Genomic DNA, 56,555 nt, shown 5'->3' with positions numbered 1-56,555 from the left:
GGTGATGTCGGCGACCCTGGCGTCGATGTGCGCGGGGGTGACGTCCAGCGCGGCCACGTACGCGGCGGCGGGGTTGAGTCGGTAGACCTCGGCGGCCCGGCCGGGCAGCCCCTCGCGGACGCCGTTCAGCACGACCAGCCCCGCCCCCCGCAGCCGGGCGAGCAACTGGGAGGCGGTGGGCTTGGACAGGCCGGTGATCGCGCCGATCTCCGGCCGGGTCAGCGGCCCGCGCTCCAGGAGTGCCTGCAGGGCGGCGCGATCGTTGATCGCCCGCAGCAGGCCGGGGGTGCCCGGGGTCGGCTGGGTCACCGGTCCTCCATGTCCGTGTGTGTCGCGGTACCGCCCATCCGGCGGAGTTAGGAAACCTTCCTAACGTGAAGCGACGGTAAGGAGACCCGGTGAACTCGGTCAAGCACGCGGAGGGTGCCGCAATCAACCTGTGATGACGGCCTGATGGGGGAACATCTCAACGGACCTGCTAGGGTGATGGTTTGTCACAACAACTAGCCCAATGGCCCGGAGTATCCCATTACTATCAACGATAATGGAGCGACGGCGACCCGTCAAATCGAGCTCGCCAAGGAGCAGGAGTACGTCTCCGGCCTCTACCAGCGGCTCGACCTGTTGCGCGAGCGCACTCAGCGTCAGCTGGACGGCGTGCTGGCCCAGGGCGGGAGCGGCGGCACGCACCAGAACCGCTCCGAGCGGGACACCTTCGCCGGGATGTACGCCGAGCGCCTGGGCCGCCTCTGGGCGGTCGAGAACGGTCTTTGCTTCGGACGGCTCGACAACGCCGACCAGACCTCCCTCTACATAGGCCGCATCGGCCTGGCGGACGACGAACAGCGGCGGCTGCTGATCGACTGGCGGGCCCCGGTGGCCCAGCCGTTCTACGGTGCCACCCCCGCGGCCTCGATGGGGGTCACCCGCCGCCGCCACCTGCAGACCAAGGGCCGCAGGGTGATCGGGATCGACGACGACCTGCTCGACCTCGACAGCCTCACCGAGGAGGACGCGGCCACTCTCAACGGCGAGGCCGCGCTGCTGGCCTCCATCGCGGCCAGGCGCACCGGGCGCATGCGCGACATCGTGGCCACCATCCAGTCCGAGCAGGACCGGATCATCCGCTCCGATCTCAGCGGCGTGCTGGTGGTGCAGGGCGGCCCCGGCACCGGCAAGACCGTGGTGGCCCTGCACCGGGCGGCCTACCTGCTCTACACCCACCGTGACAGGCTGGCCCGCAGGGGGGTGCTCATCCTCGGCCCCAACCTGACCTTCCTGCGCTACATCGAGCAGGTGTTGCCCTCCCTGGGCGAGACCGACGTGCTGCTGTCCACCGTCGCCGAGCTCTATCCCGGGGTCACCGCCACGGTCAGGGAGCGTCCCGAGGTCGCCGCGCTCAAGGGCGAGGGGCGGATGGCCCAGGTGGTGGCGCGCGCCGTAAGGGAGCGGCAGCGGGTGCCGCGCAGGCCGGTGGAGATCCGTCTCGACCGCCACACCCTCAGGCTCGACGGCCCCGTGCTGGAGGCCGCGCGCAACCGGGCGGCCCGCTCCAGGCGGCCGCACAACGAGGCGCGCGGGATCTTCGTCCGCCACCTGCTCAACGTGCTCGCCCGGCAGGCCGCCAGGGAGCTCGGGAAGGGGACGATCAGCGACGACGAGCTGGCCGACATCCGCGAGGACCTGCGCACCGAGCGGCCCGTCAAGGCCGCGCTGAACAGGTTGTGGCCCTACACCACCCCGCAGCAGCTCCTCATCGGGCTGTTCACCTCCCGTGAACGGCTGGACTACGCCGCGGCCGACCTCACCGAGGCCGAACGCGGGCTGCTGCTGCGCGAGCCGCCGCGCAAGGGGGACGGCTGGTGGGCCGCGTCCGACGTGCCGCTGCTGGACGAGGCCGCCGAGCTGCTCGGCGACATCGACCCGGCGGTGCTGCGGGCCGGCGCGTGGGTCGCCGAGGAGGAGCAGGCCGCGGCGCGCGCCGCCGCGCTCGACGAACGGCAGCACCAGCTGAACTACGCCAAGGAGGTGCTGGAGCTGACCGGGCTGTCGGAGATCATGGACGCCGAGAGGTTCGCCGCCAGGCACCTGAACGACGAGGTGTACCTGACCACCGCGGAGCGGGCCGCGGCCGACCGTACCTGGGCCTTCGGCCACATCATCGTGGACGAGGCGCAGGAGCTGTCGCCGATGGACTGGCGGATGGTGATGCGGCGCTGCCCGAGCAGGTCGATGACGATCGTCGGCGACCTCGCGCAGACCGGATCCTCCTCGGGGGTGCGCTCCTGGGCCCGGATGCTCGACCCGTACGCGGCCGGGCGCTGGCGAGAGGAGCACCTCAGCGTCAACTACCGCACCCCGGCCGAGCTGATGGCCGTGGCCGCCGACGTGCTTCCCCTGATCGGCCCGGGCCTGGTCGCGCCCACCTCGGTCCGTGAGACGGACGCGCGTCCCTGGGCGGCGTCCCCGCTGGAGTCGCTGCCCGAGGTGATCAAGAGCGAGATCGTCGAGGGCGGACGCCTGGTCGTGATCGTCCCCGAGTCCGGGGTGAGGGAGCTGGGGGAGGTCGTGACCCGGTCCGTCGAGGGGGCGGTCGCCGGGCCCGGGGCCGGGGCCCTGGACGCCCCGGTCGCGGTCCTGACCGTCGCGGAGGCCAAGGGGCTGGAGTTCGACGCGGTCGTCGTGGTGGAGCCCGAGCTGATCCTGCGGGAGTCCCCCCGAGGGGCCAGCGACCTTTACGTCGCGATGACCCGGGCGACGCAGCGTCTTGGCGTCGTCCACAGCGGCCCGCTGCCCGAGGCGCTCGCTCGACTTGAGCGACATCGGATCACATGAGACCATTGACGGCTCTCGTCGATCATGTCCCAGCTGCGAAAACTTGATGTTTCCGCAGTTGGGGACAGGGTTGACATCTGCGCTGGGGTCGGTAGTTTGCTGCCCAGTCCAGCACGGGACTGGCCGGTTGGCCGCCTTTCGACATCGTCGGTTCCTGCGCCCGTGACGGGGGTCACCCCGTCCGTACAGCCAGGCGCAGGGCCGCCGTTCCGTCGAGGCGGGGCACCCCATCCGGGCGGGGGGTTGGACCCAGGAGGGGCCCGGACACCCAGTAGACAACGGCAATCCGCGCTCGCCGCCGACGGGACGGAACCGGTCCGAAGGGTCGTCCGGGCCCTCTTCCCGCTCCCGTGCGAGCGCCGCAAGCGTCGGGGTGATCCTCAAACGAGGGTCACCCCGTTGCCGTGCCCGAGCCCGGTGATCCCCCGCTTTGGGCGTGTGGCGGCCGGGCGGTACCGTTCGGGGGAAAGACAGGTCAGGGCCGCGTAATCCGTCCCCACGACCCCCCACGACATCCCGAGGAGCCCCGCCCGTGGCGCAGGAGAAGACGGCCGCCCCGGCGCCGGAGGCGGTGGCGGCGGGCGGCCCGCCGGGCGGGCGCCCCCACCTCCGGCGGCGGATCCCCGCGGCCGGGATCGCGGGCGTCGTCGCCGGCGGCCTGCTGCTCTTCCTCGCCTTCCCGCCCCTCGGGTTCTGGTTCCTGGCGCCGCCGGCCATGGCGCTCCTCGTCCTGTCGGTGCGCGGTGTGCGCCTTCCGCGCGCCCTGTGGCTGGGCTTCCTGGCGGGCCTCGCCTTCCTGCTGCCCGCGCTGCACTGGGTCAGCCCGATCGGAATGGACGCCTGGCTGGGCCTGGTGGCCCTGGAGAGCCTGTTCTACGCGGCCTGGGCCGCCGGGTCCGCCCTCACCTCCACGCTGCCCCTGTGGCCGTTGTGGAGCGCCGCGCTCTGGGTGGCCATGGAGTGGGCCCGGGGGGCCTTCCCGTTCGGCGGATTCCCCTGGGCGAGGGTGGCCTTCAGCCAGGGGGAGTCGGTCTTCACCCCCTACGCGGCCCTGGGCGGGGCGCCGCTGGTGAGCTTCGCGGTGGCCCTGTGCGGCGGCCTGATCGCGCTGGCGGCGCTGAGGCTCGCACCCGGGTCCCCGCGGTCCTCCCGGAACCCGCCGCTCACCCGGGCACTCGTTCTGCCGCTCGCCGGGGCGCTGGCGGTCCCGGCAGCCGCGTTCGCCGTCCCCCGGCCCGGTGACGAGGGCGGGGTCGTGACCGTCGGCGTCATCCAGGGCAACGTCCCCGGGCGGGGCATGAACCCCCTGGGGGACTCGCCGGCCGTGGTCCTCGGCAACCACACCCGCATGCTGCACGAGATGGCGCGGGCCGTACGGGAGGGCAGGACGCCCAGGCCGGACCTGGTCGTGCTGCCGGAGAACTCCACCGACATCGACCCCTACCGCAGCGACCTCGCCTATCGGGCGATCGACGAGGCGGTCAAGGACATCGGGGTGCCCGTCCTGGTCGGCGCCGTGGTCGGCGTCGGCGAGGCCAACCGGGCGACCCGCAGCCTGGTCTGGGACCCGGTCAGCGGCCCCGGCGCCTACTACGACAAGCAGAAGCTCGTCCCGTTCGGCGAGTACACCCCGCTGAAGGATCTCGTGCTGGCGCTGTTCGACCGGGCCGGTCTGGTCGGCAGGCAGTCGGTGCCCGGCACCCGCGACGGCGACCTGAGGCTGGGCCCGGTGACCATCGGCGCGATCAACTGCTACGAGGTGGCCTTCGACGGCGTCGTGCGCGGGACCGCGGCCACCGGCGCCAGCCCGCTGGTGGTGCAGACCAACAACGCCACCTACGCGCTGACCAACCTGCCCGCCCAGCAGCTCGCCATGTCCCAGCTGCGCGCCGTCGAGCACAACCGCGCGGTGATCACCGCCGCGATCACGGGTATATCCGCCTACGTGACCCCCGACGGCACGATCGCCTGGCGGACCGGCGAGCTGATCCCCGCAGCGAACGTGCTGACCGTTCCGATCAGAACCTCCGTAACGGTCGCCACCCGCGTGGGCGCGCTGCCAGAGTGGGCCATGGTACTTGTGGGTACGGGCGCGCTGGCCATGGGCCGGTGGCGCCGGACGCGCCCCCCGGCCCACTTCCCGGGTCAGGAGGACAGGCGGCAGGTGGGAGAGGCGTGATGGAGCGGATGCTCGGCCGGGTGCTCGTCATCGTCCCGACCTACAACGAGCGGGACAACCTGCCGATGATCACCGAGCGGGTCCGCGCCGCGGTGCCCGAGGCCCACCTGCTGATCGCCGACGACGACAGCCCCGACGGCACCGGTGCGGTCGCCGACACGCTGGCCGGATCCGACGACCACGTCCACGTGCTGCACCGTCCGGGCAAGCAGGGGCTGGGCGCCGCCTACCTCGCGGGCTTCCGCTGGGGTCTGAACGAGGGCTTCGACGTCCTCGTGGAGATGGACGCCGACGGCTCCCACCGGCCCGAGGAGCTCCCCAAGCTGCTGGAGGCGCTCGCGGACGGGGCCGACCTGGTGATCGGGTCACGCTGGGTGCCCGGTGGCAAGGTCGTCAACTGGCCCGCCTCCAGGGAGTTCCTCTCCCGCGGCGCGAACGTCTACACCAGGATGATGCTCGGCGTCCCGGTCCGCGACGCCACTGCCGGGTTCCGCGCCTACCGCGCCTCCACCCTGCGGAAGATCGGCCTGGACGACGTGGAGTCGCAGGGCTACTGCTTCCAGGTGGACCTGACCCTGCGCACCGTCCGCCACCACCTGCGCGTCGCCGAGGTGCCCATCACGTTCGTGGAGCGCACCGTCGGGGCCAGCAAGATGAGCCGGGGCATCGTGGCCGAGGCGCTGTGGCGGGTCACCGTGTGGGGTGTCTCCGGCCTGCCCGGGCGCCTGCGCCGTCCACGCTGAGCGAACGCGGAACGCGCCGCCGCCCGAGGGCGTTGTCACTGTCGTAGGGCTGTCGCGTGAGTTGAGGAAAAGATGCGCCTTGTGCTGTTCCTGATCCTCCTGGGGATCCCGGTCCTGGAGATCTGGACGCTGATCCAGGTCGGCCAGGCCATCGGCGGCGGGCCCACCGCCGCCCTGCTGCTCGCCGCCGCCCTGCTGGGCGTCTGGATCATCCGCAGGGAGGGCCGCAAGGCCCTGCGGAACCTGCAGGAGGCCCTGCGGAGCGGCCGGATGCCCGAGCACGACCTCGCCAATGGCGCGGTGGCCGTCGCGGGCGGCATGCTCCTGATCGCGCCGGGCTTCGTCACCGACCTCCTCGGGCTGCTCTGCGTCCTGCCCCTCACCCGGCCGCTGGTCCGTGGACTCGGTGCGGCGCTCCTCGCCCGCCGGATCCGCAGACTCGCCGAGGCGGGGCCGGGCGTGGGCTCGCCGTTCGGCGAGGCGGGCCCGCCCTTCGATCTCTTCGACGCGACGCGCGGCCGGGGTTCGGGCCCCGTCATCCACGGCGAGGTCGTCAGGGACGAGCCGGGCGGCCCGGCCGTCCGCGACTCCGGACGCGGCATCACCGACCGCTGAGGCCCACAGGGAGCCGGCGGAGGTCAGCGGGACACGCTGAGGCCGGCCAGGCGGCGCAGCGAGAGCCGGAACAGCGCCGCGTTCACCGGTCTCACCAGCGGCCAGCCGAGCCGCCCCACCGGCCCGAACGGCAGGTCGAGCTCCTCCTCCCAGACGATGGTGCTGCCGCCGTCCTCGCGGGGCAGCACGCGGAAGACGCCGGTCCCGCGCACCAGGCGGCCGGTGTGCCGGACCGCCACGCTCCTGGGCGGATCCCACTCGGTGATCTCCATGGTGTCCAGGAACCCGACCGGGCCCAGACCGGTGAAGGCCGCCAGGCGGCTTCCGACGCCACGGCCGTCGCCGGCGGTGACGCGCGCGCGGGTCAGGACCATCCACTCGTCGTGGCGCGGCCAGTCGGTCAGCACGGAGAACACCCGTCCGGGACGGGCCGCCGTGTCCACCGAGACGGTGATGCGGGAGTGGGTCACGCCCGTTCCCTCCCCCGGGACGCCCACTCCCGAAACCCCGCCCCCCTCCGTGGAGGCGGCGTCAGGGGGAGGCGGCGACCGTCCCCGAGGTCTGGGCGGCCACCAGGGTGGCGTAACGGCCGCCCCGGGTGAGCAGGCCCTCGTGGGTGCCCCGCTCCACGATCCGTCCCTCGTCGACGACCAGGATGAGGTCGGCGTCCCTGACCGTGCTCAGCCGGTGGGCGATCACGATGCGCGTCTGGGTGAGCCAGCCGAGGTTGGCCTCGATCCGGGCCTCGGTGGTGCTGTCCAGATGGCTGGTGGCCTCGTCGAGCAGCAGGATCTTCGGCCGGGACAGCAGCGCGCGGGCGAGGGCGAGCCGCTGCCTCTGACCGCCGGACAGGCCGCCGCCCTCCACGAGCATGGTCTCGTATCCCATCGGCATCATGCAGATCTCGTCGTGCAGGCAGGCGAGCTCGGCGGCCTGCACGATCTGCTCCGTCGACGCCTCGGGGGCGTTGAGCGCGATGTTCTCCCGGATCGAGCCGGTGAACAGCGACGGCTCCTGGGTGACCACGCCGAACTGGCGCCGCAGGGAGCGGAGGTTGAGCTCCGGCAGCGGCACCCCGTCATAGCTGAGCCGCCCCTCCGACGGGGTGTGCAGGGCCAGCAGCAGCCGGGCCAGGGTGCTCTTGCCCGCCCCGGACGGACCGACCAGGGCGATCTTCTGCCCGGAGCCGATCGACACCGAGACGCCGCGGAGCGTCCACGGGCCACGGGGGTCGTAGCGGAAACCGACCCCGTGCAACTCCACCGATCCGCGCAGTCTGAGCACCTCGATGCCGGAGGTCGGCTCGGGCTCGGAGGCGAGGATGTCGGACAGCCGGTCGAAGTGCGCCCCGGCCTGCTGGAGTCCCTGGAAACTGGTCATCAGTGAGGCGATGGGGGTGAGCGCGGCGACGGCCAGGGCGTTGAGCGCGAGCAGGGTGCCCAGGGTCAGCTCCCCGTCGAGCACCCGCCACGCGCCGACCCAGAGCAGCGCGAGCGGGGCGAGCAGGCGGAGCGTCCCGAGGGCGGCGTCCAGCAGGCCCTGGGTCAGGCCGCCCCGCATGTCGGCGTTGAGCTGGTGGGTGAAGTGCTTCGACCACTGCGCGACCGCGCGGTGCTCGGCCCCGGACGCCTTGAGCGTCTCGATACCGCCGATGGCCTGGACGAGCTGACTCTGGGTGGCCGCGAAGGCGGTGAGCTCCTCCTGGGTGAGGCGGCCGACCCTGCGGGCGGTGACCAGGAGCAGCAGCACCTGCAGGGCCGCGAACCCGAGCAGGCAGGCGCCGAAGACGGCGTCCCGGCTGAACACCAGGATCAGGTAGCCGATGGCGAGCGGGCCGTCCAGCAGCGCCGACAGGGCCTGCCCGGTGAGCATCTCGCGCAGCACCGCCACGCTGCCGGCCCGCGTCATCAGGTCGCCCTTGCCGCGCAGCGCGAAGTAGCGGTACGGCAGGGCGACCAGGTGTGCGACCACCCCGCCGGTCAGCTCGGAGTCGGCCCCGGCGCGGATGGCGACCAGCAGGACCGAGCGGAGGCAGCCCACCACGAACTGCGCCGCGGCGGCGAGCGCCAGCCCCAGGCCGATCACGGCCAGCACCCCGTCCGCCCCCGCGGGCAGGACCCGGTCCACCAGCGCCTCGGAGAAGAACGGCAGCACCAGGCCGAGCAGCTGCAGCAGCAGCGAGGCCAGGACCACCTGGGCGAGCAGCCCCTTTCTCCGCATCAAAAGCGCGCGGATGAACCGGCGGCGCCAGGCGTGGCCGGGGCTGGAGCGTCCGGGGCGGAAGCCGGGGCCGGGTTCGAAGGCGAGCAGCACGCCGGTGAAACCCTCGTCGAACTCCTCGGTGGTGAGCCTGCGGCGCCCCCTGGCGGGGTCCACGACGTGGACCCGGTCCCGCTCCCAGCGTTCGACGACCACGAAGTGGTTGAACTGCCAGTGGACCACGGCCGGCATCGGCACGCGGGCGAGGTCGGCCGGGACCAGGGAGAAGGCCCGCGCCTTCAGCCCGCACTCCTTGGCGCCCTCCAGCAGCGCCTTGGCGCTGAGACCGTCCCTGCCGATCTGGAGCCGGTCGGTGATCTCGTGCAGCGAGGTGCGGCGGCCGTGATGGGACAGGACCATGGTCAGGCAGGCCGCCCCGCACTCCGTGGCGGTGTTCTGCAGCACGACCGGCACGCGTCTCACGGCGCACCCCCCGTCCGGGCCCGCAGCAACAGGGCGAACGCGACCCCGGCGGCCAGCAGCAGCGCCACCAGCGCCCAGAGCGCCACCAGCGTGCCCGTACGGATCGTCAGCGGGATCCCCTCCCGTTCCGAGGAGGCCCGGTGCCGCCGCAGCGACTCCTCACGGAAGACGGCGCGTCCCATCACCAGTGCCACTCGATCGAGGCGTGCCCGCGGCGCTCGGCCAGCCACTCGGCGAACGCCACGCGGCCGGCCGCGGCCAGCGTCCGCTCGTCCGCCGTCGCGGGGGTCGCGGGGACGCGTTCCAGGACGATCCCGGCGATGAAGGCCGCGCCGTGGGCCACGGGCCCGACCACGGTCCCCGGCGAGGCGTCCCTGAGCGGTTCCGGCAGCTCGAAGGCCAGGCGCTCGGCGATCGTCGTCTCGGTCCCGCCGTCCGCCTCCGCGGTGAGGGCGGTCAGGTCACCGTCGCCGATCCGGGCGAGTTCGGCGGTACGGCGGGCGAGAAGCCGCTCGGGGCCGGTGATCCAGACTCCGCGGACCCGGTCGAACGTCCGGGGTCCGGCCGCCAGGCGCACCGGTCCGAGCTCGGCCTCCCTGCGCCGGCGGAAGCTCCGCCGCCTGGCGACACCGGCGATGTAGGTCTCGAACTGGGGCGGGGTCATGCCCATCTCGGCCAGCCAGGCCAGTGTCGAGGCGCGGTCGTGCAGACCCCGGCCACGCCGGAACTCGTCCGCCGCGGCCTGCAGCTCCTCGTCGTCGACCGGCCCGGTGTCGTCCTGGAGTTCGTTGAGGATCAGGCACTGATCGACGATCTCGTCGTGCGGCGTCGCGTCGCGGCGCGACAGCGACCGGATCATGGTCAGCGCCTGGGCGACCGACAGGTGCACGTCGTCGACGCTGACCAGCTGGCCCGCCGCCCAGTGCGTCGAGTGGTCGATCAGCCAGGGCACGCCGTCGTCGGCCTGCGCGGTGAGCGCGACCGTTCCGCCGTCCGGGTCCTCCAGCAGAAGGTCGAAGTCGACCACCTGGGTGCCGGGGCGTTCGTCGACGACGAGTTCGGCGTGGAGGCCGGGATGCCCGGCCGCCCACGCGGCGGCCGCCCGCCGGGCCTCCTCCACCCGGGCGCGCCGCCGGGGCAGGCCGCGCAGCAGCCGCACGCCGGACTCAAGTATCGTCCCGAGATCACTCATGATCCATTCCTGTTGTCCGTCTCCACGAGCCAGTCGGCGATCGCGTCGCCGATGGGCAGTCCTGCGCGCTGCTCCAGGAAGCCCCAGGCCCCGTTGGGGTTGATCTCCAGGAACACGTACGCCCCTTCCGGGGTGAGAATGAGGTCGATCGCGCCGTAGGTCAGCCCCAGTGAGGTGACGAGTTCCACACACCGGCGTTCCAGGTCGCCGGGGAGCCGGTGGGCGGTGTAGAGCACCCGGTCGTCGTCGTAGTGCCGCCAGTCGTCTCTGGCCCGGTGGGACGCCTGCGAGTCGATCTCGGCGGCGAAGACCCGGTCGCCCACCACGATCACGCGGAGTTCCACGGCCTTGGGAATGTACGGCTGCAGGATGACCGGTTCGTGCCGGAGGCGGTGGCGCGAGGTGAGGTGGCGCCGGGTGAGGACGGTGGTGTATGTGCGGTGGTCGACGCCGTCGACGTCGAACTCGCCGGAGTCGATCTGCTTGGCGATCAGCCGCCCGGACGTCCTGTCGTGGAACGGCACCAGTTCGGCCGGATCGTTGGTGAAGACGGTCTCCGGCACCGAGAAGCCGAGCGCCGCCGCGCGGGCCATGTGAATGATCTTGTTGTGTGCCCGGCGCTCGGTGTCCCTGCGCGAGGGCAGCCAGCGGGCCGGTGCCAGCTCCCAGGCTCCGTCGAGCAGGAACTCCGCCTGCCAGACCACGTGCCGGCGGTGGGAGGGCGCGGTCACGTTCCCGGCCGGGGTGGGCGCGTTCGGGCGCCGCCGCCACACGGCGCGCACCGTCGACAGATCCAGCCGCTCGGTGCCGGTGTCGAGCACCATCCGGTGCCCGTCGCCGGTGAGGACGGCGGTGAGCGTGCCGAGGGCCGGGAAGTCGCCCGGGTCCCACCAGGTCACCGGCGCGCCCCGGCGCCTCAGTGCCGGCAGCACCATCTCGACCGCGTCGTCGCGCCGGTCGCTCAGTATCAGGATCACGTTCACCCTCGTCATGGAAGAGACGGCGGGGCGGGAAAGGCCCGCCCCGCGCCACGGCAGGTCAGCTCACGACCCACTCGACCGGTTTGCCGCCCTGGTACCAGCAGACGCTGTATCTGCTGCCGTTCACCTGACCCAGTTCGGCCTCGGTGAGTTCGGGGCCGTCGAAGGCCAGCTCCTCGATCTTGATCTTCTGCACTGCCGGTCCTCTCTGCGCTGTCCCGAACCGCCGGCCGGGCGGGCGGCCCGGCCGGGGCCGGGTTCGTCGGAAACGGTTCGCGGACGGCGCGGCGGGGCGGGGAGCGCCCACCCCGCCGCGTGTCCGATCATCGACCCCCCGCCCTCACCGGGTCCGGTGCCTCCCACCGCGCCGGTACGGCGAGGCGGTGACGCCGGCCTGATCGGCGGCCGGCGAGCGGCGCGCGATCCGGTGAGGGTTCCCGGTCACGGCACTAGCTGACGGTCCACTCGCAGGCCTGGCCCTTGCTGTTGCGCCAGGACACGGACATCCGGCCGCCGGAGACCTCGCCCAGCTCGGCCTCGGACAGCTCGGCTCCCTCGAACGGGATGTCGTCAATGTTGATCTTCGACATTCTTGGTTCCCTTCCGCCGCTTTCACGGCGATGGTCGATCCCCCCGGGGCACCGGCGCGCGGTGACCCGCTTACGTGAGGAGACGTTAGGGACCCCAACTTGTCGATCTCTTGTAGCGGACTTGGAGCCGCGGCTCATCGGGGCCGCCCGGCGGCTTCGGGGCCCGGCCAAACGGAAGGCCGGTCCGGTCGGGGACGACCGGACCGGCCAGGCGGCCGTGGTGTCCTACGGGGTCGTGGACTCCAGATCGTCGACATAGGTCCGGCCGAAGCCGGCGGCCGGGGCGAAGCCGCGGAAGTTACCTTCCACCTCGGCCTTCTCGGCCGTGTTCGGATAGGGGTTGGTGCAGCCGGTGCCGGCGCTCGCACCGGACATCAGGTCTTCGCACAGGCCGGTGCGCCGGTCGGGCAGACCCAGGATGTGGCCGATCTCGTGGGTGGCGATGCGCAGCGGGTCGTGACCCTCGGTGGTGGCCTGTCTGCCCATCCACACGGTGCCGCGCCCGAGGTCGGTGAGCTGGGCGCGGGGCCAGCCGTCGTCGGCGAGTACCACGAAGTCCGCGGGATGACCGGCCACCAGGCGGACATCGGTCACGCTGGAGTTCCAGATCTGGGCCGCCTGGTCCACGGTGGAGCGGAACTCGGCGGCGTGGCCGGCGTCGTACCGGAGTATCCGGACGGCGGCCCTGCCGGTGGATGCCTGAGCGGCCGTCCCGGCCTGGACGGGGACGACGATCGCCAGGGGCGAGAAGCCCAGGACGAACGCGATGACGAAACGGATGACTCTTGACACTTTGCCGGGCCTCCGGGGGATGCTCGTTGATACGAGGCGGAAGAGGAGAGCTGTCAGCCGACGCGGAGCGTGAGCCCGTAGGTCCGCAGGATCTCGTTGATCGGCTGGTGGTAGGTCGTGCCGCCGGACCGGCGGTTTCCGGAACCGCCGGAGGTCACGCCCTGGGCCTGGTCGCCGGAGTCACCCGGCTCGGCGCACACGCCGGTCCGGGTCAGGCCGGTGATCGTGCCCTGCGGGGGCCACGGTGGCCGCCGCGGAGAGGGTGGCCATGGCGGTAACCGCCAACAGGGGATGTTTACATGACATGCGCACTCCTGGTGGGGGGTGCTGTCAAGGTATGTGGCGTGACGCAAGGGGGGGATGTGGCAAAAAACCCCTATCGCCGTGTTATGACATCACGGTGGTATGGCCCTCGGGGGTATGGCTGTCGGGCGTGACACATCCTGAGGTGAACCGGCCGGGTACGGACTCGAAGAGGCCGCCATGACAGCCTTCCGGGGCGCGGGACCGCGATGGCCGCCGGTCCGCGGGCGGATGCGCGCCCTCTGACAGTGATCAAGCGGGACCGAGTCAAGTCGCGGGTTCTGGGCACGCGGTACCCGTGGGGATAGATTGCTGGGTCCCACGGACCACCGGCCGGCTGCGGCGATGACGCCCGGCCGGGGTTCCGCTTGGAGCGTTCCGTTGAGGTTGCCACAGGAGGATGCGCGTCCATGACCCACCAGCCCGCCGACGACGGTGGATCCGGGCACGAGGAGCAGTCGACGTTACCCCGCCGTGACGAGGCGTCCCGCTGTCCCCACACCGAGGCCGGCCGCCGGTGCGTCCTGCCGTCCGGTCACGGACTGGAGCACATATACCCGTACCGGAAGACCGCCCGCTGACCTCCGGTGGCCGCCGCCGCGTCCGCGGGGGCCGTGAGCCGGGGGCGCCCGGTCGAATAGCATGTGATCGCACCTGTACGGCGGGCGGGGTGAGAGGCGGGAGCGGGTTCCTCATGTTCGACGACAAGACGCAGGAGACCCTCCGGCGCCTGCTGGACCTCGCCGAGCATCCCGCGACCTCGCAGCCCGAGCGGGCCCTGGCCGTCGCCAGGGTCAGGGCGCTCATCATGGTGCCCGAGGGGGACGCCCGCCGCGCGCCGGTCACCGCGGCCATGGAGGCCGACATGCTCGGAAAGATCAGGCCGCTGACCCGCAGGGTCGACGAGGACCTGGTGAACGAGGTGCACGGCGATCTCTACGCCTTCGGCACCCGTTACCGTGTGATCGGCGAGGTGGCCGACGAGATGGCCCGCCTGCTCGAACGCTGGAGCGGTGTCGCCCCGGGCAGGCGGCACCGGCACGAGGAGACGGTCCGGACGACGGCCTCGAAGCTCGCCTACCTCCTGGAGCGCCGGGATCTGTTCCGCAGGCCGAGGTGGGGCAGCCGCCCACCGGCGAGGTAGTCCCCGCCCTCCGGCCCGGGCCTTTCCCGCTGTTTCCCGTCGTTTGCCGCCCTCCGGCACCTCGGCTCCGTTGGCGAGGTGGCGGCGGGAGGTGCTCAGATCAGGCCGAGCGAGAGCATCGCGTCGGCGACACGCTTGAACCCGTCGATGTTGGCGCCGGCCACGTAGTTGCCCGGCATGCCGTACTCGTCGGCGGTCTGCAGGCAGCGGCCGTGGATGTCACGCATGATCTGCCGCAGGCGGGCCTCGGAGAACTCGAAGGTCCACGAGTCGCGGCTGGCGTTCTGCTGCATCTCCAGCGCGCTGGTGGCGACCCCGCCCGCGTTGGCGGCCTTGCCCGGTCCGAAGGCGACGCCCGCCTCCTCGAAGATCCGTATCCCCTCGGGGGTGGTGGGCATGTTGGCGCCCTCGCCGATCGCGACGCAGCCGTTGCGGACAAGCCTTTCGGCGTCCCGGCCGGTGATCTCGTTCTGGGTGGCGGACGGCATGGCCACCTCGCACGGCACGTCCCAGACGCTCGCGCCGGGTACGAAGATCGTGTTCCCGCCGCGGCGCTCGGCGTAGGTGTCCATCCGGCGGCGTTCCACCTGCTTGACCTGCTTGAGCAGGTCGAGGTCGATCCCCTTGTCGTCGAGGACGTAACCGGAGGAGTCGGAACAGGCGATCACCACGCCGCCGAGCTGCCGCACCTTCTCGATCGTGTAGACGGCGACGTTGCCCGCCCCGGACACCACCACGCGCTTGCCGTCGAACGACGTTCCACGCGCCCTCAGCATCTCGTCGACGAAGAACGCGCAGCCGTACCCGGTCGCCTCGGTCCGCACCTGCGCGCCGCCGTAGCTGAGCCCCTTGCCGGTGATCACTCCCGACTCGTAGCGGTTGGTGATGCGCTTGTACTGGCCGAACAGGTAGCCGACCTCGCGCTGCCCGACGCCGATGTCGCCGGCCGGGACGTCGGTGTACTCGCCGATATGACGGTAGAGCTCGGTCATGAAGCTCTGGCAGAACCGCATGACCTCGCGGTGGGAGCGTCCCTTCGGGTCGAAGTCGGAGCCGCCCTTGCCGCCCCCGATCGGCAGGCCGGTCAGGCTGTTCTTGAAGATCTGCTCGAAGCCGAGGAACTTGACGATGCCGAGGTAGACCGAGGGGTGGAACCGCAGGCCCCCCTTGTAGGGGCCCAGGGCGCTGTTGAACTCCACCCGGAAACCCCGGTTGATGTGTACCTCGCCCCGGTCGTCCTCCCAGGGCACCCGGAAGATGATCTGCCGCTCGGGTTCGCAGATCCGTTCGATCACCTTCGACTCGGCGTACTCCGGATGTTTGCCGAGCACCGGCCCGATGTTCTCCAGCACCTCGCGGACGGCCTGGTGGAACTCGATCTCCCCCGGGTTGCGGCGCAGTACGTTGTCGTAGACGTCCGACAATCTCTCATGCAGCATTCAGACGGTCCCCTCGCTCAATAAGAGGCATAACTCCGCATACACCTTATGGTCTGACAAACGGTGCATTTTCAAGGCCCCCGTGGTACCCGCCGCGTCCGCCCCACCGGACGGGGCTGCGCGGGGACGGCCGCACGTGGGCGGGGAGCCCCGGAGCGGGCCTCAGCGCCGAGGGGAGGGCCAGGGGTTGGGGCGGCAGCCGGACAGCGACTTGGTCTGCTGGAGCATCACCGGAGCCCGCCTACCCGATCCCGGACACGGTACGTGGCCGTGGCCGAGGCCGTGACCGACCTCGTGGTTGACGACGTACTCGCGGTAGGAGGCGACGTCGCGGCCGTAGCCCTGCGCGCCCGCGTTCCACCGCACCGCGTTGACGACCGCGCGCCCTCGGTTCCAGCAGGACAGCGCGCCAAAGGTGATCAGCGGCCTGCACCGCCGGTCCGTCGTCGCCGGACTGGACAGCGACACCCGGAACCTCACCGGCCCTCGCCCGACCCGCTGGAACCGGAACCCCCAGCCGCGCCGGTCGTTGAGGATCCTGTGCACCTCGTCGGCGAACTCGCGCGGGTCGAACGGCAGCCCGTCCTCGACCTCGACCGTGTACCGGACCGCCTCGCCCTCCCCGTGGTTCCCGGGAGGCCGGGCGCTGCCGGGGACGACGGTGTACCGGCCACTCGCCGACGCGGGAACCCGCTCTCTCAGCGGCTGCCGCCGCCCGTTGGCGAGCAGGAACGTCCGCTCGGGCGCGGGCCCCCCGGACTCGGGCGGGGCCGGGGGCGGGGTGGGCGTCGCGGAGACCTCGGGCAGGCCGGGGGCGGGAAAGTCGGGCGGCGCGGGTTCGTCGCGGGCCGGTGCCGGACGACCGCTCAGCAGTACACCGCTACCGACCATGAGTGACGCCGAAATGCTGACGGCAAGAAGCCACAAAAAGGGCTTACTCTCATGAAGCCTAACGTTCCTCGACATAGGCCGTAAACCTTATTACCGATCGATATAACCCATCGCCGCGGATCCGTCCGGCGGCCCCCGGCCGCGGAGCGGTGCCGCCGCGGGCCGTCTAACCGTCGGCGGCCCAGCCGTGGACCGTCCTCAGCACGGCCGCGACGCAGGCGAACCGCTGGGGGTCCAGGACCGCCCCCTCGCGGCGGATGCCGTCCTCGTCGAGCTCGAAAACCCGGTCCAGGCGCAGGTGGGAGACCCGGTTCTCCCGGTCCCAGCGGCCGGGGCCGAGCTCCAGCCACTCGCTTGGATCGCCGTTGCCGCCGCGGCTGGACAGCATCATCGCCAGCAGCCTCCGCCGGTGGCGGCCGACGACCAGCAGCGGCCGGTCCTTGCCCCTGGCGGGGTCCTCCTCGTAGGGGACCCAGGCCCAGACGATCTCACCGGGATCGGCGAGCCCGTCGAGATCGGGGGAGTAGTCGAGACAGGCCGCCCGGCTCACGCCGTGGACCTCCCGGACCGCGCCGCGAGCCGGTCGCGGGTCTTCATCGAGATCACGCACAAAAGCACCCTATTGGACGGGTACGCGGGGAACCGGGCGCCGCCCGTCCGCCTGTTCTCACCGGGAGGGCGGATGGGCGGGCCCGGTTCTGAGGTGTCCCCGCGTGTTCCCGATGCGCCGGCACGCGTTCGCGGACCTTCGCGCGACCCTGGCGTGTCTCCCGTGTACGCCGGTGTGCCCGCTGCCTCCAGGCCCGTGCCCGTGTGCCCCCACGTGGCCCCGGGTGCCCGGTGACGTGGTGGGGCGGTGTTCGAGCCCGGCTCAGCCGCCGCTCTTGCGGCGGAAGGAGCGCTTGCCCCCGACCGGGCCGTGGGCGCCGTGGATCTTCGAGGAGCCCTTCCCCTTGCCGCCACCGCCCAGCTCCGCCTGGGCGAGCTTCTTGCGCTCCAGTGCCTCGCGGAACTTGCGCTTCAGCTCGTCTTCGGAACTCTCGGGCTCCGGCGTGACGTCAGACATACGGACCTCCTGAATCTGGACGAGCAGTCCAACTCCGGCCAACCGGATCATCATCCTCTCATGTCCCTCATCGGAAGCCGGTTGACGGGAAGCCGGTTGACGGGAACAGGAGAGGCTCTTGTTCACCAAGGTAGTCTGGGCGGAGGCTCGCCGAGCATGATCGCGGCCTCCCGGTTCGGCGGACCGCTTTCATCGAGCCCGGGTGACGCTCCGCGGGCGGTGTTCTCGGTTTCCTCGGCGGTTTTGGGATCTTCGGGGGTTTCAGTGAAGGCCCATGGCCATCAGCAGCAGAAGGCCCGCGATGTGGCCGATGACCACGAAGACGATGACGAAGATGAAGACGAACTTCGCCGGCCCGTGCTCGAAGTGCTTGCCCTCCGTAAGCGACGGGCGCAGGGCCTGACGCTCGGCGATCCGCTCCTCGATCGGCTTGCGGTGAAACATGGAACTCCTTTGCCGGCCGACGGTTGGGGCCACAATAGTTTGTGTACCAATTATCGTACTATGTCGGCAGGAGGGGTGTGTGAGCGACATGACCGACGCCTTAAGCCTGGAGCGCCAGGTGTGCTTCGCCCTGGCGGTCGCCTCGCGCGGCGTCATCGGAGTGTACCGGCCGTTACTGCAGCCCATGGGCCTGACCCATCCCCAGTATCTGGTGATGCTCGCCCTCTGGGAGCACGCGCCGCTGTCGGTGAAGGAGCTGAGCAAGCTACTGCAACTCGACCCCGGTACGCTGTCACCGCTCCTCAAACGTCTTGAGGCGATCGGCTACATCCGGCGGCAGCGGGACAGTCAGGACGAGCGGGTCCTGGTGGTCACGCTCAGCCCGGAGGGCCGGGCGCTGAGGAGCGAGGCTGAGAGGATTCCGCCGTCCGTCGTCGAGCGCCTGGGTATGGACCTGGAGGAGCTGGAGGAGCTCCACCGGTCGCTGACCAGGGTGATCGCCGCGGCGAACGGCGCGCATCATTGATGCGCACAGAAGAGAGGACAGAGAAGGCTCATGGCTGGAAGCCACGGAGGAAGCCCCAAGTCTTGGCTTGCGGTGGTCGTCATTCTGCTCGGGTTCACCGTCGGAGGTGTGGCCCTGTGTATCGGTCCCAGCTGGACGCTTTTCTGGGCGGGAGCCGGAATCGTCGCGGTCGGCGGTGTGATCGCCCTGGCGGTCGACATCTTCTCCGACGTGATCGTGGACGCTCCCCGGGTGCCGCTGGACCACGGTAACTGATCACCAGGCGCTCGCGGCGTGCGTACCCGGTCCTTCGAGGACCGGGAGGACGTCAGAGTTTCGGCGGGACCTCCTCGGCGGAGGGGGAGGGTTCGGAGGCGGTGCGCGGGCAGGCCGGGGGCGCGCCGGGGTGCCGTGCGCCCCGGTGGGGATCGGACGTGTGCCCGGGCCGCCGCCAACTCCCCGGGTCCGTTGAGAGCCCCCGGGCTCTCCGGACTCCCCGGGCGGTCTTCCCGTGATCTTCCCGGGTTTTCGGACTTCCCTAACTCATCGAACTTCCCGGCTGTCCCATCCGAAAAGCGGATAACGCTGACGTGGGGCGAGGCGTGGGTTCTCATGGTTGTCGGACCGGAGTTTCCACAGAGACCGGGGAGGCCGAGCGCCCATGTCCCGAGATCGAACCCGATACCTTTACGCGGCCGTCGTCCTCGCGGTGGCCGCTGGGGTCGCCGTCGGGCTCGCGGCCCCCGGCGTCGCCCCGGAGCTCAAACCCCTGGGTACGGCCTTCGTCGGGCTGATCAAGATGATGATCGGCCCGATCGTCTTCTGCACCATCGTGCTCGGCGTCGGATCGGTTACCGGGGCCGCCAGGGTGGGCCGGGTCGGCGGCCTGGCACTCGGCTACTTTCTCGGCATGTCGACCGTGGCACTGGCCGTCGGCCTGGCCGTGGGCAACCTGGTCGACCCCGGCCAGGGGCTCCACCTCACCGAGGAGCTCCGCCGGGCCGCCGAGACCGAGGCGGTCAAGGGGGGCGAGAGCGACACCGTGGCCTTCCTGCTCGGGATCATCCCGGTCACGCTGGTGTCGGCGCTCACCGAGGGGCAGGTGCTGCAGACCCTGCTGGCCGCCCTGCTCACCGGGTTCGCCCTGCAGGCCATGGGGGAGCGAGGGGCGCCGATCCTGGCCGGTGTCGCGCACGTCCAGCGGCTCGTCTTCCGCATCCTCGCCATGATCATGTGGGCCGCCCCGGTGGGGGCCTTCGGCGCGATGGCCGCCGTGGTGGGCGCGACCGGGGTGGACGCGCTCAGGAGCCTCGCCGTCATCATGCTCGGCTTCTACCTCACCTGCCTGGTGTTCGTGCTCGTCGTACTGGGGCCGCTGCTCTGGCTGGTCGCCCGGATCAACCTGCTGTCGCTGCTGCGCTACCTCGGCCGGGAGTTCCTGCTCATCCTGTCCACCTCGTCCTCGGAGTCGGCGCTGCCCCGGTTGATCGCCAAGATGGAGCACCTCGGCGTGAGCCGTCCCGTCGTCGGCATCACCGTGCCGACCGGCTACTCGTTCAACCTCGACGGCACCGCCATCTACCTGACCATGGCCACCCTCTTCATCGCGACCGCCACCGGCGCCCCGCTCTCGCTCGGTGAGCAGGTCTCCCTGCTGGTCTTCATGGTCATCGCCTCCAAGGGAGCCGCCGGAGTCACCGGCGCCGGCCTCGCCACCCTCGCCGGCGGCCTGCAGGCCCACCGCCCCGACCTGGTCGACGGGGTCGGCCTGATCGTCGGCATCGACCGTTTCATGTCCGAGGCCCGCGCGCTGACCAACTTCGCCGGCAACGCGGTCGCCACCGTCCTGGTCGGCACCTGGACCGGTGAGTTCGACCGGCAACGCGCCGCCGAGGTGCTGTCCGGCCGGCTCCCGTTCGACGAGACCTCCCCGCTGGACGATCCGCCGCCCGCGGACCGGACGGATCCGGCGATGTCGCCGGTCTAGCCGCCTCCCACTTCGGTGAGCCCGGGGTCACGAGGTCCCGCTGAGATAGACCTCCCGGGCCAGCCTCGTCACCTGACCGGTGGAGCGCTGCCAGGTGGTCGAGGTGGGGTAGGCGGTCAGCAGCACCATGATCCAGCGTTCCTTCCGGCCGACGAGCCCGGTGGTGTGAAGCACCGGGTGGCCGAAGTCGGGGACCGGCCCGGCGGCCGATGCGAGGTCGGCCAGGCCGGCGTCCTGTACGGCCGTGACCTGGGTCGCCGCGGCTCCGGCGGCGGGTGCCGCACCGGCGGAGGCCGCCCGCCCGCACGGGGCCGGGGGTGTCGAGCCGTACCCCGACCAGCCCTGTTTGACCGCCCAGGGGGCCGGGACCGCGCGGGGAATGCCGAAGTACTGGTCGAACCCGTCGGAGCCGCACCGCCCGGCCTTTCGCAGGTGGCCGAGGATGAGGCCGCCCACCCTCGGGTCGGCCTCGTCGAGCAGGTAGCGGTAGGTCCGGGTGACGTCCAGCGCGCTGAGCGAGGTGTAACCCCAAAAGCCCGGCCGGTCGGTGGGCGGCGGAGCGGTCTCGGTCAGCCCCAGTCTGCGCGCCGTCCGCTCGACGATTTTCCCCTGGCCGCCCCGGGTCCAGAAAGAGGTCGCGGCGGCGTCGTCGCTGACCCTCAGCATCTTCGCGAGCAGGGTGAGATCGCCCCTGGGGACGCTGCTGTGCGACTCCAGATAGTCGATCGCGATCAGGATCTTCACCACCGACGCCGAGCGGAACCTGCGATGCGCGTTGTGCTGCGAGGTGACCTTGCCCGCCTGCCGGTCGAAGACCACGTATCCGGCGGTCACCCCGGCCGGGACGTGTGGCGTGCCGGGGGAGGCGGCGGACGCCGGACCGGGGGCCGCCAGGAGGGGAAGGGCCGCCGTGAGGAGTGTCAGGAGACGTGTCACCCGCAAATGCCTACCAGATCCCGGCGGTGAGGGCCGGGAAAAGGATGGGACGCGCCGCCCGGCAGGTCAGGCGCGTCTGGCGATGGCGGTGATGAGAGGCTGGACCAGGCGGGCGGCCAGGGGGCCGAACGCGGCGAGGATGAGCACGTAGGCCGCGGCCAGCGGGCCGAGGTCGGGGTGGACTCCGGCCGCCACCGCCAGGCCGGCGATCACGATGTTGAACTCGCCCCGGGGAATGAGCGCGATACCCGCCCGCGCCCGTCCGGCTCTGCCGATTCCGGCCCGCCGGGCGGCGTAGCCGCCGGTGAGCAGCTTGGTGACCATGCTGACCAGGGCGAGCAGCGCGGCGAGCCCGGCCACCGGCCCGATCTTGGTGGGGTCGGTCTGCAGGCCGAAGAAGACGAAGAACACCGCGGCGAACAGGTCCCGGAGCGGGGTCAGCAACGCCTGGGCGTCCTCGGCCAGCTCGCCGGAGAGCGCGATGCCCACCAGGAAGGCGCCGACGGCCGCCGAGACCTGGAGCTGCTGGGCCACCCCGGCGACCAGCAGCGCGAGCCCGACCACCTTCAGCAGCAGCACCTCGGAGTTGGGGCTGGCCACGAACGCCTCGATGAACCGGCCGTAACGGAGCGCGACCAGCAGCACGACGCTCACCGTGGCCAGCGCGATCGCCACGGTGAGCGCGCCGCCGAGGAGGCTCAGCCCGGCCAGCAGCGCGGTGAGGACGGGCAGGTAGACCGCCATGGTCAGGTCTTCGAAGACCAGCAGGGAGAGCACCACGGGGGTCTCCCGGTTACCGATCCAGCCCAGGTCCGACAGGACTTTGGCGGTGATGCCCGAGGAGGTGGCGTAGGTGACCCCGGCCATGGCCACGGCGGCCACCGGGCCCCAGCCCAGCAGCAGCGCGGCGATCGCGCCCGGTGCCGCGTTGAGCACCAGGTCGACGACTCCGGCGCGGGCGTTGCCTTTCAGGCTGGTCATGAGCTCGTCGGCGTTGTACTCCAGGCCGAGTGTGAGCAGGAGCAGGATGACGCCGAGTTCGGCACCGACGGAGATGAACTCCTCACTGGTGGCCAGCGGGATGATCCCGCCGGTGCCGAAGGCCAGTCCCGCCAGCAGATAGAGGGGGATGGGAGAGATGCCGACACGGAGCGCCAGCGCACCGAGTACGCCGAGCCCGAGAAGGACGGCGCCGAGTTCCAGGAAAAGGACCGCTGTGTGCACCCGGCGCCCTATCCGAGGGCGATGATGTCGGAGACGGCGGAGGTGCTCTCCGGGCTGCCGACGACGACCACCACGTCGCCGCCGTCGAGCACGAAGTCGGGGCCGGGGCTGGCGAACACCTGTCCGCCGCGCACCACGGCCACGATGGAGGCGCCGGTGCGGGTGCGGACGCGCGCGTCGCCCATCGGCCGCCCGGCGTACGGCGTGTCGGGAGGGATCGGCAGCTGGAGACTGACCAGGCCCTCGACCTCCCGGTGCAGGGCGTTGAGGCGCTGCACGATGCGCGGGGCGCCGAGCAGCTCGGCGAGCGCGTCGGCCTCCTCGTCGTTCAGCCTGACCGTCTCACACGCGCGATCCGGGTCGTCCAGATCGTATATCACCAGGTCGCGGCGGCCTGAGCGGTGGGAGACGATCCCGATCCGCCGGCCGTTCCGCGTGGTGAACTCGTGCCGCAGTCCGATCCCCGGCAGCGCCGTCTGCTCGACCTCCACAGTGCTAATCCTCCACCTATGCGTACATTGACGGTTTCCAAGAACCTATCAAGTGGCAGGTCCGTCGCCGATATCGCTAATAAATGCTACTGCCGATTGGTTTAGTGGGTTGTTTCCGGGTGTGGGCCGGGACGGACTGGATTCCAAGGGGCGATCGGGTTCGGTGGGACGGGATCGCCCTCACCGCGGCGGGCGGCTCACGGAGGCGGGCGCCCGCGCCGGACGGGCACGGCGGGCGGCGATCACGTCGGCCAGGGCCACCACCAGCGTGACCAGCACGAAGCCGATGGTGACCAGCAGCGCCCACCGGAACGCCAGGGCGTGGTCGCCGCGTGAGGAGGCCACCTGCGCGAAGAACACCGAGCCGATCGCCGCGATGCCCACGGCGGTACCGATCCGCTGGCCGGTCTGCAGCACGCCGCCCGCGGTGCCGGCCTCGGCGACGGGGACCTCCGACAGCGTCAGCGTCTGGTTCGGCGAGATCACCAGGCCGCTGCCCAGGCCGGCGATCAGCAGCGGTACCGCGATCGCCCAGGCCACGTCCTGGCCGGAGACCAGCCGTACGGCGAGCTCGGTGGCGGCCAGCCCGGCCGTTACCAGCACCAGTCCCGCCACCACCAGCGGGCGGCCGAACCGGGTGACGACCCGGCCTCCCAGTACCGAGGCCGCGGCCGATCCCGCCGCGAACGAGGTGCTCGCCAGCCCCGCTCCCAGGGCCGAGTAGCGCAGGCCCTCCTGCAGGTAGAGGGTGAGGATGAAGAAGATCGCGGTGAAGCCCGCGAAGTAGAGCGCCGCGATCAGGGTGCCGAAGGAGTAGGAGCGTATGGCGAACAGGGACAGGTTGACGACCGGCTGACGGCGTCTCCCGTAGTGGCGCTCCCAGCCCACGAAGACGGCGAGTACGGCCACCCCGGCGAGCAGCGGCGGCCACCTTCCCAGGCTGTGCCACCGCTCCCCCTCGACGAGCGGCAGCAGCACCAGGACGACCCCGGTGGCCAGCAGCAGCACGCCGACCGGGTCCACGCTCTCCCGTGACCGTCTCTCCGGCGGCCGGTGTGGGATGTAGCGGTACGCCAGGAATATGGCCAGGACGCCGATGGGCACGTTGACGTAGAAGACGAGGCGCCACCCCTCCCGCGCGCCGCCCAGGCCGATGAGCAGCCCGCCGAGCAGCGGGCCGATCGCGGTGGAGACGCCGATGGTGGCGCCCAGCAGGCCGAAGGCCCGGCCCCGCTCGGCGCCCCGGAAGAGCTGCTGAATCAGGCCGCTGACCTGCGGGTTGATCACCCCGCCCGCCACCCCCTGGACAAGTCGCGCGACGACCAGCCAGGTGGAGCTCTGGGCGACTCCGGCCGCCGCGCTGGCCAGGGTGAAGAGGGCGACGCCGAAGGCGAACACGTCACGCCGTCCGCGCATGTCACCGAACCGGCCGGCGGGGACCAGCACCAGCCCGAAGGTCAGGGCGTACCCGGACACCACCCACTGCAGGTCGCTCTGCGGGGAGTGCAGCCCGGTGCGGATGGCGGGCAGCGCCACGTTGACGATGCTGACATCGAGTAGCGTCATGAAGCCGGCGACCAGGCAGACGGTCAGCGCCTTCCACCGGCGAGGGTCGGCGTTCTCCCGCCGCCGGGTGGGCGGTACCTCGTCCGGCCGGGCTCCGGCGCTCATCCGGCCGCGTACGGGTACGGGTGGGGCGCGGGCGTTCGGCTGGGGCGCGACATGACGGTCTCGGTCTCGACCTCCGGTGGGGTTTTCTCCTCTTCAGCTGGACATACTTACCATTTTTGGGCGGCCCAATCACCGTCGCGGGGTCAGGGCCCGGGGGGAGGGGCGGAGGCGTGCTGCCAGTACGGGTCGCGGTAGAGCACCACGGTTGTGCCGCGGATCAGCTCGTCCGGGGCGGAGATCAGGACGAGTTCGCCGTCGGCCTCCAGCCGGCGGAGGACGTCGCGGACCCGGGGGCCGACGGGCAGGCGCCCAACCGGCAGGTCGAGGGTGGCGCGGACCGTGTCGGCCACCTCGGAGAGCCGGAACGGTCCCGGGAGCGGGGCGATCAGCTCGCGGACGAGGTCGACGGTGATCGTGGCCTCGGCCTCGGCGCAGGCGAGCTCCCAGGTGAGCTGTACCGTGCGCCGGCCGGTTCCGGCGCACGACGTGCAGCTCTGGGAGAAGGACGGGACGATCTGCTCGGTCGCCGAGCCCAGGCAGGTGGTGCACTGGTTGGTCTCCATCGCGTGCGACTCCGCGGCGCTCCGGTCCGCCAGGGGTCTGCCGCACAGGCACAGGTAGGTCCGGAATCCGCCGCGGACCAGGACGAGGTCGTCGGCGTCGTCCGGTATCTCACTCCATCGTGTGGTTATGGTGTGCTTTTTCATGGTCTGGTGACCTTACCCACTCTGATTGCCCTACCGCAGTTCGACGGGCACCACCCGTACCGGAGCGCTCCACAACCATCCCTCGGTGACGTAGGTGGCGGTCAGCAACGTCATCAGGGCCAGGGCTCGTTCCGTCGAGGTCGACGGATGCGCTCCGCAGTCGCCGAACCGGCACATCCACAGCTCGAACAGGCTGTCGTGGCCGAGCTGCTGGTAAACCGCGGGCCGGGCGACGCTGACGCCGTCCCGCCAGATGTCGACCGAGGAACTGGTCAGCGGGAACCCGCCGGCCAGGACTCCGCCGCCCGCGGTGACCAGCCGGGCGACGGTGTCGTGCACCGGCAGGGCGCCGCCGGTCTGGAAGAGCACGACCCCGCCTCCCGGAGGCCCCGCCACCCGCAGGGTCTCGACGGGGGAGTCGTGCTCCATCCTCAACAGCGCCTCGGGCCCGACCGGCGGGCAGTGCTCGGGAACGGCCCCCAGCCGGTGGATCACCTCGTCCTCGCTCACCCCGCCGACGAACGCGACGCAGAACTCCTCGTTGTAGTTCTCGTAGGAGAACATCATCTCGTCCACGGTGTCCTGGATCTCACGGAGCCTCGGGCCGATCCGGGGAGCCCCGGGGAGGTGGACGAACAGGTCCGCCAGCTCGGTGAAGAGCGCCTGAAGGCCGGGAGAGCGCCCGGCGATGCACGGTCTCCAGGGGTCTGCCCCCGCGGCCAGCAGCACCCGGACGGCGTCGTCGTGGCCGTGGCGCACGGCCTCCCAGAGCGGGGTGGCCCCGTCGTCGTCGGCGGGGTCGACCTCGGCGCCCCAGGCGAGGAGCAGTTCGATCAGCCCGGCCGCACCCTCCTGTGCGGCCCGGTGCAGCGGTGTGGACCCCTGCCGGGGGAGCCGCCGACCGGGGCCGAGCCCGCCCGGCGGCTGTTCGCGGACCTCGGCCGGGTTGCTGTCACGCCAGGCATCGATGATCTCATCCCACTCGCTGTCGCTCACTGTCACCCCATCTTGTGGCTCTGACAGGATCAAATCACCCTAAGGCGACATTTTCGATCAAACCTATACGGGAGGGCCGGTCGGTGATTCGGGCCGACCGGCCTAGGGTGCGTAGACGGATGTTCTTGAGGGAGGCGTGACATGTCGGTTCTCGTAGCGTTCAGCGTGACCCCGATCGGAGCCGGGGAGGACGTCGGCGAACTCGTCGCGGAGGCCGTGCGGGTGGTTCGCGCGTCAGGGCTGCCCAACCGGACCGACGCCATGTTCACCACGGTCGAGGGGGAGACCTGGGACGAGGTCATGGCCGTGGTGAGGGGCGCGGTCGAGGCGGTCGAGGCGCGGTGCGGACGGGTCAGCCTCGTGCTCAAGGCCGACGTCCGCGCGGGGCGTACGGGCGGACTGGACGCCAAGGTCGCCACCGTCGAACGCCACCTCGCCTAGACCGCGCACCGGCGGGATCTCCGGATCGGGAACACCGGCGGGGCCGGGATCGGTTACATGATCGGGCGACTTGGGGAGCGTGCGCGGATGGCGGGAAACGGATCGATGGGGCGTGCCCTGGTGGGCGGGCTGGCGCTGGCCGCCGCCGGGTGGGCGCTGCGGGACGTTCCGGCCGCGCTGGGCGCCAGGGCCACGGGCGGGCGGCTGGCGCGGATGCGCCGGTCCCCCCGCTTCCGTGACGGCGCGTTCCGCAACCCGGTGGCCGCAGCCGCGGTGCCGCCGGGCACGGTGCCCAGACTGCTGGGCGAGATGGTCTTCGAGCGTGACGGCCGCCGTCCGCCCGGCCGGATCCCCCTGGTGACCTCTCCCGCCGTCAAGCCGTCCGCGACCGGCCTGAGCGCCGTCTGGTACGGCCACGCCACGACGCTGGTGGAGATCGAGGGACGGCGGGTGCTGTTCGACCCGGTGTGGAGTGACCGCTGCTCCCCGTCCCCGCTGATCGGCCCGCGGCGCCTGCACCCGCCGCCTGCGCCGCTGGCGGGCCTGCCCGTCGTCGACGCGATCGTGATCTCACACGACCACTACGACCACCTCGACATGGCGACGGTCCGGGCGCTCACCGCCCTGCAGGCGGCGCCGTTCCTGGTTCCGCTGGGGATCGGCGCGCACCTGGAGCGCTGGGGCGTGCCCCGCTCGCGGATCGTCGAGCTCGACTGGGAGGAGGAGACCCGGGTGGCGGGCCTGCGCTTCGTCGCCACCGCGGCCCGGCACTTCTCCGGGCGCACCCTGAACCGCAACCGGACCCTCTGGGGTTCCTGGGTGGTGGCCGGGCCGAACCGGCGGGTCTTCTACGCCGGAGACTCCGGATACTTCGACGGCTACGCCGCGATCGGCGCCGCGCACGGCCCCTTCGACCTGACGCTCATGCCCGTCGGGGCCTACAGCCCGAGCTGGCCGGACGTCCACATGACCCCGGAGGAGGCGGTCAACGCCCATCTCGACCTGGGGGGCGAGCTGTTCCTGCCCGTCCACTGGGCGACCTTCACCCTCGCCCTCCATCCGTGGGCCGAGCCGGTCGACCGCCTGTGGCGCGAGGCCAAGGCCCGCGACGTCCGCCTGGCGGTCCCCCGTCCGGGTGATCGCGTCGACGCCGACGACGCGCCCGCTCCGGACGGCTGGTGGGAGCTGCTCGGCGGATGAGCCTCAGGCGCCCCCGTCACCCCGGGGCCGCCAGGCGGGTGCGGGCGACGAGGTCGTGCGGGACCTCCGTGGAGGTCGCGGTGCCGGGATGCGGGGCGCCGGCCCGTTTCCCTCCCGATACCCCCTCGGCTGTTTCATTGAAACTTGGAATAAATCGCGCTCCGGAATATTCCCCGACCTTGTGAGAGGGGCGATATCTGGCTTACCAATCAGAATATGATGTCTTACTGTTTACCGATTTATGGGCCGGTGTTGGCCGTGCCTTCGGGTGGGGCGGCCGGTCTCGTTTTCCATCTGGGGGGACAGTGCCGGTCTTCGTCGTGCGCGCTGCGAGGTCGCCGAACCCATGAGCGCCTCCACCGGCACCGCGAAGATCATCCTCTATGACTACGAGCGGTTCAGCCGGCTCGCCGGTCCGGTGACCGAGCCGGAGCCGGGCCGGCCGTACCGGGTCCGCTACCGCTCCCTGCTGGCGAGCGAGCCGCACCGGGTGCGGGCGGTGCTGCTGATGGCCGCCGCGCTCGTCGTGGAGTTCACCCTGATGGCGTGGCTGCTGCTGCCCGAGCACTGGACGGTCCGCCCCGACCCCTACGGCGTGCTCCCGTGGTACCTGCCGCTGGCCGACCGGATCATGCTTGTGGCGATCGCCCTGATCGAGATGTTCCGCCTGGTCAGCGTGGTCTCCAACGTCCACGCCATGCTCGCGGCCAGGGATCCGGTCCCGGTCGTGCCCGAGTCCGGCACCCGGGTGGCCTTCATCACCACCTGCGTGCCCGGCAAGGAGCCGCTGGAGATGGTCAGGGAGACCCTGTCCGCGGCCCTGCAGATCCGCCACGACGGCCCGTTCGACGTGTGGCTGCTGGACGAGGGCGACGACCCCGACATCCACGAGCTCTGCGACTGGCTGGGCGCGCACCACTTCACCCGCAAGGGCGTGCCCGAGTGGAACCGGCCCAGGGGCTCCTTCCGGGCGAAGACCAAGCACGGCAACTACAACAGCTGGCTGGCCGCGCACGGCGACGACTACGACTTCTTCGTCTCGGTCGACACCGACCACGTGCCGCTGCCCGAGTTCTGCGAGCGCATGCTCGGCTACTTCCGCGACCCGAGGGTGGCCTTCGTGGTCGGCCCCCAGGTCTACGGCAACTACGCCACCGGGGTCACCAAGGCCGCCGAGAGCCAGCAGTTCCTCTTCCACTCGCTGATTCAGCGCGCCGGCAACCTGTACGGGGCACCCATGTTCGTCGGCACCAACAACGCCGTGCGGATCCGGGCGCTCAAGCAGATCGGAGGCCTGTACGACTCGATCACCGAGGACATGGCCACCGGCATCGAGTTTCACCGCGCCCGCGACCCGGAGACGGGGCGGCGCTGGATGTCGGTCTACACCCCGGACGTGCTCGCGGTCGGCGAGGGGCCGTCGTCGTGGACCGACTTCTTCAGCCAGCAGCTCCGCTGGAGCCGGGGCACCTACGAGACACTGCTCACCCAGTTCTGGCGGGCGGCGTTCCGGCTGTCACCCGGCAGGCTGTTCAACTACAGCCTGATGGTGACGTTCTATCCGATGTCCGCGTTCAACTGGCTGCTGGCCGGGCTGAGCGCCCTCCTCTTCATGGCGGTGGGAGGCTCCGGCGTGACCGTTCCCATGGACGTGTGGCTGATGTTGTACGGCGACGCGGCGCTGCTGCAGGTCATGCTCTACACCTGGAACCGGCGGCACAACGTCAGCCCGCACGAGCCCGAGGGCTCCTCGGGGGTGGCGGGAATGGTGATGTCGGCCGTGTCGGCGCCCATCTACGTGGCGTCGCTGGCCGGGGCCGCGCTACGGCGGCCCAGCAGGTTCGTGGTCACCCCCAAGGGCGACTCGGCCAGCCCCGACCGGATCGCCACCTTCCGTATCCACCTGTGGTGGGCCGGTATCTTCGGCGGCGGCCTGCTGCTCACCCTGTTCTGGACCGGTCATGTGCACCTGGTCATGACCCTCTGGAGCGTTCTGGCCCTCGTGATCTGCCTGGGGCCCCTGGTGGCCTGGGCCTGCACCCGCCGGGAGGGCCGTTGAGCCGACTGCGGAAGAACCTGTTCGCCGCCGCCGTGGTGGCCGTCGTCGTCGGGGTCAACCTGCCGGCCGTCTCCGGGTTCGCCTCCAGGAAGTGGCACGAGTACCGGATCGACCAGGACGACTACAAGGCGCGCTACGGCCGGTGGACCTTCCTGAACGTCCCGGACGAGTTCAAGGTCAACGCCATTCACGCGGCGCTGCTCCACACCGGCAAGGTGCTCATTGTCGCCGGCTCCGGAAACAACGCGGCCAACTTCGCCAAGGGCACGTTCAAGACGCTGCTCTGGGATCCGGCCAGGCCGGGACAGGAGGGCGAGTTCAAGCTGATCGACACGCCCGTCGACTTCTTCTGTGCCGGGCATGTGATGCTGCCCAGCGGAAACCTTCTCATCGCCGGCGGCACACTCCGCTTCGAGGTGCTCAAAAGCAGGGTCAAGCGGGCCGGCGGGCCCCTGGTGGTGAAGAACGAGGATCCGGACGCCCAGCCCAGGCACCTGCACCCCGGCACGCTGGTCGCCGCCCCCACCGGGCAGCTGTACCGCACCACCGCCCACATCACGGTGCCGCCCGCGAAGAAGGTCGAGACCGGCCTGCCGGGAAAGGCGCGGATCACGCCCAGCGAGACCAAGGTCTTCGCCGAGGCCGTTGCCGAGGGCGCGCCCGGCCTGTTCACCTCGGCCGAGGGCTCCGTCAGATACCGGATCCAGGGGCTCACCGGCCGGGAGAGGCGGAACCTGTACGCCATGGGTGCGAGCATGACGCTCGAAAAACAGGACTTCCAGGGCATCAGGGACGCCTACGAGTTCGACCCCGTGGCCGAGCGCTACCTCAAGGTCCAGGACATGAACGAGGGCCGCTGGTATCCCACGATGACCGCGCTGCCCGACGGCCGCGTGATGACGGTCTCCGGCCTGGACACCGTGGGCCAGGTCACCAGGGACAACGAGATCTACGATCCGGGGACCAAGACCTGGCGGCCGGGCCCCAAGCGGTTCTTCCCCACCTACCCGGCGCTGTTCCTGCTCGACGACGACACCCTCTTCTTCTCCGGGATGAGCGCCGGGTACGGCCCGGGCCAGCTCGCGCTCCGTCCCCCCGGTGTCTGGGACTACCGCCACGACACCGACCGCCCGGTGAAGACCTCCGGGGGGGCCGGAGGCGTGGCACCGGACGAGATGGAGGCGTTCACCCCGGTCCCCGGCCTGCCCGAGCCCGAGCTCAACGAGACCGGCGCCTCGGTGCTGCTGCCCCCCGCGCAGGACCAGAAGATCATGGTCATGGGCGGCGGCCCGGTGGGGGAGCGCCAGCCGGGCCAGAAGAACGCCACCGACCGGACCGCCCTCATCGACTTCAAGGAGCCCGCGCCCCGCTACGTCCGCGGCCCGAACCTCTCCGACCCGGTGCGCTACCCGTCGGCGGTGCTCCTCCCCGACGACACCGTGTTCTCCTTCAACGGCTCCGGCGACTACCGGGGCCGGGGCGGCAGCGACGTGCTGCGGGCCGAGGTCTACCATCCGGAGAGCAACAGCTTCCACGAGGCCGCCGCGCCCGCGGTGGGCCGCAACTACCACGCCGAGGGGTTGCTGCTGCCCGACGGCAGGGTGCTCGGCATGGGCTCCGACCCGCTCTTCGGCGACGAGGGCGGCACGGTCCCCGGCGCGTTCGACCAGCGGGTCGAGGTCTACACCCCCGCCTACCTGTTCAACGGTGAACGGCGCCCGGTGTTCACCGGAGGGCGGCGGGCGCTGCGCCTGGGCGGCAGGGCGGGTTTCAAAACCCCCGACGCCAGGCGCATCAGGCAGGTGCGGCTGATGCGGCCGAGCGCGGTCACCCACGTCACGGACGTGGAACAGCGCTCCGTCAGCGTCGACTTCACCCGGGTGTCCGGCGGCATCGTCGTCACGGTCCCGGCCAACCCCGCGCTGGTGCCGCCCGGTTGGTACATGATGTTCGGGGTCACCGGAGAGGGAACCCCGTCCCAGGCCCGCTGGGTCCACATCCGGGGAGACCGAGTCCGAGGAGATCGATGAACAGGTACGGCCGCGCCGCCGGCGCCCTCGCCCTCGCCCTCGCCGCGGCGGCCTGCGCCGGCGACCCCACCCCGTCCGGGGGCTCGGCACCCCCGGACGGCTCCACGGGTTCCACCGGCTCCGGGGAGACGCGGTTCTACGTGGACCCCGACGGCGCCGCGGCCCAGGAGGTCCGCAGGCTTCAGCGGGAGGGCAGGACCGGGGACGCGGCGCTGATCCGCAGGATCGCCGACCGGCCCAACGCGATCTGGATCGGCGACCCGGACCCGACGGCCCGGGTCGCCGCCGTCACCGAGAAGGCGCGGCGCGCCGGTCAGGTGCCCGTCCTGGTGGCCTACCACATCCCCGACCGCGACTGCGGCCGGTTCTCGGCGGGCGGGGCGTCGAACTCCGAGGAGTACCGCATCTGGATCCGCCGCTTCGCCGAGGGGATCGGCGACCGGCCCGCGTGGGTCGTCGTCGAACCCGACGCGCTGGCGCACATCCTGGACAACTGCACCCGGGGCGGCCGGGCGGCCGAACGCCTCGGCCTGCTCAGGACGGCGGTGGAGACGCTGAGGAGACAGCCTCGGGCCAAGGTCTATCTCGACGCGGGGAACGCCGGCTGGATCAGGAACCCGGCCGACTGGGTCGAGCCGATGCGGCGGGCCGGGGTGGCCTCGGCCGACGGCTTCGCCTTCAACGTCAGCAACTTCTTCACCACCGAGGAGAGCGTCGCCGTCGCCCGGCGGCTCTCGGACGGCCTCGGCGGGGCCCCCTACGTGATCGACACCTCGCGCAACGGCAACGGCCCGCTGCCCGGCGCCCAGGGCGATGACATGTGGTGCAATCCGGCGGGCCGGGCGCTGGGCGCGGAGCCGACGACGAGGACCGGCCACGAGCGGGTGGACGCCTTCCTGTGGATCAAACGGCCGGGGGAGTCCGACGGCGAGTGCCATCGGGGTGAGCCCAGACCGGGCGAGTGGTTCCCCTCCTACGCGCTGGAGCTCGCGCGCAACGCGGGATAGCCGCCTGATTCGTTACATCTTGGATCTTGCAGGTGGACTTTGCCGTGCAGGACATTGACCGGAGTTGTCAATTTTCATCGATCTCCGGGAGTCCCCCTCGATGAACAGGTGGAAAACAGTCCTCATCGCCTTGGCGGTCGCCCTGCCCTCCGGGGTCCTGCCGGCCGCGGCCGCGCGATCCGCGGTCGCCCCGATCGAGAACGACGAGACCCAGCCGGTCCACTCGCGCGCCGAGGCCCTGACGGAGACCGTGTTCGTCGAGGTCGCCGGGGTCGACAGCGACCACGACGACCGTCCGGACCGGGTCGCCGTTGACATCATGCGGCCCAGGGAGACCGCGTCCGGGCTGAAGGTCCCGATCATCATGGAGGCCAGCCCCTACTACGGGGGCGGCAACGACGTGCCCAACCACGTGGTGGACCTCGACGGCTCCGACCCCGCGGGCATGGACTACCGGCGCAACAAGTTCAACGACCTGCGCGACGAGATGTTCGGCCTCGACGAGGGCCTGAACGACGCCCGCGCGACCGTGCCGCCGTTCCGCGGCTACTACGACAACTACTTCGTCCCGCGCGGCTACGCCGTGGCGCTGGTGGAGAACCTCGGCTCGGGCCGTGCGACCGGCTGCCCGACGACCGGCCTGGACAACGAGACCGCCGGGCCCAAGGCCGTGATCGACTGGCTCAACGGCAGGGCCCGCGCGTTCGACGCGGCCGGAAATGCCGTGGAGGCCGGCTGGTCCACCGGAAACGTCGGCATGATCGGGGTCTCCTACAACGGCACGCTCGCCAACGCGGTCGCCGCGACCGGCGTCAAGGGGCTCAAGACCATCGTGCCGATCGCCGCCATCTCCTCCTGGTACGACTACTACCGCGCGGGCGGCGGCGTGCTGGCCCCCGGCGGATACCAGGGTGAGGACGCCGACGTGCTGGCCCGCTACGTCCTGACCCGGGAGAACGCCGAGCAGGCCTGTGGCCCGCTGATGGACCGGATCGGACACGACCAGGACCGGGTCACCGGCGACTACTCCGACTTCTGGGACCGCCGCAACTATCTCAACGACGTGCGCCGGGTCCGCGCCTCCGTCTTCGCGGTGGCCGGCCTCAACGACTGGAACGTCAAGACCAAGCACACCGTCCAGTGGTGGGACGCCCTCGCCCGTCGGGGTGTGCCGCGCAAGATCTGGCTGCACCAGGGCCCGCACTTCAACCCCTTCTCCTACGCCCAGCGCAACGCCGAGTGGCTGCGCCAGCTCCACCACTGGTTCGACTTCTACCTGTACGGCCTGCGCAACGGCATCATGGACGAGCCGCAGGCGGACGTGGAGTCGGGGCCGGGCCAGTGGGCCAGGCACGCCTCCTGGCCGCTGCCCGGCACCCGTGACGTACGGCTGCGCCTGGCCGCCGGCACCGGCGGCCGCAACGGCACACTGGGCCGGGAACGCTCGGACGGCCACACCGTCGAGTCGTTCACCGACCAGAGCGCCCGCACCGCCGAGCAGCTCGCCGAGAACGTCACCGCCACCGACCCCAACCGCCTGGCCTACCTGTCCGCCACCCTGACCAGGGACGTCCGGCTGTCCGGCACCCCGAGCGTGTCGGTCAGGGCCGCGTTCGCGGGCGGGCGCTCGCCGTACCTCACGGCCCTGCTGGTCGACTACGGCACCGACACCCGCGCCTCGGGCGACGTCGTCTACGGCACCACCCCGGTCTGTTACGGCCAGGGCGTGCCGGGCGACACCGGCTGCGCCCGGCTCGCCGAGCACGTCACGGTGACCGCCCCATACAAGATCATTACCAGGGGGTGGCTGGACGTCCGCAACCGCCACTCCGCCTCCAGGACCGAGCTGCTCCGCGAGGGCGGGTTCTACGACTTCGACCTCGACCTCCAGCCCGGCGACTACGTCGTCAAGGCCGGTCACCGGCTGGGTGTCGTGCTCATCTCCACCGACCGCGACTTCACCCTCCGCCTGCCCCCCGGAACCAGGGTCTCGGTGGAGCCGGGCGCGGGCTCCGTCCGGCTCCCCCTCGTCGGCGGACGGGACGCCCTCGACTGATCCGCGCCGGCGGCCGGACGGCACCGTGCCCCTCCCGCGGTGTCGCCCGGATCGTCCGGTGCCGCTCCGGCTTCCGCGCGGTGACCGGCCGCCCCCCGGGCGCGGCCGGGGACGACCCCGAGGGGTGACCCTGGCTTGTCCCTGACTTCGGCCTCCCGCCCTGCCGCCGGGCCGTACCGGCACGTAGCGTGGAGATATGGGACGAATTCTACTGATCGTGGCGGCCGTGGTGCTCGCCTTCCTCCTGCTCGGCTCGCTCCTGGGCTTTCTCTTCGGCCTGCTCAAGTGGGCTCTGATCATCGGCCTGGTCGCCGTGGTGGTCATGTTCGCGGCCAGGCTCTTCCGCTCCTCCGGCGTCGGCGACTGACACGCGCGGTGTCACGAGGGCCGGCTGACCCGCCCGCCGGCGACCACGCAGGAGAGGTCGCAGTACCGGGCGGCCAGGGCCAGGTCGTGGCTGATGACGACGAGGGCCAGGTCCCGCTCACGGCGGAGCCGGGCCAGCAGCCCCATGAGGGACTCCGCGGTCGCCGGGTCGAGCGCGGAGGTCACCTCGTCGCAGATCAGCACGTCCGGGTCGGCGGCGAGCGCGCGGGCGACCGCCACCCGCTGGCGCTGACCGCCGGAGAGCTCGTGCGGCAGACGACCGGCGGTCTCCGGCGGCAGGCCGACGTCCTCCAGCAGCCGGCCGACCCGCGCGGATACGTCCGAGGCGCGCCGGTGGAGCCGTAGCGGCCGCGCGAGCGCGTCGCCGACCGTACGGACCGGGTTGAGGGTGCCCAGCGGATCCTGCGGGACCAGCTGGACGCGGCGGCACTGCTCGCGGCTGCGCCGGGCGGCCCGCAGGGGGAGCGGGCGGCCGTCGAGCTCGACGACGCCCTCCGCCCGGGGGTGCAGTCCGCCGAGCACCCTGGCCAGGGTGGTCTTCCCCGAGCCGGAGACCCCGCTCACCGCCAGTGACGTGCCCCGGCACAGGTCGAGATCGACACCGGACAGGATCGTCCGCGCGCCCGCCCTGGCCGACACCCCTCGCACGATGAGCAGCGGCGGTCCGCCCGGCGGGGCCGCGCGCCGCGCGGAGGCCGTGGGCGCGGGCCCGCGGGAGGAGGAGCCGACCGGCACCACCTCGTCGGCGATCCCGGCCACCAGCTCCGGGTCGTGGGAGGCCAGCACCACGGCCATGTCGTGCCGGTCGGCCAGCTCCCGGATCAGCTCGCCGATCTCCGCCGCCAGCGCGGCGTCCAGCCCGGCCGTCGGCTCGTCCAGCAGCAGCAGAGCGGGGCGGCGGGACAGGGCCCGGGCGATGGCGACGCGCCGCTGCTGCCCGCCGGAGAGCTGGTGCGGACGGCGGGCCAGCATCTTGTCGGTGCCCGGCAGCCGGACCTCGGTCAGCAGCCGGCGCAGGTCGGCGCGTGACGGGCGTCCCGGGGAGAGTTCGCCGAGCAGCCGCCCGACCCGCATCCTGGGGTTCAGACGCGACGCCGGATCCTGGTCGACGGAGCCGATGTGGTCGCGGCGCAGCGCGCGCAGCCGTACCGGATCCAGTTCGAAGACCTGGTGGCCGAGCACCCGCGCCTGCCCGGAACGACGGACCAGGCCGGTGGGGAGCGCGCCGAGCAAGGCGCGCAGCAGCGTGCTCTTGCCCGCTCCGGACGGCCCGGTGAGCGCCACGACCCGCCCTCGGACGGCGGTGAGCGGCGGCCCCGTCACCACGGCCGCGCCCGTGGGAGCGGCCAGCACCAGTCCGTCCAGTTCGGCGACGACGGTCCCCGGGCGGTTCCGGGGCTCCGGCCCGCTCGATTCGGGCCCGCTCGATTCGGGACGGCCGGGGTCCGTCGCGGCCGTGGCCGTCCGGCCGCGCGCCGCCGGTCGATCCGGCTCCGGGCCGCCCGTCAGGGCGGAACACGGCGGACCGCCGGAGCCGGTCGTGTGCCGGCCGGTGGTGTTCAAGGTCTCCGCACCGCCTGTCGCCGAGTTCCCGGCATCAGCGTGGCCGCGGCCACCTGCACCGCTCCCGCCAGCAGGCCGATGGCCAGGCTGGGCGCGACCACCGACCACGGGTTGAGCATGACGCCCGGCCCGTTCTCCCGGATCATGAGCGCCCAGTCGGCGGCGGGCGGCGTCGGGCCCACCTCCAGGAACGCCGCCGTGGACACCACGTAGACCGCGGCCACGAAGCGCAGCCCCAGCAGGGTCAGCAGGGTCGCGCGCAGGTTGGGCAGCACCTCGCGCCAGATCAGCCGGGGCAGGCGCTCCCCTCCGGCCAGCGCCGCCTCCACGTAGCCCGACCCCGCGACGGGCGCGGCGGCGCCCGCCACGACCCGGACGGCGTACGGCAGGCCGGCCGCGATGGCGGCGACGACCAGGGCGACCCTGCCGCCGCCGTCCCAGGACAGCACCACCAGCAGCACGGCGAGCACGGAAGGAAGCAGGATCATCACGTCGGAGGCCCACTCGACGACCCGTCCGACGACCGGGCGCAGCACCGCGACGGTGCCGAGCGTCGCGGCGACCAGCGTGACCAGGCAGGCGACGACGGCGGAGGTGACCAGCAGCTCCCCGCCCCCGGCCAGCAGCCGGCTCAGCACGTCCCGTCCGAGCTGGTCGCCGCCCAGCGGGGCGCCGGACGACGGCGGGGCGTAGGGGGCCACGACCGGCGCGTCGATCGGATGCGGCGCCAGCACCGATCCGGCCAGCGCGAACCCGATGACCGCGGCCGCGGGAACGAGCCGGTACGGCATCCGGGCGCGGCGCCGTACCGGCACGGCCCCGCCCGGCTCCGGAACGGGGGACACGGGGGACACGGAGGTCACGGCCGCCTCACCGAGGCCCGGTTCCTGATCAGGTCCGAGGAGATCAGCACGGCGAGGATCACCGCGCCGGTGACCGCCACCACCCCCGCCACCAGGGGCGTGTCGCGGTTGCGCACGGCTCCGGCGAGGACCGTGCCCACGCCGGGATAGTTGAAGATCGCCTCCACGGCCACCGCGCCGCCCAGGAGCATCCCCACCGAGGTCGCGGCGCCCGCCGCGATCGCGGGCAGGGCTCCGGGGAGCACGTGCCGCAGGAGCACCCGCGCGGGTGGCAGGCCGTCCAGGATCGCGGCCTCCACGTGCGGGGCCGCCGACTCGTCGGCCAGTGCGGCGCGGACGATGCGGGTGTTCCACCCGATCTGCGGCACGGCCAGCGCCAGGACGGGCAGGATCAGCATGGACCAGGAGGCGGGACGGCCCGCCGGATCGGTCAGCGTCACCGCGGGGAGCAGACCGGCCCAGAGCGCGAGGAGCAGCACCAGAACGCTCGCGACCACGAACTCCGGCAGGGCCATGACGACCGTCGAGGTCGCGGAGACCGCCCGGTCGAGCCGGGAGCGGGGGCGCAGCGCGGCACCGCCGCCCAGGGCCAGCGCCGCGGCCACCGTGACGGCCAGGGCCGCGCCGCCCAGCAGCAGCGTGTTGGGGAGGTGACGGCCGATGACCTCCGAGACCCGATCCCCGCGCGCGGTCACGCCCAGGTCCCCGGTGGGCAGCGCGGTCATCCAGCCGAGAAAGCGGGTCCAGAGCGGCCGGTCCAGTCCCAGCTCGGCCCGCCGGGCCGCGACGTCGGCGGCGGAGGCGCCCCGGTCCACGGTGAAGGCCGCCGCGTCGCCGGGCAGGAACTCCATCGCCGCGAAGACCGTGGCGAGCAGCACCGCGAGCAGTGCCACCCGCCCGGCCAGGAACGCGGCGAGGAGGCTCAGCCGGCGAGCCACGCGCGCTCAAGCTGGACGCGGCCGTAGCCGGGGAGGGTGGGCAGGTCGCGCACCTTGGCGGCGGCCAGGTCGATGCCGTCGGCCATGCCCCACAGGAGATAGCCGGAGCGCTCGTGCTCGATCCTCTGCAGCTCCCTGAGGAACGGCGCCCGCGCCGCGGCGTCCGCCGTGCCGACGGCCCCGCGGTAGGCCGCGTCGAAGTCCCCGTTCTTCCAGCCGGCCTCGTTCTGGGCGGCCTCGGAGCTCAGGGTCTTGCCGGCGAAGAAGACCACCGAGTCGTTGGTGCCCCAGTAGGTGGTGTAGAGCGGGGCCTTGAGCCAGGTCCGGTCCCAGAAGACGCCGGGGTCCTGCTTGACGACCTTGACGTTCACCCCGGCCTCGCGGACCTGGGTGGCGAACAGCGTCGCCGACTCGGCCAGACCGGGGATGTCCTCGGTGGTGAACAGTTCGTAGGTCCTGGCCCGGTCGAAGCCAGCCTCCTTCAGGAGCGCGTCCGCCCGGGTGAGGTCGCGGGTGCGCTGCGGCAGGTCTTTCGCGTAGGCGGGGTCGGCGGTGCCCAGGATGTCGTTGGCTACGGTGCCGTAGCCGGACAGGACCTGCCTGACCATGGCCTCGCGGTCCACGGCCAGCCGCAGCGCGAGCCGTACCCGCTCGTCGGCGAAGGGGCCGTCCGCGGTGCGCATCACGATCGGCATGGACATGTCGTGGGGGCGGCGGACCACCTGGATGTCACCGCGTCCCTCCGCGGTGCGGGCGGCGACCGCGCCGACGTTGGAGGCCAGGTCGATCTGGCCGGTGAGCACGGCGCCTGCCATGGCCTGCGGAGACTCGAACATCCGCACCTCGACGGCGTCCGGCGCGACCTTGCCGCCGTGCCACCGGTCGTTGCGGACCAGGCGGGCGTTGCCGTTCTGGAAGGACTCCAGGCGGAACGGGCCGGTGCCGGGCGCGCCCGTCACGTCCTTGGTGTCCTTCTTCAGGGTGAAGGTGGTCAGCCGGAGCAGCAGGGGGAGCTCGCTGTTGGCGTAGGACGAGGTGAGCACGACCGCGCCCCCGTCGGTCTTGATCGCGTCCGGCCCGACGCCGGGCATCCGGGACTGTCCGGAGGGCGTGGCGCGGAGCCTGCGCAGAGACCAGGCGACGTCCTCGGCGGTGACCGGGGAGCCGTCGTGGAAGGCCGCGTTCTCGGCGAGGACGAACCGCCAGCGCTTCAGATCGTCGCTCGGCTCCCACGAGGCCGCCAGGCGCGGCGCCACGTTGGGCGAGGCGCCGGGGACGGTCAGCGCGTCGTGGGTCAGCGCGAGGATGAGGTAGTCGCTCTCGTTGGCCTGGACCCCGTGCGGGTCGCGGGTGATCGAGGACGCCTTGCCCAGCGCCCCCACCCGCAGCACTCCGCCGCCGCCCGGCCGGGGCGCCGCCGCCGAGCCGGTGGGCGCCGGACCGTCCGACGGGGACCCGCAGGCCGCCAGCAGCAGACCGGCTCCCACCCCGGCACCGGCTCCGAACAGCTGCCGCCTTGTCAAGGTCACGACCATCCCGCTCTCACATCGGCAGTTCAAGGTAAGGTATGCCTATCCTAAAATCACGGACGCGGCAAATAAGGATGTGACGGTGCTCCAAGAGAGCCGGAGGCTCGCCGGGCTCGCCCTGCCGCTCGCCCTGACCCAGCTCGCCCAGGTCGCCCTCACCACCACCGACATGGTGATGATGGGCCTGCTCGGCACCGAGGCCCTGGCCGCGGGCGGCCTGGCGATCGTGCTCTTCAACCAGTTGCGCACCATGGGGGTCGGCCTGGTGACGGGGCTGGGCAACCAGGTCGCCGCGGCGTCCGCGGTGGGCGAGGGGCCCGGGGAGCTCCGTGCCCTCGTGCGGGCGGGCATGGCGCTGGCCACCCTGGCCGGAACGGCCGGAGCCCTGCTCATGGTGGGCCTGGGCCACGCCCTCGCCTGGCTCGGCCAGGACCCCGGGGTGATCGAGCTCGCCCGGCCGATGCTGCTGGCCCTCGCGCCCGGCCTGGTGCCGTGCCTGTGGTTTCAGGTGATCCGGCAGTTCACCGTCGGCATGCGGCGGCCCGGGGCGCTGGTGTGGATCACCGTGGCGTCCATCGCGGTGAACGCCGGCCTGAACTGGCTGCTCATCCACCCCTTCGGTCTCGCCGGGGTGGGCCTGGCGACCGCGCTGGTCCACCTGCTGTCCTTTCTGGCGCTCCACGCGGTGACCCGGCGCGACGCCGAACTCGCCCCCGTGCTCGCGCTGGACGCCTGGCGGGTCCGCCCCGGTCACCTGCGCGGCCTGGCCCGCCTCGGCGCGCCGATCGCGGCGACCTACGGCTCGGAGGCCGGGTTCTTCTCGGTGGTCGCGCTGCTCATGGGCGGCTTCGGCGCCGCGGCCCTCGCCGCGCACACCGCCGTCAGCCAACTCGTCTACATCGTCTTCCAGGTGAGCGTCGGCCTCTCCCACGCCGCGTCGATCGGCGTCAGCGGCGCGGCGGCGGTGGGAGGGTACGGCTCCGCGGCGCGGGCGGGCCGGACCGCGCTCGTCCACGGCGCCGTGGTCGCGACCGTGATCGCCGCCGTCTACCTCCTGATGCCCGGTGTGGTGCTGGCCCCCTTCCTCGACGCGGAGCAGGGCGCGTCGGCGGTGGCCGCGCACCTGCTCGTGGTGGCCGCCGTGCTGCAGTACTTCGACAGCGCCCAGAACATCGGCGTCGGCCTGCTGCGCGGCCTCGGCGACACCGGGTCCGGCCTCCGCATCACCCTCGTCGGCTACTGGGCCGTCGGCCTGCCGGCCGCGTGGCTGCTCGGCCGCGTCGCCGGGGCCGGGCCGGTCGGCGCGTGGACCGGTCTGCTGGCCGGGCTCGCCGTCACCGCGGTCCTGCTGCTGCTCCGCTTCCGCCGTACCCTCGCCGTCCTCGCCGTCCGTGCCGGGGCCGGCTGAGGGGCCGGGGGCGGGCCGCGTCCGGCGGGGCTCCTACCAGCGGCGGCGTTCCGTCCCCAGGCCCAGGGCCCTGGCCACCTCGCCGATGTTGTGGAACTCCCCGTCGGGCAGGTCGCGCAGGCTCGCCACGAGGCTGTCGGGGGCCATCTTCGCGTCGGCGTGCTCCAGAAGGTCGTCGCGGTCCGCGGGCCACCGGGCGTCGCTCAGCCATTTGGCGAGGGAGCTCCGGCGTTCGACGTCCGCGGGGGTGATCCCCCGTGGCGTGCCCGGCTCGTGCCCCGGTGGATATCTCCTGGGCGCCGTCTCCTCGTCGGCGTCCCGGAGCGGTTCGGGCTCCAGCCACTCCTCGGCGTGGGTCGGGCCGCCGCCCCGGACCGCGCCCTCCACCTCGTGCTTCTGCCTCTCGTCCACGCGCGGGCCGTGCTTGGCGCTGCCACGTTCAGCGTTCATGCCCCCACCTTCCGAAATGTCAAGGAATGGGTTGTCATGAGGTGGCCGTACCCATTTCGGCGATCCCAAACTCCGGCCGACCGGCCGACATAAGCGGGATATGTCCTGAAATGTCGGGGAGAAGACTAGGTGGGGCGTCCGTGTCGGCCCCCGTCCAGCAGCTCTCGATTCCGACGGTCCCGCCGCCCGAGGGTGACGGCCGTCGAGGAGGTACTGATGGCGATCGCGACGATCAATCCGGCCACCGGTGAGACTCTGAAGACCTTCGAACCGTTCGGCGAGCACGAGGTGGAGGAGCGGCTCGTGCTCGCCACCGCCGAGTTCGGGACCTACCGGGGCACCGACCTCGAACAGCGGGCGGCCTGGATGCGGAGCACCGCCGACCTGCTGGAGGGCGAGCGGGAGGAGGTGGCGCGGCTGGTGACCACCGAGATGGGCAAGACGCTGGCCGCCGCCCGCGCCGAGGCCGCCAAATGCGTGCTCGGGATGCGCCACTACGCCGACCACGCCGAGGAACTGCTCGCCGACGAGGTGGCCGACGCGATGGTCGTGGGCGCGCGGCAGGCCTACGCGCGCTACCAGCCGCTGGGGCCGGTGCTCGCGGTGATGCCGTGGAACTTCCCGCTCTGGCAGGTGGTCCGGTTCGCCGCGCCGGCGCTGATGGCCGGCAACGTGGGACTGCTCAAGCACGCGTCGAACGTGCCGCAGACCGCGCTCTACCTGGGTGAGCTGTTCACCCGGGGGGGCTTCCCCCCGGGATGTTTCCAGACCCTGCTGATCGAGTCCGCGCGGGTCGAGCCCGTGCTGCGCGACAGCCGGGTGGTCGCGGTCACCCTGACCGGCTCCGAGGCCGCGGGCCGGGCGGTCGCCTCCATCGCGGGCGACGAGGTCAAGAAGACCGTCCTGGAGCTGGGCGGCTCCGACCCCTACATCGTGATGCCGTCCGCCGATCTCGACGCCGCCGTCTCCACCGCGGTCACCGCGAGGGTGCAGAACAACGGCCAGTCCTGTATCGCGGCCAAGCGGTTCATCGTGCACGCCGACGTGTACGACGACTTCGCCGACCGCTTCGTGGCCCGGATGGAGGAGCTGCGGGTGGGCGACCCGATGGACGAGTCGACCGACGTGGGGCCGCTCGCCACCGAGCAGGGGCTCGACGACGTGGAACGGCTGGTGGCCGACGCGGCCGGGCGCGGCGCGCGGGTGCTGTGCGGAGGGGTGAGCCCGGACAGGCCGGGCTGGTTCTACGAGCCGACCGTGCTCACCGACATCACCCCGGAGATGCGGGTGTTCGACGAGGAGGTGTTCGGCCCGGTGGCCTCGCTGTACCGGGTCGGGGACATCGACGAGGCGCTCGCCCTGGCCAACATCACCCCGTTCGGGCTCGGCTCCAACGTCTGGACCACCGACGAGCTGGAGCGGGAGCGTCTCATCACCGACCTGGCGGCCGGAATGGTCTTCGTCAACGGCATGGTCGTCTCGTATCCCCAGCTGCCGTTCGGCGGTGTCAAGAACTCCGGGTACGGCCGGGAGCTGGCCGCGCATGGCATCCGCGAGTTCTGCAACGTCAAGACCGTCTGGATCGGCTGAGGCCCGGCGGGAGGAACCCCGGCCGGTGAGCCGCCGGTGGACGGAGCCGCGGGGGAGCCGGCGGACCGGGGCGCGGGGTGGTGACGGGCGGGGCGGCCGGGTCCCGGCCGGGCCCGTCCGGCCCCGCCCCCTCCGTCCCCTCCGTCCCCTCCGTCTCCCGCGCCGCCCCTCCGGCCTACCTGACCTTGACGTGCCCCACCGGCAGGTGGTCGCCCAGGTGCGGATCGTCGCCGGCGGCCTCCCCCGTGTCGTGCGGAAACTCGTGCTCCTCGTTGAGGAGCAGTGACAGTCCCGGAGCGTCCTTGACGAAGCGCAGGGTCTTCTCCAGGCAGACGATCGAACCTAGGTCGTGCCGGTTGACGAAGCGGATGTCGTCGGCCAGGGCCTTCATGATGAGCAGGCCGCGGCCGTGCTCGGAGGTGGGGGAGGGCGAACGCGCCCCGGAGAAGTCGAAGCCCTTCCCCGCGTCCACCACCTTGATCACACAACGGTCGTGGAAAAGCTCGGTACTCACCATGTAGTCGTCGCTCGGGGCGGCGTGCTGTATCACGTTCGAACACGCCTCAGAGAGCATGAGCTGGATGTCCTCACGGATCTGCGGTTCCACCCCCAGCGTGCGGAGCGACGCATCCAGCAGTTGCCTGATGACGGGAACACTCGCGGCGTCGCGCGGTAGGCGCAACGCGATCGTGGCCTCCACAGTCCCTCCTTCACAGCTGACCTCTAGAGCCTTGCCCTGCCTGGCCCGTCCTAATCGAACGGGAGGAGGTCGTGTCCGGACGCGGGCCCGGCGGATATCGGATGATCACGGTACGGATCGGGTCGATCATGGCGCGGGACCGGTGGATCTCGGTGTGGGACCCGAGCGGACAAGGGACCGGGAGCGGCGGGCGCCTACTCCGCGAACGCGTCCACGGCCGCCTGGTCGAACGCCTTGAGGTCGTCGGGCATCCGGCTGGTGATCAGGGTGCCGGGGCCCGAGGTGCAGACCACGACCTCCCTGTCCTCCCAGCGCGCCCCGGCGTTGCGCAGGTCGGTCTTGAGGCTCGGCCAGGAGGTGACCGTCCGGCCGCGGACCACGTCGGCCTCGACCAGGATCCAGGGCCCGTGGCAGATGGACGCGACGGGCTTGCCCGCCTCGAAGAAGTCCTTCACGAACCGGACGGCGCCCGGCACGGTCCGCAGGATGTCCGGGTTGGCGACGCCGCCGGGCAGTACCAGCCCGTCGAAGTCGGCCGCGGAGACCTCGTCGACCGTCGCGTCCACCCGGAAGCGGTCGGCCCTGTCGAGGTGGTGAAACGCCTGGATCTCACCGGGCCGCGTGGAGATCAGCCTCGGGGTGCCTCCCGCCTGCTGGACGGCCTGCCAGGGCTCGGTGAGCTCGACCTGCTCAACCCCCTCCGGGGCGACAAGGAAGGCGATCGTCTTGTCGTTGAGCATGATTTTCCCTCTCTGACGTGTGGCTCTGCCTGTCAGGGGGCGGTCATGCCCACGCTGCGGGAATCCATGTGGGAGGTGTCGATTCCGGGGCGAATCTTGCGCCTGCGCAGACCCGAGGCGATGAGCCTGGCGAGGAGCTCGCGCGAGGGCACGGGCTCCGCGCCCAGCGAGACCGCCCGTTGGTGGACGGTCTCGGGAACGTCGTAGTGATCGCGGTCGAACGCCCGCCGCGGCACGCCCAGCAGGGCCGCGAAGGCGTGCAGTTCCTCGATCGAGTCGTCGCTGACCAGGTGGGACCAGAGCAGGCCGCGGGGACCCGGCCAGTTCGGCGGGTCGATGAGGACGCTCACCGGTGCAGGAGTTCGAGCGCGACCTCCAGGGCGGCGGCCCGGCGCTCGTCGTCGGGGATCGCCTCGTCCTTGAGGACGAACCAGGAGGCGTGCAGGGCGAACAGGGCCATCGAGTTCCGCAGCCGGGTGGTCGCCGGGTCGTCCGGCTCGACGAGGAAGGTGAGCAGGTCGAACATCTGGTCGCGGACCCTCTCCATCACCGGGTGGCTCTTCAACGCGGTCTGGTTGCGCTCGAAGAACCGCATGACCTCGTGGTGCCGGCCTCGGTGCAGGCCGTCGGAGTAGCGGCGGAGCAGCTCGCGGCGGGTCTCCTCGGAGGGGGGCCGGGTCGCGGCCCAGGCGATCAGCTCCTCGACCGCGTGCAGCCGGTTCTCCATCAGGCTGGTGACGATCTCGTCCTTGCTCTTGAAGTGGTAGTAGAGGGCGGCCTTGGTCACGCCGAGGGCCTCCGCGATCTCACGCAGGGAGGTCGCCTCGTAGCCCTGCTCGGCGAAGAGCTCCAGGGCGATCTCCTGGATACGCGTCCGGGTGTCGACGTTTTCCCTCATGGTCCCCTCTGCCGAGAAATCAACGTGACGGGTGATACGTAGTGGTCCTACCTTCCAGCATAGTCGAAACTGGCCGGTCGGCCAGTAAGGAAGATCATTTCCTGAAAGACGGCGGAGGACGGGGGGTGGAGACCACTCAGGCCGCGGCCGTGCCGGCGAGGCGGCGCGAGGTCACGACGGTGCCGCCGGCCGCCCCCGTCGAGAAGATCCCGCCGCGCGGTGCCGCGGAGCGGCCCGACGACGTCGAGGCCCGGTCCCGGGCCGGGCAAGTCGTGACCCAGTGGAATCCAAGTCCCCCCGGACAGACTGGGCGACATGGAAACAACCGCTACCGCCGCCGGATATGTCACCCGGCGGCCCCTGACCGAAGACGCCGCCGACATCCACGAGCTGATCTCCCTCTGCGACACGCAGGTGATCGGCAAGGCGGACATGACCCTGGACGACGTCACCGACCAGCTGAACGAGCCGTCCTTCGACAGGGAGGCCGACGGCTGGGTCGTCCACGACGGGGCGGGACGCCTGGTCGGCTGGGCCTGGGCCTGCCGCAAGGGCGTCGGCGACAACGTGGACATCGACGTGGTCGTGCATCCCGATGCCGCGGGACTCACCGGTCACCTGTGGGACACCGTGATCGAGCGGGCCGGCCGGATCGCGGCCGAGCTCGGCCACGACGCGGCCGTGGTCGACGTCGGCCTGTACCGGGAGGACAGCGGCAAGCGCGCCATCGTCTCCGCCCGGGGGTTCGCGGCCGCGACCAGCTTCATCCGGCTCCTTGTCGACCACGGGACGCGGGTCCCGGAGCCCGATCCGCTGCCCGGCCTCTCGATCCACCACGGGGACACCGAGGAGGTCCGCCGTCAGGGGCACGCCGTCCAGCAGGCCGGTTTCGCCGAGCACTTCGGGTTCAGCCCGGTGGGGTACGACGAGTGGTACGCAGACCTCGACTCCTCGGCCAGCACCGACTGGGCACAGCTGGCGGTCGCCCGCGTCGACGGCGAACCGGCGGCGATGCTGCTGGGGACCAACGCCTTCGCCGGGGACGAGAACTGTGGCTACGTGCGCCGGCTGGCCGTGCTGCCGGGGTTCAGGGGGCGTGGACTCGGCCGGTTCATGCTCCGCAGGGCGTTCGCCGCCGACGCCCGGCGCGGCAGGGTCGGCACCTACCTCCACGTTGACGCCAACAACAGCACGCCCGCGCTGGACCTCTACCTGTCGGTGGGCATGCGCCAGGTGCTGGCCATCGACGTCTGGCGCCGCGAGGTCTGACCCTCTCCGGCGCCGAGGAAACCGGCCGGCGGCGGATCCGCCGGTAAAACCGCCGGCGAACCTACCGGGGAGCCGGGACCACCCGGTGTTTGGCGAGGTGGGCCAGGACGGCCTGGTTGGCCTCCCAGCCGTCGGGAAACCTCACCGGCACGCCGAGCTGGACCGGCTCGGCCGACGGATGGGCGTCCAGCAGTTCGGGGATGCCGGCCCTGGCGACCACGACGCAGGCGTGCCGGTGGCGCGAGGTCAGCACGCACAACCGCCCCGACTCCAGGTGGAAGGCGGTGGCGTCGCGGCGGCCCGACAGCGGGTGGAGCACGATCGTCACGTCGTACTCCCGCCCCTGGAGCCGGTTGGCCGTGTCCACCGTGATCTCCTCCGGCACCCCGGCGGCGCGGATCGCGGCGACCTGGTCGCGGTGCGCGGCGCCGATGGCGATCCGGCCGGCCGTCACCCGGTGGCTGCCACGCTCGGAGTGCGCCACCGGCGCCCGCTGCAGCAGCCGTACCGCCAGCACCGCCACCGCCTGCACGGCTTCGGCGTCGGTGCGCACGGTGTGACGGCTCGGCAGCTCGTACAGCGCCCAGCCCGAGGCGGCGGCCTCCTCCAGAGCCCGGTCGTAGGAGGTCCGCATGCCGTCCACCGTCAGCTCCAGCGACCGGTCGCCGTGTCCCGTCCCGGACCGGAACGCGGTGAACGGGTAGAACGCCTCGGAGACCACCGGCGCCGCGGAGGCGGGCAGCCGCCAGGACACCGGCAGCCGGTGCACCGGCAGGTCCGGGTTGTGCCGCAGCAGCACCGAGACCGCGCTCTGCACCGGATCCCACGACAGTCCCGCCCAGCGGTCGCCGTCCACCACCGAGAACGGGTCGAGCTGGCCGGGGTCGCCCACGAACAGCGACCGCTCGAACAGCGAGGCGATGCGCAGCAGCTTGTCCGACCGCATCTGGTACGCCTCGTCCACGATCGCCCACGGCCAGGTCCGATCGCCGACCCAGGCCCACTTGTCGGCGGTGGCGACCACCACGGCGGGGTCGCCGAGATCGGGCAGCCTGCCCGCCACCGAGACGTTGGAGTGGGCCAGCACGCGGCCGGGCGTGACGTAGCCGCTCGCCGACAGGCGGCCGATCGTCAGGTCGGGATGCCCGGCCGCCAGCCTGTCCACCAGGTCGTCGACCTGCTCGTTGGTCTGCGCGACGATCATCAGAGGCTCGCCGGTCCCGGCGATGTGCCCCGCCGCCCTGACCACCAGGGTGGACTTGCCCGCCCCGGGCGGCGAGTCCACCACCACGCCCCGGTGGCGGGGCAGGTCGGCCATGACCGCGTCGACGACCGCCGCCGCCTCCTGCCCCGGCGTGACGCCGCCGCCCGGGTGAACGCTCACGACCACTCCTCCTGCGCGTCCTCGTCGCCGGGCACGTACTCCTGCGGCGGCCCGCCGTGGGTCCACGGCGTCAGCTCGGGGTCGGGGAGCGCCGCCGAGGACTGGAACTCGTCGGTCAGCGAGGTGTAGGTGACCCGCTCACCCGGCTCGGGCACCGAGCCGGGCGCCGGCGACCTGCCCCGGCCCATCCCCTTGACGATTTTCAATGTGATCTCGCCCGCCGAGGCCCCGACGATCTCGGCCGCGTGCCCGCGCCGGTCGGGGCTGCCGACCGTGGTGCCCGGTGCCAGCCGTACCGGGTCGGCGGTCCGCACCGTGATCAGCGGCCGTAGCCTGCGTGAGCGCCCCTCGCCCTCGGTGTGCCCGGGGTCGGCGGTGGTCACCGTCCCGGCGAACGCCTCGCCGCTCAGCCGGTACTCGGCCATGACCAGCGGATCGTCGTAGGCCCGCTGCACGTCGTAGCCCGTCCGTGCCCGCTCCAGCCCCGCCAGCCGCGCGGCGGCGCCGACCGCGCCGTCCCGGCGCGCCTGGGGTGGCCCGCCCTCGGCGATCCGCTCGGCGAACCGGGTGAACGACCCCCGGTCGGTCTCCCAGCGGTCGCGCACCCGAGCCCCCTCCGGCAGGGCGCGCAGAACCTCGGCCGCCCGCCACATCAGCCGCCAGGTCGGTTCGAGCTGGGTGCGCAGCGCCTGGGCGACGCGCTCCACGGCGCGTTCGGTGGGCGCCTCCTCGTAGGCCCGGATCGCCGGGCCGAGCACCTCGTTGTCGAAACCCGGATCGGTGGCGGGCCCGGCGGGAGGCCAGAGCAGCGGATCCTCCCCCTCCTCGGCGGCTCGCCGCCCCGTCGTCCCCGGCGGAGGGTCGATCCATCCGAGCAGCGCCGCCAGGTTGGCGTCCTCCAGGCCGCTCTGACCCGTCGCCCAGTGCAGGCTCAGCGCCTCGGTCGCCGTCAGCAGCAGGCAGGAACCCGGCTGCTGCGACCGGTCGGCGAAATAGGTCAGCCAGCGGCCGAGCAGCGGCACCGACGGGTGCACCGGATGGGGGCCGTCGGCCCGGCGGAACCGGGTGGAGCGGCCCAGCAACCCGAGGAAGCCCGCGGCGGGCCGGTTCGGCACCAGGATCTGCGGCGCCTCCAGGCACCGCTCGTACGGTTCGCCGCCCTTCCTCTCGACCGTCTCGGTGGTCTTCCCGAACCCCTCGATGTACGGCAGCAGCACCTCGGCCAGCTCGGCGGCGAAGGAGAACCGCAGGTCCCGGTTGCGCGGCTGGGGGACCACGAGCAGCCGGGGATGACCGGGGTCGGTGCCCACCACGGCCCCCAGCGGGGCGGCGGCCTCACCGGCGAGCCCGAGCGGGACGATCACCATCGGGTTCGGGGCGAGGTGGCAGTGCCGGACGGTCGTGACGGGCTGCGCGACCCCGTCCCTGACGGCCCGCAGTCGCGCCAGCGCGGTCAGCGCGCTCAACGGAGACACTCCTCGCGCAGCCGGTCGGCCGTGCGGAGCAGGCGGGCGATCTCCTCCTGGCCCTCGGCGGCCTCCAGGGTGCCCTCGGCGATGCCGAGCGCCTCGGCCATGCCGGAGACGCCGCCGAGCTGGTCGCGGACCTGGCGGCCGAGCAGGTCGGTGGAGCCGGCCTCGCGGGCCTCGTCGCGGCAGAACACGCACATGTCACAGGTGGACAGGCAGTCGGGCGCGTAGCGGGCGGGCACCCGGTACAGCGCCTCGGCCAGTTCCCCGGCCGGCCGGGTCGGCACGCCGTCGCCGTCCGGGGCCAGGTCGAAGGTGAGCCCCTCGGGGAGCCCCTCAAGCAGGTGGTCCACCCGGGTCATCCGGGTGAGCTGCCGTTTGAGCACCGCCAGCTGCCTGCGCACGTCCACCGGCGTGACCACCGGCCGGTTGGCGAAGTTCTCCGGGCAGACGAGCAGCACCTCGTGCGAGACGCGCCCGGGGTCGTGCCCCAGGTCGGACAGGAGCGCGCGCAGCGCCAGCACGTAGACCGCGGCCTGCCTGGCCGCCGCCGAGACCTTCCCGGGCTCGGCCTGGCCGTCGATCACCGCGAACGACTTGATCTCCACGATGTGGAAGCGCTCACCGAGCTGGAAGGCCACCACGTCGGGCTCAAGGTAGGAGGTGTGACCGGCGATCCTCAGGCTGAGGAGCGGATGGTCGTAGAAGACGGCCGTCCCCTCGCCCGCCCGCGCGGCCCGGTCGATCAGCGCCCGGGTGTGGGAGTGGCGCAGGTGGGAGCCGACGCTCTCCACGTCCTGGTAACCGACCTGGGCGACGGGCAGCCCGAGCAGCTCGCGCAGCAGCCGCAACAGCTCGGCGCAGCCGTTCTCCTTGACCAGCGCCTCGAACACGTTCCCCCGGGCGATCGCGAACTGCGACTGGCCGAAGGGGGCGGGGAAGCCGAGGTGCCGGGCCGTACGGTCCTTGTCCACCCCCGCGGCGTCCATCAGCGCGCGGCGGGCGCAGCCGGGGTTGGCGGCCAGCGCCGCGATGGCGCGGGCGTCGTGCGGGCGCGCGGGCACCGGCCCGCGCAGTTCGTCCAGTCTGTTCACCGAACACCTCCGCCGGTGCGGGTGGTGTGCCGCCCGCCGTTCAACAGGCACCTCTCAGCGTGCTCAGCGCGGCGGCGCCGAACAGCCGCTCCACGTCCGGCAGCCTGCTGCCCATCCGCTCCGCCACCTCGGCCCGCTGCTCGGCGTCGGTGGCGCGGTGCACCTCCAGCTCGGCTCGGGCCGCGCGGATCGCGGTCGCCGGATCGGCGGGGACGAGACCCTCGACGGCGCCGGGGATGTTCTGCGCCATCCGCGACAGCAGCCGCAGCGCGCCGGGCGGGGGGTCGGCCAGCCGGGTCAGGTGCTCGGCGATGCGCATGGTCGAGGTGAGGAAGTCGACGCGCGGGCTCAGCGGCCCGAGCGCCCGCCGCTCGGGCGCCCAGGTGCTGTCGGCCAGCAGCCCCCTGGCGGGGGAGAGCCGGTCGGTCAGCGCGGCGCACAGATAGTACGGCCGGGCGTAGGGGTCGCTGCGGAAGGAGCGCTCCTCGTCCCTGCGCAGGCTGGTGAGCTGGGAGCCGCGCAGCGTGCGGGAGAAGAGCGCGTCGTTCACCGCCACGATCAGCTTGGCCGAGGTCGGCACGCCCAGCAGGGCCAGCGCCTGGTGCGCCTGTTCCCTGATGGGCAGCAGCGACGTCCCGGGGCCGGAGGGGGGCGGTGCGGGCTCCTCGGCGGTGATGGCCGCGTCCCACGCCTGCTCGGCCCGGCGCAGCTCCCCGCGTAGCGATCGGGCGAGTGAGTTCTCCCTCACCCTGAGCGCCCGGCGCACCTCGGCGCGGAGTTCGGCTATCCGCCGCTCCAGCGCGTCCAGTGATTCACTCACGGCCCGGAGCGTAACAGGAGTTCCCCCGGTCTCCCTTGAATTCCAGCGAATTCCAGCATTAAAGTGCGAGCTATGGTGTGGTAATGGGCGGACAAAAGGGGCATTTAATGCGGAACCTATCGCAAGGACGGGCCGTTCACCTCCTCGACGTCGAGAACCTCGTGGGAGCCGCGCGTCCCGCCACCGGAGTCGTCCGGACCATGATGAGCCGCTACCGCGAACGGGTCCCCACCGGAGGCATGGACCAGTACGTCGCCGCGGTCAACCACGGAGCCATGGTCTCCGTCGGCCTGGCCCTGGCCGGCATTCAGCTCCTGGTCCGCTCGGGCCCCGACGGAGCCGACCACGCCCTGATCGAGGTGATCCGCCTGGACCGTCTCGCCGACCGGTTCGAACGCGTGGTCATCGGCTCGGGGGACGGCACGTTCACCGAGTTCGCGGGCCGGCTGGCCGGGGTCGGCGTCCAGGTCGTGGTGGTCTCCCGTCCCGGCGCGCTCAACCACCGGCTGCGCCGTACGGCAGGTCAGGTCATCCCGCTGGACCTGGCCGCCTGACCACCGGGCAGGGTCGCCCCGGCCGCCCCGGCGGCCCCGGATCGCTGCCCGGCGGACGGGCTCCGGCTGAGATTCTCCATGATCATCAGCCCTACCCCCGCCAGCAGCAGGATCACGAAGGCCACCGCCACCGCGACGAACACCCGGGTGTTCGACGGGCCGGAAACACCCGGGGCGGCCCTCGCCGGCGACCGGGTCTCCCCGAGCCCCCGCAGGTTCGGAGAGGTCGCGTGCGCGCGCACCGGTTCCATGCCCCCCGCCTCCCCGCCCGCCGTGAGGTGACCGGGCGGCATGCCGTACGGCGGGGGCGGAGCGAGGGGGGCGGCAGCGGCCGAGTGGGGCGTGGGAGTGACGGGACGCGCGGAGACCTGCCTGAACCCCCGGTCCAGACGGAGATCCGTGAGAGCGTCCCTGAGCGCCGCCACGGACGGGGTGCGCCGCGCCGGATCGGTCGCCATGGCCTGGCGGAGTACGGCCGTCAGCTCCGGCGGCACACCCGGGATCTCCGGGACCGGCAGGCGGTGCAGGGCCATGATGACGGCGATGTTGACCACCCCGCTCTCCGGGAACCTCGGCGGCCGGCCCGACAGCAGCGCGTAGAGCGTGGCCGCCAGCGAGTAGACGTCCCCGGCGGCGGCCGGATCGGTCAGGTCGAACGCCTCGGGCGGCGCGTAGGCCGGGGTCAGCGACTCGCGGGTCACCGAGACCTCCCCGCCCGACGACGGCATGGTCGCCAGGCCGAAGTCGGAGAGCACCACGTTGCCGTACCGGTTGATCAGGATGTTGGCCGGCTTGATGTCGCGGTGCAGCACCCCCGCGGCGTGCGCGGCCGACAGCGCGTCCGCGATCCGGATGCCGATGTCCGCCACCTCGGCGGGCGGCAACCGCCCCTCGGCCCGCATCCGGTCCAGCAGCGACCCGCCGGGACAGAGCTCCAGCACCATGTACGGCCGGCCGTCGGCGAGCACCCCGGCGTCGTAGACGTGGGCGACGTGCGGATGGCCGGAAAGGGCCCCGGCCGAGGTGACCTCGCGCATGAAACGGCGCCGGTCGCGCTCCGAGACCAGCACCCGATTGTCGACCTTGAGGGCAACCTCGCGCTCCACCGCCAGCTGCCTGGCCCGGTAGACGATCCCGAAACCGCCCTGGCCGAGCACGCCGGACACCTCGTAGCCCGGTACCGTCAAGGCACTCGCCTCGGTCACCCGCCACCTCCTGACGACCGGCAGGTTACCGGAGTTTCACCTCCATTCCGGTTGCGCGTGCCCCCACCTCGGAGCGGAGGGCCGGTACCGTCACCCCGGCCCGTGCTCGCACCAGATCCGCCAGCAGCGCGTCCCACCGGGCGCCGACGGCGTCCAGGCCGTATCCCGCGGCGGTGCGCACCGCGTTGCGGCCGAGCCCGGCCCGCAGCTCGCGGTCCTCGATCAGCCGGCAGACGGCCTCGGCGAGAGCCGCCGGCCGCTGCGGGCGCACGAGCAGGCCGTCGTGCCCGTGGGTAATGATCTCCCCGGGGCCGTGCGGGCAGTCGAAGCTCACCACCGGCACCCCCTTGCTCATCGCCTCCAGGATCGTCATGCCGAAGCCCTCATAACGCGAGCTGACCACGTAGATCGACGACTTGGCCAGCTCGACGCCGATCTCCGGAGAACTGCCCATCAGCAACACCCTGTCGGCCAGGCCCGCATCCTCGATCCTCGCGCGAAGCCGCCGCTCGGCCTTCTCCGTGCCGCCGCCGTAGACGCGCAGCACCCAGTCCGGGTGCGCCGCCGCGACGTGCTCCCACGCCGTGACCAGCCGGTCGAACCCCTTGGCGTGCACCAGCCTGCCGATGGCGACCACACACCTCTCCTCCAGCGCCGAGACGCCTCCCGCCAGGTCGGGCACGGCATTGGGGATGCGCAGCAGCCGTCGCGGCGGATCCGCACGCAGAGCCTCGGCGTACTGGTCGAGATCGGCCCGGGTGAGCGTGACGAAGGCGTCGAGCCTGCCGTACCGCCGCCTGATGAGCCGCCGGACCTCGGGGGAGTGGACGTCGAGTGCCACGTGCTCCTGGCCGATCGTCAGGACGTCCGGAGGCGCCAGCAGCGCGGTGACCAGGTTGAAACCGGGCCGGGTGGAGATCAGCACACCGCCGCGCAGCGACCGCAGGAAGGCGGCCAGCCGCAGGTCGGTCCAGAGCGTGAGTGAACGGTAGACATTCTCCTGCTTCGGGACCAGCACACTCGGCAGCCGTGACAGCAGCCGGGCGATCCAGCCGCGCGGCCTGGTCCTGTCGTCCAGGAACGACACCCGCACCCCCTCCGGGATGGGGAAGAACGGCTCCTCCGCGGCCCGGACGACGGACACGATCTCCACATCCCGCTCGCGTGCCAGATACCCCGCGAGGTTGAGCACGGTCCGGATGGTGCCGCCCATCCCATAGGCGTGCTGCAGCAGAATCCTGACCGTCGCGGTATCCGGTGCGGGCGCGCGGCGGGCCCGTCTCCCGTTGACCGCCTTCAACAGCCGTAACACCGCGCGCCTGGCCACGTCACCGGCCGTGTCACGCGCCTTCGCCGACAGCGTGCCCCGCCTCTTCCCCGGCCTTCTTCCCGATTTCCCCGACTTCTCTTCCGGCAACTTCGGAGCCCCCTGCTCAACTGGTTTCCCGCCGTACGGCGTGCCTCGCACCCGCCGGCTTCCCCTGCCCCGCGAACACGCGGGATATCCCACCGTCGGGATGTGAACACCGCCGCCCGTCACCCACCCCGGCGCACGTCGCGCCAGGTCCCGCCAGGAGACCCGGTGCCACCCGTGATCCTGCGACTGAGTCCGGGAACCACCGGTTCACGGTTCGCCGACACCCTGCCGGGGTTCACCTCCTTCTCGGGATTTTCCGGATTCCCTGATCTGCTCGATATAAAGGAATGTAGAAAACCCGCCGATGCCATTGTCCTTAAACAGCAGACAATGGCATCGGCGGCCCTCGGCGTTTTTCAGCGGCTTCGGCGGTTCACGGCGGGGCGGTCGGGACGCGAGCCGGGGGGCCGTCCGGGCGGGGTAAGACCGCGCGGGAGGCCAAGGAGAGGGGGTTCCGGGCGATGCCGCCCCGGTCCGCTGTCCCGGCGCGCCGGCCTGGGGCGCCGGTCGCCGCCGGGCTCGCGGTCCCCGAGGCTCCGGCCCGGTATTCGACTTCAGATGCTCCGGCATCCCTCGCGGACGTGGCATAAGAGGTGTCTTATCCGCTGGAGCCCGACAGTCTGCGGTGCGTGTGGGCGCAAGGGTGCCTCCCACCGGAGGTGGTTGATTTGACGAGGTGGAGCGCTGTCCATACAGTTCACCCCACCTGGTGGAACCGGCGTCGTAGCCGAGGGCCCCAGGGAATCCTTCCAACCAAAATTCCCGCACTGGGATCTCCGTGTCCCGGTGAGGTTCGATTCGACATGGATCGGGCGTCGGAGTAAATTGGAGGGGTTGCTCCGGAGACGGAGGAACGAAATTCGAGGATGGTTCGCCGGGTCGCGTCAATTTGACTCGGGAAAGCGGGCCTGAAAGAATAAAGGCACAACGAAGCAAACGAAACGCCCTGGAAGCTCCGGCCGATCGGCTGGGTGACCGGTGAACGCGTCCGTTTCTTGAGAACTCAACAGTGTGTTAAAAGCCAGTGCATGATGCACAACCCCGCCCCTGTTCCGCGCTGTTGTGGTGTGGA

55 protein-coding genes and 1 pseudogene (1 of these 56 running past the window's edge) are annotated in these 56,555 nt (G+C 72.0%); 20 read left to right on the top strand and 36 right to left on the bottom strand.

Annotation, left to right across the window (positions count from 1 at the left end):
• Positions 1-309, bottom strand: the start of a protein-coding gene (locus tag ACWEF2_RS25745; RefSeq protein WP_453818909.1) for an ROK family transcriptional regulator. It extends 888 nt beyond the left edge of the window; 309 of the gene's 1,197 nt are visible here — the first part of the coding sequence; its start codon is at positions 307-309; its stop codon lies beyond the left edge, outside the window.
• A gap of 225 nt (positions 310-534) precedes the next feature.
• Between ACWEF2_RS25745 and ACWEF2_RS25740 the strand changes: the two genes are divergently transcribed.
• The 4 genes from ACWEF2_RS25740 (at position 535) to ACWEF2_RS25725 (ending at position 6,372) form a co-directional block, all read left to right on the top strand.
• A complete protein-coding gene (locus ACWEF2_RS25740; protein WP_453818924.1) occupies positions 535-2,835 on the top strand; it encodes a HelD family protein in 2,301 nt (766 codons plus the stop codon).
• A 532-nt stretch (positions 2,836-3,367) separates the two neighbouring features.
• Positions 3,368-5,014, top strand: a complete 1,647-nt coding sequence (lnt, locus tag ACWEF2_RS25735; RefSeq protein WP_453818908.1) for an apolipoprotein N-acyltransferase — start codon at positions 3,368-3,370, stop codon at positions 5,012-5,014.
• Entirely contained in the window at positions 5,014-5,757 is a 744-nt protein-coding gene (locus ACWEF2_RS25730) for a polyprenol monophosphomannose synthase (RefSeq protein ID WP_453818907.1), read from the top strand. The genes lnt and ACWEF2_RS25730 overlap by 1 nt, the downstream gene beginning before the upstream one ends.
• A 72-nt stretch (positions 5,758-5,829) precedes the next feature.
• Positions 5,830-6,372, top strand: coding sequence for an FxsA family protein (locus ACWEF2_RS25725; RefSeq protein ID WP_453818906.1), 543 nt, complete (start codon positions 5,830-5,832; stop codon positions 6,370-6,372).
• A gap of 23 nt (positions 6,373-6,395) precedes the next feature.
• Here the strand turns inward: ACWEF2_RS25725 and ACWEF2_RS25720 are convergent, their stop codons facing one another.
• The 9 genes and pseudogenes from ACWEF2_RS25720 to ACWEF2_RS25680 form a co-directional block, all read right to left on the bottom strand.
• Positions 6,396-6,842 carry an SRPBCC family protein gene (locus ACWEF2_RS25720; protein WP_453818905.1) on the bottom strand — a complete coding sequence of 149 codons (447 nt, stop codon included), beginning with the start codon at positions 6,840-6,842 and terminating at the stop codon, positions 6,396-6,398.
• 61 nt (positions 6,843-6,903) lie between these two features.
• Complete coding sequence (locus ACWEF2_RS25715) at positions 6,904-9,054, bottom strand: peptidase domain-containing ABC transporter (RefSeq protein ID WP_453818904.1); 2,151 nt, start codon at positions 9,052-9,054, stop codon at positions 6,904-6,906.
• A complete protein-coding gene (locus ACWEF2_RS25710; protein ID WP_355599607.1) occupies positions 9,051-9,239 on the bottom strand; it encodes a hypothetical protein in 189 nt (62 codons plus the stop codon). The genes ACWEF2_RS25715 and ACWEF2_RS25710 overlap by 4 nt, the downstream gene beginning before the upstream one ends.
• Complete coding sequence (locus ACWEF2_RS25705) at positions 9,236-10,246, bottom strand: TIGR04500 family putative peptide maturation system protein (protein ID WP_453818903.1); 1,011 nt, start codon at positions 10,244-10,246, stop codon at positions 9,236-9,238. Before ACWEF2_RS25705 ends, ACWEF2_RS25710 begins: the two co-directional genes overlap by 4 nt.
• Complete coding sequence (locus ACWEF2_RS25700) at positions 10,243-11,223, bottom strand: MvdC/MvdD family ATP grasp protein (RefSeq protein WP_453818902.1); 981 nt, start codon at positions 11,221-11,223, stop codon at positions 10,243-10,245. The genes ACWEF2_RS25705 and ACWEF2_RS25700 overlap by 4 nt, the downstream gene beginning before the upstream one ends.
• Positions 11,224-11,284: 61 nt before the next feature.
• Positions 11,285-11,422 carry a hypothetical protein gene (locus tag ACWEF2_RS25695; protein WP_453818901.1) on the bottom strand — a complete coding sequence of 46 codons (138 nt, stop codon included), beginning with the start codon at positions 11,420-11,422 and terminating at the stop codon, positions 11,285-11,287.
• Between the two features lie 253 nt (positions 11,423-11,675).
• Positions 11,676-11,816 carry a putative ATP-grasp target RiPP gene (locus ACWEF2_RS25690; RefSeq protein ID WP_355599610.1) on the bottom strand — a complete coding sequence of 47 codons (141 nt, stop codon included), beginning with the start codon at positions 11,814-11,816 and terminating at the stop codon, positions 11,676-11,678.
• A 225-nt stretch (positions 11,817-12,041) separates the two neighbouring features.
• Positions 12,042-12,608: a snapalysin family zinc-dependent metalloprotease gene (locus ACWEF2_RS25685; protein ID WP_453818900.1), complete on the bottom strand. Its 567-nt coding sequence runs from the start codon at positions 12,606-12,608 to the stop codon at positions 12,042-12,044.
• A gap of 53 nt (positions 12,609-12,661) precedes the next feature.
• A pseudogene (locus tag ACWEF2_RS25680) lies at positions 12,662-12,844 on the bottom strand (S1 family peptidase); the annotation flags it as partial.
• Positions 12,845-13,321: 477 nt separating this feature from the next.
• Here ACWEF2_RS25680 and ACWEF2_RS25675 point away from each other — a divergent pair.
• Positions 13,322-13,492, top strand: coding sequence for a hypothetical protein (locus ACWEF2_RS25675; RefSeq protein WP_355599613.1), 171 nt, complete (start codon positions 13,322-13,324; stop codon positions 13,490-13,492).
• Positions 13,493-13,605: 113 nt separating this feature from the next.
• Complete coding sequence (locus ACWEF2_RS25670) at positions 13,606-14,055, top strand: hypothetical protein (RefSeq protein WP_453818899.1); 450 nt, start codon at positions 13,606-13,608, stop codon at positions 14,053-14,055.
• A gap of 95 nt (positions 14,056-14,150) precedes the next feature.
• Here the strand turns inward: ACWEF2_RS25670 and gdhA are convergent, their stop codons facing one another.
• The 5 genes from gdhA to ACWEF2_RS25645 form a co-directional block, all read right to left on the bottom strand.
• The gene (gdhA, locus tag ACWEF2_RS25665) at positions 14,151-15,494 is read right to left on the bottom strand and encodes an NADP-specific glutamate dehydrogenase (protein WP_453818898.1); all 1,344 of its coding nucleotides are present in this window, start codon (positions 15,492-15,494) and stop codon (positions 14,151-14,153) included.
• Between the two features lie 162 nt (positions 15,495-15,656).
• Positions 15,657-16,385 carry a DUF3152 domain-containing protein gene (locus ACWEF2_RS25660; RefSeq protein WP_453818897.1) on the bottom strand — a complete coding sequence of 243 codons (729 nt, stop codon included), beginning with the start codon at positions 16,383-16,385 and terminating at the stop codon, positions 15,657-15,659.
• 166 nt (positions 16,386-16,551) lie between these two features.
• Positions 16,552-16,995 (bottom strand): type II toxin-antitoxin system PemK/MazF family toxin, encoded by a 444-nt coding sequence (locus tag ACWEF2_RS25655; RefSeq protein WP_453818896.1) that lies wholly within the window; start codon positions 16,993-16,995, stop codon positions 16,552-16,554.
• Positions 16,996-17,256: 261 nt separating this feature from the next.
• On the bottom strand, positions 17,257-17,451 hold the full coding sequence (locus ACWEF2_RS25650; protein ID WP_355599618.1) for a DUF5302 domain-containing protein: 195 nt from the start codon (positions 17,449-17,451) through the stop codon (positions 17,257-17,259).
• Positions 17,452-17,712: 261 nt separating this feature from the next.
• The gene (locus tag ACWEF2_RS25645; RefSeq protein WP_453818895.1) at positions 17,713-17,895 is read right to left on the bottom strand and encodes a hypothetical protein; all 183 of its coding nucleotides are present in this window, start codon (positions 17,893-17,895) and stop codon (positions 17,713-17,715) included.
• A 79-nt stretch (positions 17,896-17,974) separates the two neighbouring features.
• Between ACWEF2_RS25645 and ACWEF2_RS25640 the strand changes: the two genes are divergently transcribed.
• The 3 genes from ACWEF2_RS25640 to ACWEF2_RS25630 all read left to right on the top strand — a co-directional run bounded on the left by ACWEF2_RS25640 (position 17,975) and on the right by ACWEF2_RS25630 (position 20,387).
• Positions 17,975-18,421, top strand: a complete 447-nt coding sequence (locus ACWEF2_RS25640; protein WP_453818894.1) for a MarR family winged helix-turn-helix transcriptional regulator — start codon at positions 17,975-17,977, stop codon at positions 18,419-18,421.
• A gap of 30 nt (positions 18,422-18,451) precedes the next feature.
• Positions 18,452-18,676, top strand: a complete 225-nt coding sequence (locus ACWEF2_RS25635; protein ID WP_453818893.1) for an HGxxPAAW family protein — start codon at positions 18,452-18,454, stop codon at positions 18,674-18,676.
• A 385-nt stretch (positions 18,677-19,061) separates the two neighbouring features.
• Positions 19,062-20,387, top strand: coding sequence for a cation:dicarboxylate symporter family transporter (locus tag ACWEF2_RS25630; protein ID WP_453818892.1), 1,326 nt, complete (start codon positions 19,062-19,064; stop codon positions 20,385-20,387).
• Between the two features lie 27 nt (positions 20,388-20,414).
• Here ACWEF2_RS25630 and ACWEF2_RS25625 read toward each other — a convergent pair whose 3' ends face one another.
• The 6 genes from ACWEF2_RS25625 to ACWEF2_RS25600 form a co-directional block, all read right to left on the bottom strand.
• Entirely contained in the window at positions 20,415-21,323 is a 909-nt protein-coding gene (locus ACWEF2_RS25625; protein WP_453818891.1) for a hypothetical protein, read from the bottom strand.
• 66 nt (positions 21,324-21,389) lie between these two features.
• Positions 21,390-22,547 carry a cation:proton antiporter gene (locus ACWEF2_RS25620; RefSeq protein ID WP_453818890.1) on the bottom strand — a complete coding sequence of 386 codons (1,158 nt, stop codon included), beginning with the start codon at positions 22,545-22,547 and terminating at the stop codon, positions 21,390-21,392.
• An 8-nt stretch (positions 22,548-22,555) separates the two neighbouring features.
• The gene (locus ACWEF2_RS25615; protein WP_355599954.1) at positions 22,556-23,038 is read right to left on the bottom strand and encodes a cation:proton antiporter regulatory subunit; all 483 of its coding nucleotides are present in this window, start codon (positions 23,036-23,038) and stop codon (positions 22,556-22,558) included.
• A 180-nt stretch (positions 23,039-23,218) separates the two neighbouring features.
• Positions 23,219-24,709, bottom strand: a complete 1,491-nt coding sequence (locus ACWEF2_RS25610) for an MFS transporter (protein WP_453818889.1) — start codon at positions 24,707-24,709, stop codon at positions 23,219-23,221.
• A gap of 143 nt (positions 24,710-24,852) precedes the next feature.
• Positions 24,853-25,416, bottom strand: a complete 564-nt coding sequence (locus tag ACWEF2_RS25605; protein ID WP_453818888.1) for a hypothetical protein — start codon at positions 25,414-25,416, stop codon at positions 24,853-24,855.
• Between the two features lie 30 nt (positions 25,417-25,446).
• Positions 25,447-26,412: an ankyrin repeat domain-containing protein gene (locus ACWEF2_RS25600; RefSeq protein ID WP_453818887.1), complete on the bottom strand. Its 966-nt coding sequence runs from the start codon at positions 26,410-26,412 to the stop codon at positions 25,447-25,449.
• 141 nt (positions 26,413-26,553) lie between these two features.
• On the opposite strand from ACWEF2_RS25600, the gene ACWEF2_RS25595 reads away from it, so the two are divergent.
• The 7 genes from ACWEF2_RS25595 (at position 26,554) to ACWEF2_RS25565 (ending at position 35,572) form a co-directional block, all read left to right on the top strand.
• The gene (locus ACWEF2_RS25595) at positions 26,554-26,853 is read left to right on the top strand and encodes an MTH1187 family thiamine-binding protein (protein ID WP_355599950.1); all 300 of its coding nucleotides are present in this window, start codon (positions 26,554-26,556) and stop codon (positions 26,851-26,853) included.
• An 87-nt stretch (positions 26,854-26,940) separates the two neighbouring features.
• On the top strand, positions 26,941-28,053 hold the full coding sequence (locus ACWEF2_RS25590) for an MBL fold metallo-hydrolase (protein WP_453818886.1): 1,113 nt from the start codon (positions 26,941-26,943) through the stop codon (positions 28,051-28,053).
• A 346-nt stretch (positions 28,054-28,399) separates the two neighbouring features.
• Entirely contained in the window at positions 28,400-30,112 is a 1,713-nt protein-coding gene (locus tag ACWEF2_RS25585) for a glycosyltransferase family 2 protein (RefSeq protein ID WP_453818885.1), read from the top strand.
• Positions 30,109-32,142 carry a galactose oxidase-like domain-containing protein gene (locus ACWEF2_RS25580; protein WP_453818884.1) on the top strand — a complete coding sequence of 678 codons (2,034 nt, stop codon included), beginning with the start codon at positions 30,109-30,111 and terminating at the stop codon, positions 32,140-32,142. Before ACWEF2_RS25585 ends, ACWEF2_RS25580 begins: the two co-directional genes overlap by 4 nt.
• Entirely contained in the window at positions 32,139-33,149 is a 1,011-nt protein-coding gene (locus tag ACWEF2_RS25575; protein ID WP_453818883.1) for a glycoside hydrolase family 6 protein, read from the top strand. Before ACWEF2_RS25580 ends, ACWEF2_RS25575 begins: the two co-directional genes overlap by 4 nt.
• A 100-nt stretch (positions 33,150-33,249) precedes the next feature.
• Complete coding sequence (locus ACWEF2_RS25570; protein WP_453818882.1) at positions 33,250-35,205, top strand: Xaa-Pro dipeptidyl-peptidase; 1,956 nt, start codon at positions 33,250-33,252, stop codon at positions 35,203-35,205.
• Between the two features lie 196 nt (positions 35,206-35,401).
• Positions 35,402-35,572: a hypothetical protein gene (locus ACWEF2_RS25565; protein WP_453818881.1), complete on the top strand. Its 171-nt coding sequence runs from the start codon at positions 35,402-35,404 to the stop codon at positions 35,570-35,572.
• An 11-nt stretch (positions 35,573-35,583) separates the two neighbouring features.
• On the opposite strand, the gene ACWEF2_RS25560 is transcribed toward ACWEF2_RS25565, so the two are convergent.
• The 4 genes from ACWEF2_RS25560 to ACWEF2_RS25545 are packed head-to-tail and all read right to left on the bottom strand — an operon-like array spanning position 35,584 to position 40,485.
• On the bottom strand, positions 35,584-37,155 hold the full coding sequence (locus tag ACWEF2_RS25560) for an ABC transporter ATP-binding protein (RefSeq protein WP_453818880.1): 1,572 nt from the start codon (positions 37,153-37,155) through the stop codon (positions 35,584-35,586).
• Entirely contained in the window at positions 37,152-38,018 is an 867-nt protein-coding gene (locus tag ACWEF2_RS25555; protein ID WP_453818879.1) for an ABC transporter permease, read from the bottom strand. Before ACWEF2_RS25555 ends, ACWEF2_RS25560 begins: the two co-directional genes overlap by 4 nt.
• Positions 38,015-38,956, bottom strand: coding sequence for an ABC transporter permease (locus tag ACWEF2_RS25550; protein ID WP_453818878.1), 942 nt, complete (start codon positions 38,954-38,956; stop codon positions 38,015-38,017). The genes ACWEF2_RS25555 and ACWEF2_RS25550 overlap by 4 nt, the downstream gene beginning before the upstream one ends.
• Entirely contained in the window at positions 38,941-40,485 is a 1,545-nt protein-coding gene (locus ACWEF2_RS25545) for an ABC transporter substrate-binding protein (RefSeq protein WP_453818877.1), read from the bottom strand. The genes ACWEF2_RS25550 and ACWEF2_RS25545 overlap by 16 nt, the downstream gene beginning before the upstream one ends.
• An 82-nt stretch (positions 40,486-40,567) precedes the next feature.
• Here ACWEF2_RS25545 and ACWEF2_RS25540 point away from each other — a divergent pair, with 82 nt between their 5' ends.
• Positions 40,568-41,893: an MATE family efflux transporter gene (locus ACWEF2_RS25540; protein ID WP_453818876.1), complete on the top strand. Its 1,326-nt coding sequence runs from the start codon at positions 40,568-40,570 to the stop codon at positions 41,891-41,893.
• Positions 41,894-41,926: 33 nt separating this feature from the next.
• Here the strand turns inward: ACWEF2_RS25540 and ACWEF2_RS25535 are convergent, their stop codons facing one another.
• On the bottom strand, positions 41,927-42,343 hold the full coding sequence (locus ACWEF2_RS25535; RefSeq protein WP_453818875.1) for a DUF2795 domain-containing protein: 417 nt from the start codon (positions 42,341-42,343) through the stop codon (positions 41,927-41,929).
• 216 nt (positions 42,344-42,559) lie between these two features.
• Between ACWEF2_RS25535 and ACWEF2_RS25530 the strand changes: the two genes are divergently transcribed.
• Positions 42,560-43,933, top strand: coding sequence for an NADP-dependent succinic semialdehyde dehydrogenase (locus ACWEF2_RS25530; RefSeq protein WP_453818874.1), 1,374 nt, complete (start codon positions 42,560-42,562; stop codon positions 43,931-43,933).
• Positions 43,934-44,108: 175 nt separating this feature from the next.
• Here ACWEF2_RS25530 and ACWEF2_RS25525 read toward each other — a convergent pair whose 3' ends face one another.
• The 4 genes from ACWEF2_RS25525 to ACWEF2_RS25510 all read right to left on the bottom strand — a co-directional run bounded on the left by ACWEF2_RS25525 (position 44,109) and on the right by ACWEF2_RS25510 (position 46,271).
• Positions 44,109-44,633, bottom strand: a complete 525-nt coding sequence (locus ACWEF2_RS25525) for an ATP-binding protein (protein WP_453818873.1) — start codon at positions 44,631-44,633, stop codon at positions 44,109-44,111.
• Positions 44,634-44,827: 194 nt separating this feature from the next.
• Positions 44,828-45,373 (bottom strand): type 1 glutamine amidotransferase domain-containing protein, encoded by a 546-nt coding sequence (locus ACWEF2_RS25520; RefSeq protein WP_453818872.1) that lies wholly within the window; start codon positions 45,371-45,373, stop codon positions 44,828-44,830.
• 32 nt (positions 45,374-45,405) lie between these two features.
• On the bottom strand, positions 45,406-45,723 hold the full coding sequence (locus ACWEF2_RS25515) for a DUF4031 domain-containing protein (protein ID WP_453818871.1): 318 nt from the start codon (positions 45,721-45,723) through the stop codon (positions 45,406-45,408).
• The gene (locus ACWEF2_RS25510) at positions 45,720-46,271 is read right to left on the bottom strand and encodes a TetR/AcrR family transcriptional regulator (protein WP_453818870.1); all 552 of its coding nucleotides are present in this window, start codon (positions 46,269-46,271) and stop codon (positions 45,720-45,722) included. Before ACWEF2_RS25510 ends, ACWEF2_RS25515 begins: the two co-directional genes overlap by 4 nt.
• Before the next feature lie 315 nt (positions 46,272-46,586).
• Here ACWEF2_RS25510 and ACWEF2_RS25505 point away from each other — a divergent pair, with 315 nt between their 5' ends.
• A complete protein-coding gene (locus ACWEF2_RS25505) occupies positions 46,587-47,540 on the top strand; it encodes a GNAT family N-acetyltransferase (protein WP_453818869.1) in 954 nt (317 codons plus the stop codon).
• A gap of 61 nt (positions 47,541-47,601) precedes the next feature.
• On the opposite strand, the gene ACWEF2_RS25500 is transcribed toward ACWEF2_RS25505, so the two are convergent.
• The 4 genes from ACWEF2_RS25500 to ACWEF2_RS25485 are packed head-to-tail and all read right to left on the bottom strand — an operon-like array spanning position 47,602 to position 52,307.
• A complete protein-coding gene (locus ACWEF2_RS25500; RefSeq protein ID WP_453818868.1) occupies positions 47,602-48,924 on the bottom strand; it encodes an AAA family ATPase in 1,323 nt (440 codons plus the stop codon).
• Positions 48,921-50,399, bottom strand: a complete 1,479-nt coding sequence (locus ACWEF2_RS25495) for a hypothetical protein (protein WP_453818867.1) — start codon at positions 50,397-50,399, stop codon at positions 48,921-48,923. Before ACWEF2_RS25495 ends, ACWEF2_RS25500 begins: the two co-directional genes overlap by 4 nt.
• Positions 50,387-51,487 (bottom strand): hypothetical protein, encoded by a 1,101-nt coding sequence (locus ACWEF2_RS25490; RefSeq protein ID WP_453818866.1) that lies wholly within the window; start codon positions 51,485-51,487, stop codon positions 50,387-50,389. Before ACWEF2_RS25490 ends, ACWEF2_RS25495 begins: the two co-directional genes overlap by 13 nt.
• 40 nt (positions 51,488-51,527) lie before the next feature.
• Positions 51,528-52,307 (bottom strand): hypothetical protein, encoded by a 780-nt coding sequence (locus ACWEF2_RS25485; protein ID WP_453818865.1) that lies wholly within the window; start codon positions 52,305-52,307, stop codon positions 51,528-51,530.
• Between the two features lie 107 nt (positions 52,308-52,414).
• Here ACWEF2_RS25485 and ACWEF2_RS25480 point away from each other — a divergent pair, with 107 nt between their 5' ends.
• Positions 52,415-52,861, top strand: a complete 447-nt coding sequence (locus tag ACWEF2_RS25480) for a hypothetical protein (protein ID WP_355599932.1) — start codon at positions 52,415-52,417, stop codon at positions 52,859-52,861.
• Here the strand turns inward: ACWEF2_RS25480 and ACWEF2_RS25475 are convergent.
• Positions 52,831-54,066 (bottom strand): serine/threonine-protein kinase, encoded by a 1,236-nt coding sequence (locus ACWEF2_RS25475; RefSeq protein WP_453818864.1) that lies wholly within the window; start codon positions 54,064-54,066, stop codon positions 52,831-52,833. The genes ACWEF2_RS25480 and ACWEF2_RS25475 overlap by 31 nt on opposite strands.
• Before the next feature lie 25 nt (positions 54,067-54,091).
• Entirely contained in the window at positions 54,092-55,483 is a 1,392-nt protein-coding gene (locus ACWEF2_RS25470; protein WP_453818863.1) for a glycosyltransferase family 4 protein, read from the bottom strand.
• Positions 55,484-56,555 lie beyond the last annotated feature (1,072 nt).

It is taken from the genome of Streptosporangium sp. NPDC004631, assembly GCF_053601935.1.
This window is presented reverse-complemented; position numbering and strand designations above follow the sequence as displayed.

Bases quoted from the DNA above. Each gene is read 5' to 3' on its own strand.
- ACWEF2_RS25730 (WP_453818907.1), top strand. From the start codon at position 5,014: ATGGAGCGGATGCTCGGCCGGGTGCTCGTCATCGTCCCGACCTACAAC.
- ACWEF2_RS25725 (WP_453818906.1), top strand. From the start codon at position 5,830: ATGCGCCTTGTGCTGTTCCTGATCCTCCTGGGGATCCCGGTCCTGGAG.
- ACWEF2_RS25705 (WP_453818903.1), bottom strand. From the start codon at position 10,246: ATGAGTGATCTCGGGACGATACTTGAGTCCGGCGTGCGGCTGCTGCGC.
- ACWEF2_RS25690 (WP_355599610.1), bottom strand. From the start codon at position 11,816: ATGTCGAAGATCAACATTGACGACATCCCGTTCGAGGGAGCCGAGCTG.
- ACWEF2_RS25675 (WP_355599613.1), top strand. From the start codon at position 13,322: ATGACCCACCAGCCCGCCGACGACGGTGGATCCGGGCACGAGGAGCAG.
- ACWEF2_RS25670 (WP_453818899.1), top strand. From the start codon at position 13,606: ATGTTCGACGACAAGACGCAGGAGACCCTCCGGCGCCTGCTGGACCTC.
- gdhA (WP_453818898.1), bottom strand. From the start codon at position 15,494: ATGCTGCATGAGAGATTGTCGGACGTCTACGACAACGTACTGCGCCGC.
- ACWEF2_RS25660 (WP_453818897.1), bottom strand. From the start codon at position 16,385: ATGGTCGGTAGCGGTGTACTGCTGAGCGGTCGTCCGGCACCGGCCCGC.
- ACWEF2_RS25650 (WP_355599618.1), bottom strand. From the start codon at position 17,451: ATGTCTGACGTCACGCCGGAGCCCGAGAGTTCCGAAGACGAGCTGAAG.
- ACWEF2_RS25645 (WP_453818895.1), bottom strand. From the start codon at position 17,895: ATGTTTCACCGCAAGCCGATCGAGGAGCGGATCGCCGAGCGTCAGGCC.
- ACWEF2_RS25635 (WP_453818893.1), top strand. From the start codon at position 18,452: ATGGCTGGAAGCCACGGAGGAAGCCCCAAGTCTTGGCTTGCGGTGGTC.
- ACWEF2_RS25630 (WP_453818892.1), top strand. From the start codon at position 19,062: ATGTCCCGAGATCGAACCCGATACCTTTACGCGGCCGTCGTCCTCGCG.
- ACWEF2_RS25610 (WP_453818889.1), bottom strand. From the start codon at position 24,709: ATGAGCGCCGGAGCCCGGCCGGACGAGGTACCGCCCACCCGGCGGCGG.
- ACWEF2_RS25605 (WP_453818888.1), bottom strand. From the start codon at position 25,416: ATGAAAAAGCACACCATAACCACACGATGGAGTGAGATACCGGACGAC.
- ACWEF2_RS25595 (WP_355599950.1), top strand. From the start codon at position 26,554: ATGTCGGTTCTCGTAGCGTTCAGCGTGACCCCGATCGGAGCCGGGGAG.
- ACWEF2_RS25590 (WP_453818886.1), top strand. From the start codon at position 26,941: ATGGCGGGAAACGGATCGATGGGGCGTGCCCTGGTGGGCGGGCTGGCG.
- ACWEF2_RS25585 (WP_453818885.1), top strand. From the start codon at position 28,400: ATGAGCGCCTCCACCGGCACCGCGAAGATCATCCTCTATGACTACGAG.
- ACWEF2_RS25575 (WP_453818883.1), top strand. From the start codon at position 32,139: ATGAACAGGTACGGCCGCGCCGCCGGCGCCCTCGCCCTCGCCCTCGCC.
- ACWEF2_RS25570 (WP_453818882.1), top strand. From the start codon at position 33,250: ATGAACAGGTGGAAAACAGTCCTCATCGCCTTGGCGGTCGCCCTGCCC.
- ACWEF2_RS25565 (WP_453818881.1), top strand. From the start codon at position 35,402: ATGGGACGAATTCTACTGATCGTGGCGGCCGTGGTGCTCGCCTTCCTC.
- ACWEF2_RS25535 (WP_453818875.1), bottom strand. From the start codon at position 42,343: ATGAACGCTGAACGTGGCAGCGCCAAGCACGGCCCGCGCGTGGACGAG.
- ACWEF2_RS25530 (WP_453818874.1), top strand. From the start codon at position 42,560: ATGGCGATCGCGACGATCAATCCGGCCACCGGTGAGACTCTGAAGACC.
- ACWEF2_RS25520 (WP_453818872.1), bottom strand. From the start codon at position 45,373: ATGCTCAACGACAAGACGATCGCCTTCCTTGTCGCCCCGGAGGGGGTT.
- ACWEF2_RS25510 (WP_453818870.1), bottom strand. From the start codon at position 46,271: ATGAGGGAAAACGTCGACACCCGGACGCGTATCCAGGAGATCGCCCTG.
- ACWEF2_RS25505 (WP_453818869.1), top strand. From the start codon at position 46,587: ATGGAAACAACCGCTACCGCCGCCGGATATGTCACCCGGCGGCCCCTG.
- ACWEF2_RS25480 (WP_355599932.1), top strand. From the start codon at position 52,415: ATGCGGAACCTATCGCAAGGACGGGCCGTTCACCTCCTCGACGTCGAG.